The 57,233-nt window shown below is 69.7% G+C and carries 51 protein-coding genes and 1 pseudogene; 24 read left to right on the forward strand and 28 right to left on the reverse strand.

Annotation, left to right across the window (positions count from 1 at the left end; genetic code table 11):
- Together V8688_RS06790 and V8688_RS06795 are read left to right on the forward strand one after the other, a co-directional pair.
- The coding region (locus V8688_RS06790; protein WP_342800432.1) for a hypothetical protein at window positions 1-1,684 on the forward strand (1,684 nt) is incomplete at its 5' end.
- 16 nt (window positions 1,685-1,700) lie between these two features.
- Window positions 1,701-3,494 (forward strand): protein kinase, encoded by a 1,794-nt coding sequence (locus tag V8688_RS06795; protein ID WP_342800433.1) that lies wholly within the window; start codon window positions 1,701-1,703, stop codon window positions 3,492-3,494.
- A 306-nt stretch (window positions 3,495-3,800) separates the two neighbouring features.
- Here the strand turns inward: V8688_RS06795 and V8688_RS06800 are convergent, their stop codons facing one another.
- Entirely contained in the window at window positions 3,801-4,412 is a 612-nt protein-coding gene (locus V8688_RS06800; protein WP_218718355.1) for a TetR/AcrR family transcriptional regulator, read from the reverse strand.
- An 84-nt stretch (window positions 4,413-4,496) separates the two neighbouring features.
- Between V8688_RS06800 and V8688_RS06805 the strand changes: the two genes are divergently transcribed.
- The 3 genes from V8688_RS06805 to V8688_RS06815 are packed head-to-tail and all read left to right on the forward strand — an operon-like array spanning window position 4,497 to window position 6,543.
- Window positions 4,497-5,273: a hypothetical protein gene (locus V8688_RS06805; protein ID WP_218718356.1), complete on the forward strand. Its 777-nt coding sequence runs from the start codon at window positions 4,497-4,499 to the stop codon at window positions 5,271-5,273.
- A 29-nt stretch (window positions 5,274-5,302) separates the two neighbouring features.
- Entirely contained in the window at window positions 5,303-5,473 is a 171-nt protein-coding gene (locus tag V8688_RS06810; RefSeq protein WP_218718357.1) for a DUF2613 domain-containing protein, read from the forward strand.
- Window positions 5,470-6,543: a DUF3068 domain-containing protein gene (locus V8688_RS06815; protein ID WP_218718358.1), complete on the forward strand. Its 1,074-nt coding sequence runs from the start codon at window positions 5,470-5,472 to the stop codon at window positions 6,541-6,543. The genes V8688_RS06810 and V8688_RS06815 overlap by 4 nt, the downstream gene beginning before the upstream one ends.
- 89 nt (window positions 6,544-6,632) lie before the next feature.
- Here V8688_RS06815 and V8688_RS06820 read toward each other — a convergent pair whose 3' ends face one another.
- A complete protein-coding gene (locus tag V8688_RS06820) occupies window positions 6,633-6,977 on the reverse strand; it encodes a hypothetical protein (protein ID WP_218718359.1) in 345 nt (114 codons plus the stop codon).
- Between the two features lie 64 nt (window positions 6,978-7,041).
- Here V8688_RS06820 and lon point away from each other — a divergent pair, with 64 nt between their 5' ends.
- The gene (gene lon / locus V8688_RS06825; RefSeq protein ID WP_218718360.1) at window positions 7,042-9,507 is read left to right on the forward strand and encodes an endopeptidase La; all 2,466 of its coding nucleotides are present in this window, start codon (window positions 7,042-7,044) and stop codon (window positions 9,505-9,507) included.
- 240 nt (window positions 9,508-9,747) lie between these two features.
- On the opposite strand, the pseudogene V8688_RS06830 reads toward lon, so the two are convergent.
- Window positions 9,748-10,155: pseudogene (locus V8688_RS06830) on the reverse strand (PaaI family thioesterase); the annotation flags it as partial.
- A gap of 148 nt (window positions 10,156-10,303) precedes the next feature.
- Here V8688_RS06830 and V8688_RS06835 point away from each other — a divergent pair.
- Together V8688_RS06835 and V8688_RS06840 are read left to right on the forward strand one after the other, a co-directional pair.
- On the forward strand, window positions 10,304-11,386 hold the full coding sequence (locus V8688_RS06835) for a DNA polymerase IV (RefSeq protein ID WP_218718362.1): 1,083 nt from the start codon (window positions 10,304-10,306) through the stop codon (window positions 11,384-11,386).
- A gap of 52 nt (window positions 11,387-11,438) precedes the next feature.
- Window positions 11,439-12,434: an oxidoreductase gene (locus tag V8688_RS06840; RefSeq protein ID WP_218718363.1), complete on the forward strand. Its 996-nt coding sequence runs from the start codon at window positions 11,439-11,441 to the stop codon at window positions 12,432-12,434.
- A 53-nt stretch (window positions 12,435-12,487) separates the two neighbouring features.
- Here the strand turns inward: V8688_RS06840 and V8688_RS06845 are convergent, their stop codons facing one another.
- The 7 genes from V8688_RS06845 to V8688_RS06875 are packed head-to-tail and all read right to left on the reverse strand — an operon-like array spanning window position 12,488 to window position 20,538.
- Window positions 12,488-13,981 carry a chlorohydrolase family protein gene (locus V8688_RS06845; protein ID WP_342800434.1) on the reverse strand — a complete coding sequence of 498 codons (1,494 nt, stop codon included), beginning with the start codon at window positions 13,979-13,981 and terminating at the stop codon, window positions 12,488-12,490.
- 2 nt (window positions 13,982-13,983) lie between these two features.
- A complete protein-coding gene (locus tag V8688_RS06850; protein ID WP_342800435.1) occupies window positions 13,984-15,234 on the reverse strand; it encodes an amidohydrolase family protein in 1,251 nt (416 codons plus the stop codon).
- A gap of 4 nt (window positions 15,235-15,238) precedes the next feature.
- The gene (locus tag V8688_RS06855; RefSeq protein ID WP_342800436.1) at window positions 15,239-16,768 is read right to left on the reverse strand and encodes an ABC transporter substrate-binding protein; all 1,530 of its coding nucleotides are present in this window, start codon (window positions 16,766-16,768) and stop codon (window positions 15,239-15,241) included.
- Window positions 16,765-17,763, reverse strand: coding sequence for an oligopeptide/dipeptide ABC transporter ATP-binding protein (locus V8688_RS06860; protein ID WP_308248472.1), 999 nt, complete (start codon window positions 17,761-17,763; stop codon window positions 16,765-16,767). The genes V8688_RS06855 and V8688_RS06860 overlap by 4 nt, the downstream gene beginning before the upstream one ends.
- Window positions 17,760-18,761, reverse strand: coding sequence for an ABC transporter ATP-binding protein (locus V8688_RS06865; RefSeq protein WP_316573060.1), 1,002 nt, complete (start codon window positions 18,759-18,761; stop codon window positions 17,760-17,762). Before V8688_RS06865 ends, V8688_RS06860 begins: the two co-directional genes overlap by 4 nt.
- On the reverse strand, window positions 18,758-19,621 hold the full coding sequence (locus V8688_RS06870) for an ABC transporter permease (protein ID WP_316573059.1): 864 nt from the start codon (window positions 19,619-19,621) through the stop codon (window positions 18,758-18,760). Before V8688_RS06870 ends, V8688_RS06865 begins: the two co-directional genes overlap by 4 nt.
- On the reverse strand, window positions 19,618-20,538 hold the full coding sequence (locus tag V8688_RS06875) for an ABC transporter permease (RefSeq protein WP_316573058.1): 921 nt from the start codon (window positions 20,536-20,538) through the stop codon (window positions 19,618-19,620). Before V8688_RS06875 ends, V8688_RS06870 begins: the two co-directional genes overlap by 4 nt.
- A gap of 243 nt (window positions 20,539-20,781) precedes the next feature.
- Here V8688_RS06875 and V8688_RS06880 point away from each other — a divergent pair, with 243 nt between their 5' ends.
- The gene (locus tag V8688_RS06880) at window positions 20,782-21,474 is read left to right on the forward strand and encodes a GntR family transcriptional regulator (protein ID WP_218718368.1); all 693 of its coding nucleotides are present in this window, start codon (window positions 20,782-20,784) and stop codon (window positions 21,472-21,474) included.
- Window positions 21,475-21,496: 22 nt separating this feature from the next.
- Here V8688_RS06880 and V8688_RS06885 read toward each other — a convergent pair whose 3' ends face one another.
- Window positions 21,497-23,380, reverse strand: coding sequence for an ABC transporter ATP-binding protein (locus V8688_RS06885; RefSeq protein WP_218718369.1), 1,884 nt, complete (start codon window positions 23,378-23,380; stop codon window positions 21,497-21,499).
- A 137-nt stretch (window positions 23,381-23,517) separates the two neighbouring features.
- On the opposite strand from V8688_RS06885, the gene V8688_RS06890 reads away from it, so the two are divergent.
- Both V8688_RS06890 and V8688_RS06895 read left to right on the forward strand, forming a co-directional pair.
- Window positions 23,518-26,427 carry an FAD-binding and (Fe-S)-binding domain-containing protein gene (locus tag V8688_RS06890; protein WP_342800437.1) on the forward strand — a complete coding sequence of 970 codons (2,910 nt, stop codon included), beginning with the start codon at window positions 23,518-23,520 and terminating at the stop codon, window positions 26,425-26,427.
- Between the two features lie 291 nt (window positions 26,428-26,718).
- A complete protein-coding gene (locus V8688_RS06895) occupies window positions 26,719-27,666 on the forward strand; it encodes a DNA-3-methyladenine glycosylase 2 family protein (protein WP_308248474.1) in 948 nt (315 codons plus the stop codon).
- On the opposite strand, the gene V8688_RS06900 is transcribed toward V8688_RS06895, so the two are convergent.
- The gene (locus tag V8688_RS06900) at window positions 27,663-27,848 is read right to left on the reverse strand and encodes a hypothetical protein (RefSeq protein ID WP_316573056.1); all 186 of its coding nucleotides are present in this window, start codon (window positions 27,846-27,848) and stop codon (window positions 27,663-27,665) included. The two genes, V8688_RS06895 and V8688_RS06900, sit on opposite strands and share 4 nt — an antisense overlap.
- Window positions 27,849-28,051: 203 nt before the next feature.
- Between V8688_RS06900 and V8688_RS06905 the strand changes: the two genes are divergently transcribed.
- Genes V8688_RS06905 through V8688_RS06920 form a run of 4 tightly spaced genes read left to right on the forward strand, consistent with a single transcriptional unit; the run spans window position 28,052 to window position 29,633 of the window.
- Window positions 28,052-28,969 carry a helix-turn-helix transcriptional regulator gene (locus V8688_RS06905; RefSeq protein WP_308248475.1) on the forward strand — a complete coding sequence of 306 codons (918 nt, stop codon included), beginning with the start codon at window positions 28,052-28,054 and terminating at the stop codon, window positions 28,967-28,969.
- On the forward strand, window positions 28,966-29,184 hold the full coding sequence (locus V8688_RS06910) for a DUF397 domain-containing protein (RefSeq protein ID WP_218718371.1): 219 nt from the start codon (window positions 28,966-28,968) through the stop codon (window positions 29,182-29,184). Before V8688_RS06905 ends, V8688_RS06910 begins: the two co-directional genes overlap by 4 nt.
- Complete coding sequence (locus V8688_RS06915; RefSeq protein WP_218718372.1) at window positions 29,181-29,396, forward strand: DUF397 domain-containing protein; 216 nt, start codon at window positions 29,181-29,183, stop codon at window positions 29,394-29,396. The genes V8688_RS06910 and V8688_RS06915 overlap by 4 nt, the downstream gene beginning before the upstream one ends.
- A gap of 39 nt (window positions 29,397-29,435) precedes the next feature.
- Window positions 29,436-29,633, forward strand: a complete 198-nt coding sequence (locus V8688_RS06920) for a hypothetical protein (protein ID WP_218718373.1) — start codon at window positions 29,436-29,438, stop codon at window positions 29,631-29,633.
- Between the two features lie 137 nt (window positions 29,634-29,770).
- Here the strand turns inward: V8688_RS06920 and V8688_RS06925 are convergent, their stop codons facing one another.
- From V8688_RS06925 to V8688_RS06935, 3 genes are read right to left on the reverse strand one after another with little or no spacing between them, the layout of a single operon-like run.
- Complete coding sequence (locus tag V8688_RS06925; RefSeq protein ID WP_342800438.1) at window positions 29,771-30,517, reverse strand: succinate dehydrogenase/fumarate reductase iron-sulfur subunit; 747 nt, start codon at window positions 30,515-30,517, stop codon at window positions 29,771-29,773.
- A 2-nt stretch (window positions 30,518-30,519) separates the two neighbouring features.
- The gene (locus V8688_RS06930; protein WP_218718375.1) at window positions 30,520-32,454 is read right to left on the reverse strand and encodes a fumarate reductase/succinate dehydrogenase flavoprotein subunit; all 1,935 of its coding nucleotides are present in this window, start codon (window positions 32,452-32,454) and stop codon (window positions 30,520-30,522) included.
- Window positions 32,455-32,482: 28 nt separating this feature from the next.
- A complete protein-coding gene (locus V8688_RS06935) occupies window positions 32,483-33,313 on the reverse strand; it encodes a hypothetical protein (RefSeq protein WP_218718376.1) in 831 nt (276 codons plus the stop codon).
- Between the two features lie 247 nt (window positions 33,314-33,560).
- On the opposite strand from V8688_RS06935, the gene V8688_RS06940 reads away from it, so the two are divergent.
- Window positions 33,561-34,745, forward strand: coding sequence for an acetyl-CoA acetyltransferase (locus V8688_RS06940; RefSeq protein WP_218718377.1), 1,185 nt, complete (start codon window positions 33,561-33,563; stop codon window positions 34,743-34,745).
- A gap of 58 nt (window positions 34,746-34,803) precedes the next feature.
- Here V8688_RS06940 and V8688_RS06945 read toward each other — a convergent pair whose 3' ends face one another.
- The 3 genes from V8688_RS06945 to V8688_RS06955 form a co-directional block, all read right to left on the reverse strand.
- Window positions 34,804-35,094 carry a hypothetical protein gene (locus V8688_RS06945; protein ID WP_071930967.1) on the reverse strand — a complete coding sequence of 97 codons (291 nt, stop codon included), beginning with the start codon at window positions 35,092-35,094 and terminating at the stop codon, window positions 34,804-34,806.
- 192 nt (window positions 35,095-35,286) lie between these two features.
- Window positions 35,287-36,237 (reverse strand): alpha/beta hydrolase, encoded by a 951-nt coding sequence (locus tag V8688_RS06950; RefSeq protein ID WP_218718378.1) that lies wholly within the window; start codon window positions 36,235-36,237, stop codon window positions 35,287-35,289.
- A 271-nt stretch (window positions 36,238-36,508) separates the two neighbouring features.
- Entirely contained in the window at window positions 36,509-37,690 is a 1,182-nt protein-coding gene (locus V8688_RS06955; protein ID WP_218718379.1) for an AAA family ATPase, read from the reverse strand.
- A 109-nt stretch (window positions 37,691-37,799) separates the two neighbouring features.
- Between V8688_RS06955 and V8688_RS06960 the strand changes: the two genes are divergently transcribed.
- The 3 genes from V8688_RS06960 to V8688_RS06970 all read left to right on the forward strand — a co-directional run bounded on the left by V8688_RS06960 (window position 37,800) and on the right by V8688_RS06970 (window position 39,378).
- Window positions 37,800-38,093 (forward strand): hypothetical protein, encoded by a 294-nt coding sequence (locus V8688_RS06960; protein WP_218718380.1) that lies wholly within the window; start codon window positions 37,800-37,802, stop codon window positions 38,091-38,093.
- Window positions 38,094-38,421: 328 nt separating this feature from the next.
- Window positions 38,422-38,982, forward strand: coding sequence for a C40 family peptidase (locus V8688_RS06965; RefSeq protein WP_189031567.1), 561 nt, complete (start codon window positions 38,422-38,424; stop codon window positions 38,980-38,982).
- Window positions 38,983-38,985: 3 nt separating this feature from the next.
- Window positions 38,986-39,378: an RNA-binding S4 domain-containing protein gene (locus tag V8688_RS06970; protein ID WP_218718381.1), complete on the forward strand. Its 393-nt coding sequence runs from the start codon at window positions 38,986-38,988 to the stop codon at window positions 39,376-39,378.
- A gap of 18 nt (window positions 39,379-39,396) precedes the next feature.
- Here the strand turns inward: V8688_RS06970 and V8688_RS06975 are convergent, their stop codons facing one another.
- Complete coding sequence (locus tag V8688_RS06975) at window positions 39,397-40,527, reverse strand: cation:proton antiporter (protein WP_218718382.1); 1,131 nt, start codon at window positions 40,525-40,527, stop codon at window positions 39,397-39,399.
- Window positions 40,524-40,913, reverse strand: a complete 390-nt coding sequence (locus tag V8688_RS06980) for a hypothetical protein (protein ID WP_218718383.1) — start codon at window positions 40,911-40,913, stop codon at window positions 40,524-40,526. Before V8688_RS06980 ends, V8688_RS06975 begins: the two co-directional genes overlap by 4 nt.
- A 141-nt stretch (window positions 40,914-41,054) precedes the next feature.
- Between V8688_RS06980 and V8688_RS06985 the strand changes: the two genes are divergently transcribed.
- Window positions 41,055-41,996, forward strand: coding sequence for an MBL fold metallo-hydrolase (locus tag V8688_RS06985; protein ID WP_218718384.1), 942 nt, complete (start codon window positions 41,055-41,057; stop codon window positions 41,994-41,996).
- Between the two features lie 3 nt (window positions 41,997-41,999).
- Here the strand turns inward: V8688_RS06985 and V8688_RS06990 are convergent, their stop codons facing one another.
- Window positions 42,000-42,929, reverse strand: a complete 930-nt coding sequence (locus tag V8688_RS06990) for an NAD(P)-dependent oxidoreductase (protein ID WP_316573053.1) — start codon at window positions 42,927-42,929, stop codon at window positions 42,000-42,002.
- Between the two features lie 160 nt (window positions 42,930-43,089).
- Here V8688_RS06990 and V8688_RS06995 point away from each other — a divergent pair, with 160 nt between their 5' ends.
- Window positions 43,090-45,462, forward strand: a complete 2,373-nt coding sequence (locus V8688_RS06995; RefSeq protein ID WP_218718386.1) for a lysylphosphatidylglycerol synthase transmembrane domain-containing protein — start codon at window positions 43,090-43,092, stop codon at window positions 45,460-45,462.
- A 5-nt stretch (window positions 45,463-45,467) separates the two neighbouring features.
- Here the strand turns inward: V8688_RS06995 and V8688_RS07000 are convergent, their stop codons facing one another.
- Complete coding sequence (locus V8688_RS07000; protein WP_342800439.1) at window positions 45,468-46,145, reverse strand: hypothetical protein; 678 nt, start codon at window positions 46,143-46,145, stop codon at window positions 45,468-45,470.
- Between the two features lie 361 nt (window positions 46,146-46,506).
- Here V8688_RS07000 and V8688_RS07005 point away from each other — a divergent pair, with 361 nt between their 5' ends.
- Window positions 46,507-47,274 (forward strand): GntR family transcriptional regulator, encoded by a 768-nt coding sequence (locus V8688_RS07005; protein ID WP_218718388.1) that lies wholly within the window; start codon window positions 46,507-46,509, stop codon window positions 47,272-47,274.
- A gap of 10 nt (window positions 47,275-47,284) precedes the next feature.
- Here the strand turns inward: V8688_RS07005 and V8688_RS07010 are convergent, their stop codons facing one another.
- The 5 genes from V8688_RS07010 to V8688_RS07030 form a co-directional block, all read right to left on the reverse strand.
- Complete coding sequence (locus V8688_RS07010; RefSeq protein ID WP_218718389.1) at window positions 47,285-48,718, reverse strand: threonine/serine exporter family protein; 1,434 nt, start codon at window positions 48,716-48,718, stop codon at window positions 47,285-47,287.
- Window positions 48,719-48,948: 230 nt separating this feature from the next.
- Window positions 48,949-50,067 carry a nitronate monooxygenase family protein gene (locus V8688_RS07015; protein WP_218718390.1) on the reverse strand — a complete coding sequence of 373 codons (1,119 nt, stop codon included), beginning with the start codon at window positions 50,065-50,067 and terminating at the stop codon, window positions 48,949-48,951.
- 44 nt (window positions 50,068-50,111) lie between these two features.
- The gene (locus V8688_RS07020) at window positions 50,112-51,470 is read right to left on the reverse strand and encodes a wax ester/triacylglycerol synthase family O-acyltransferase (RefSeq protein WP_316573051.1); all 1,359 of its coding nucleotides are present in this window, start codon (window positions 51,468-51,470) and stop codon (window positions 50,112-50,114) included.
- A gap of 234 nt (window positions 51,471-51,704) precedes the next feature.
- Window positions 51,705-52,529: a hypothetical protein gene (locus V8688_RS07025; RefSeq protein ID WP_342800440.1), complete on the reverse strand. Its 825-nt coding sequence runs from the start codon at window positions 52,527-52,529 to the stop codon at window positions 51,705-51,707.
- 79 nt (window positions 52,530-52,608) lie between these two features.
- Window positions 52,609-53,058, reverse strand: a complete 450-nt coding sequence (locus V8688_RS07030; RefSeq protein WP_218718393.1) for a MarR family transcriptional regulator — start codon at window positions 53,056-53,058, stop codon at window positions 52,609-52,611.
- Between the two features lie 106 nt (window positions 53,059-53,164).
- Here V8688_RS07030 and V8688_RS07035 point away from each other — a divergent pair, with 106 nt between their 5' ends.
- On the forward strand, window positions 53,165-54,334 hold the full coding sequence (locus V8688_RS07035; RefSeq protein WP_218718394.1) for an MFS transporter: 1,170 nt from the start codon (window positions 53,165-53,167) through the stop codon (window positions 54,332-54,334).
- 121 nt (window positions 54,335-54,455) lie between these two features.
- Window positions 54,456-55,349, forward strand: a complete 894-nt coding sequence (locus tag V8688_RS07040; protein WP_218718395.1) for a DMT family transporter — start codon at window positions 54,456-54,458, stop codon at window positions 55,347-55,349.
- 59 nt (window positions 55,350-55,408) lie between these two features.
- On the opposite strand, the gene V8688_RS07045 is transcribed toward V8688_RS07040, so the two are convergent.
- Complete coding sequence (locus V8688_RS07045; RefSeq protein ID WP_342800441.1) at window positions 55,409-57,088, reverse strand: cutinase family protein; 1,680 nt, start codon at window positions 57,086-57,088, stop codon at window positions 55,409-55,411.
- Between the last annotated feature and the right edge of the window lie 145 nt (window positions 57,089-57,233).

The following is a 57,233-nucleotide window of genomic DNA, read 5'->3' on the forward strand; positions in this document are numbered from 1 at the left end:
CGAGCCCGCGCCCGCCCCGATCGCACTCCCCGCCCTGACCACGGCCGAGCTGATCGACCGGGCCGAGCTGGGCCAGGAGCGCGACGCCACCGTCGAGGTGACCGCGTTGGCCCAGCGCCTGACCGAGGCCGCCGAGCCCACCGATCCCCTGCTGGCGGGCCGGCGCGCGGCCGTCCTGGCGCGCGAGTCCGCCCGGCACGGCGACAGCAACGAGACCGAATCCCTGCTGCGCCGAGCGATCGAGCACTACACCGCCGCCGGTGACGAGGACCGCAGGCAGGGGGGTCTCGGCCGCCTCGGTGCGCACCTGTGCAGGCACGGCGATCCCGCCGAGGCGACATCGCTGCTGCGTGCCTCGCTCGCGCACCTGGGCGCGTCCGCCGATCCGGCTGTCCGGGCCGGCGCGATCCTGCGACTGTCCGGCGGTCTGCTCGACCTGTTCGACCGCGGCCTGCTGGCCGACGACGATGCCGCCGAACTCCCCGAGCTGCTCGACCGCGCCGCGGCCGAGGCAGCCGCGTCGGGCGGCGACGAGCTGATCGGCGACGTCGCCAGGCAGCGGATGTATCTGTCCGAGAACAACTCCCGCATCGACGACGCCGACGCCGCGGCGCGCACGGCGATCTCCGCCTTCCATCGGGCGAACCTGCCGTTGCGGGCCGCGACCACGCTCTACCATCTGTCCGGAATCCGCCGGTCCGCAGCGGAGTTCGACACCGCGCTCACGCTGCTCGACGAGGCGATGCCGCTGCTCGATACCGACACACCGATCGGATTCCGGATGGCGGTCTACGCCCGCCGCGGTGATCTGCTGCTGCACCTGGACCGTGCCGCCGAGGCCGTCGGCGAGCTGCTCACCGCGATCGCGATCGGCGCGCCCGTCGACCTGCCCCAGGTCCCGTACGCGCGATGGGATCTGGCCATCGGCTACCGGTCGACCGGGCAGCTGCTCGATGCCGCCGAACAGGCCGAGTCGGCGATCCTCGCGCTGGATCGCGCCGGCGCGGGCGGCCCGGCCCGGGGCTGTCGCTACCTGCTCGCCGGTCTGCACCGCTCGCTGGGCGAGCACGATCAGGCACTCGCCGTGTACGACGCGATCATCGAATTCGACCGGGCCGTCGCCGATCTCGGTGACGAGGCCTACGTGCTCGCCGAGACCGCCGATCTGCTCGACTCGCTCGACCGCGATGCCGAGGCCGCCGAACGCTATCGCCTCGCCGCCGAGGTGGCGGCCCGGGTCGACGATCCGATCCGGGTCGCCTACTGCCGCTACAGCGCCGCGCTGTCGCTGCACTGGGCCGGGGATTCCGACGGCGCGGTGGCGGCCGTCGACGTCGCCGATGCCGCACTGGCCGAGCTCGCCGCGACCGGACCGGACGCCGATCTGCTCACCTGGCACCGGGCCCGGCTCGACCACAACGCCGCTCGAATCCTGCACTCCGCCTCTCGTTTACCCGACGCGTTGCCCCGCGCGGAAGCGGCGGCCGCCGGGTTCCGCGCGATCGAGGTCGTCGATCGGGCCGTGCGCGCCGACTACGACCAGGCGAGAATCCTGCTCGGCCTCGACCGCGCCGCCGAGGCCGAGAAGGTCCTCGCGGGCGCCGTCGCCGAACTCGACGACACCCACCCGGCCTACGGCCCGCTCTCCGGCCTGCTGACCGAAACCCGTTCCCGCCTCGGCTGATACGAAGGACCACGCCATGCAACCGCTCGGCAGCGACGATCCACGCCAGATCGGGGCGTACCGGCTGCTCGGTGTCCTCGGCGCCGGCGGCATGGGCAAGGTGTATCTGGGCCGCAACGCGGGCGGACGCACGGTCGCGGTGAAGGTGATCCGGCCGGACCTGCTGGGCGACCCCGAGTTCCGGACCCGGTTCCGCCGGGAAGTGGCCGCCGCGCGCCGGGTCGGCGGGGCGTTCACGGCGCCGGTCCTCGACGCCGATGTCGACGCCGATCCACCGTGGCTGGCCACCGGATACGTCGCCGGACTCGCGCTCTCGGACGCGGTGTCGCGGTTCGGGCCCTTCGCCGAGCCGTCGCTGCTCGCCCTCGGGCACGGGCTGGCCGAGGCGCTCGTCGCCATCCACGACGCGGGCATCGTGCATCGCGATCTGAAGCCGTCGAACGTGCTGCTGGCCGTCGACGGGCCCAAGGTGGTGGACTTCGGTATCGCGCGCGCCGTCGAGGACACCGCGCTCACCACCACCGGAAAGGTCATCGGCTCACCGGGTTTCATGTGTCCGGAGCAGGTGACCGGCGAAGCGCTCGGCCCCGCGTGCGATGTCTTCGCCCTCGGCGGCGTGCTGACCTTCGCCGCGTCGGGTCACGGCCCGTTCGGCACCGCCGAGATCGTGCAGATGCTGTGGCGCATCGTCTACGAGGAACCCCGCCTCGACGGCGTGCCCGCGCGGCTGCGTCCCCTGGTCGCCGCCTGCGTCGCCAAGGACCCCGCCGCCCGCCCGACTCCGCGGCAAGTTCTCGCCGAGTTCGCCGCCATCGGTCTGCCCGAGCGCACGGGTTGGCTACCACCGGCGGTCCTCGAAGACGTCAGCAGGCGCGCGGTCGCCCTGCTTGACCTCGATTCCGGCCCGGTCGACGGCCCTGCCGGTCCCAGCACGCCACCTCACCCGTCTCGGTCGAACACCAGTAGTCAGGCATTCTTGCCCGGCTCCACGGGTTCCGGTGGGCAGACACCGGTGCCAGGTGCCGCTGCGAACTTCAGCGGACCGGCATCGTCGCCCGGAAAGGCGGCAGGCCTCGACGGTCAAACGCCGCCGCCCGGCTCCGGAGCGGGGTTCACCGGGACTCCACCGCTGTCCGGCACTGCGACGGGCTTCGGTCGGCGCACGTCCTTTGCCGACAGCGGCGGGCCGAAACAGTCGGGCTACGCGACTGTCAGCGGGCCGGCCGGTGACATCACCGGTGGTACCCACGCGCCTTGGCAGGCACCGCCTGCCCGCTCGCGCCGAGGGCGCAACGCTCTGGTGGCCGCGGCGGTGGTCGTAGCGCTGGCGGTGGCCGGGGGTGCGTTCCTGATCGGCGTCCAGCTGCGCGGTCAATCGGACGGCAATAGCGTGGCGAACTCGACGTCGATCTCCACCGGCACCGAAGACTCCGAGCTCCCGCCCGCCACCGGAGCGGCGGTGTCGACGGTCCCCGCCGCGTTCGTGGGGAGCTGGCAGGGGCAGGCCACCGACGGGCCGGTGCGCTTCGACATCACCCTCACCATCAACGACGGCAAGGTCGGGCAGAAGGTGGCCACCGCGTCGAATACCGGCACGCTCTCCGGCGAGCGCTGCGAGCGCTCGGAAACCCTGGTCGAGGCCACCACCGACGGCCTCGTCTTCCGGGCGAAACTCACCGGCAAGAGCGCGAGTGGCTGTGTGGACGACGGTGCGACCTCGACGGTCACCCTCGGCTCGGACGGCACCCTCACCTACCGCACGCCGGGGCTGCTCGGTGGCACCATCACCGGGTTTCTGCGCAAGTCCTGACCACTCGCGATGACGATTGCCGACCAGTTGCCGACCACCTCGAAACGGGATCGAAACGGCGAACCGGGCACCCCGCGCGGCTGGTGGTGGTTCACTACCACCACGAGCTTGTCTGGACCTCCGACCAACACATCACCCCTGGTGATGCCGATCTCAACTTTCCAGCCGTTGCTATCTGGGTCACTACTATGCCAGACTCTCGTCCCACACTGTGAAGCCGTCCGGTCTCACAATGTCCGGAAAGGGAGTGGGTTGAGCGAGCGGCAAGAGCGCGAAGTTGCCACCCTCCCGACGGCTGCGCGGAAATCAGCCCCAGTCCACCAGCGTGAGCGCGGCGGCGGTCAGCAGATCGACCAGTTCGCCGACCGGCGGACGCGACTCCCGCAGCAGCCATTCGTGCGCGACGCCGTTGACCGCGCCGGTCAGCAAGCCCGTGGTGAGCTCCGCGTCGCCGCGCAGCCGCACCCCCTTGGCGGCCAGCGCCGTCTCGATCAGCGCCGACCAGGCGTGCCTGCGGGCGCGGCGATGGTTCTCCATCCGGTCGCTGACTCCGACGACCTCGATCAGCGCCACCTGTGCGCGGTACGGGTCGGAGCCGAGCGATTCCAGGTACGCGGCCAGTCCGCTGCGCAGCGCCGGCTCCGGTTCGGTGTGCTCGACCACCGCGGCGACGACCGCGGCCGCGGCGTCGTCCTGGATGCGGTCGTAGGCGGCGATGAGCACGTCCTCGCGAGTCTCGAACTCCTCGTAGAACTGCCGCTTGGACAGTCCCGCCGCCGCGCACACCTCGGCGAGCGAGCACGTCGGGTACCCGCGTTCGGCGAAGATTCGCGTCGCTGCTTCCAGGAACCGCTGGCGCCGTTCGGCTTTACGCGCGACGACTGTACGACCCCCATACCGTCTGTCCGCTGTAGTCACCTCTCCAATGTATCTGAAACCCCGGATCACACTTACATTTCCGGGCTGCTCCAACCAATCCCCACAAAGAAGGACGGCTGACCAGTGCTGCGCACCCGAGGCTCGCGGACCGCATTGTCCGCTCTCGTACTAGCGGTGAGTGCCTCACTCGCCGCACCTGCATCGACCATGGCTGCCCCGCGGCCTGCGGCTCAGCCGAGCGTCCCGGCGATCGCGGAGAACGTTCCCTCCGAGACGCTGGCCGCGCTGGCACCGTCGATCGTAAGCGCCGTCTCCGCGCCGGCCCCCATCGCCGACGGCGCGCAGGCCGCGATCCTGGCTCAGGCGCGCGTGCTGCTCGCCACGCCCGGCATTCCCGCGCAGGTCAAGGCGACCCTCGAGAAGGTCATCACCTTCCTCGACGGCAGCGGCGGTGGCGGCCCCGAGCTCCCGCCGTCCGACGGCCCGCGGATCGCGCAGTTCCTGTACCCGACCATCGGCAAGGGCTGCATCGGCCCGACCTCCGATTCCGTCGGCACCGCGCTGGCCGTACCCGGCCCGGCCGAGCTGCCGCCGCCCGGGCCCGCCGCGGGCCAGACCGGTTTCGTCTTCACCGCGCTGGGTACCAAAACGCCTACCGTCGCGCAGAACCCGCCGATGACGGTGCAGTGGGTCAACCTGGACAACCGGCGCACGGGCACCCAGCCGCTCACCACCGCGGCCGGGATCAACCCGGACGGGCCGGCCACCCTGTCCGCCATCGCCGACACCGGCTCGGGCCGGGTCGCCGCGGTGATCACCGGTTCGCTCACCACGACCACCGCCGACGGTGACCGGACCTGCTCGTTCGCCCCGACCCTCGGGTTCTTCTCCGTCGCCTGAGCCGACGCCACGTATTGGAGTTTCGTTCAATGAAGTTTGCCGTCCCCGGCTTGGTCAGTGGCCTGGCCGGCGCGATCCTCGGGGTGATTGCCGTGCTCGGCATCACCGCGGGCGCGCAACAGAATTCGATCCCCGCCCCCGAGACGACCGCTGATCCCGGTTCGTCGGTGCTGGGCAACGTGCAGTACGGAAGCCGATGAGCAACGGGCGCAGGCTCATCGCCTGCATTCTCGTCGGGCTCGGCGCGCTGCTGCTCGCCGCCGCCGTCATGATCCCCACCTACACCGTGGACAAGGTCGCCAAGACCCCGCTGGATCTGCGGATCACCACCGTCGCCAAGAGCGTTCCCGGCGAGGAAAGCCTGGTGCTGGACGCGAAGTCGCTGACCTCGCCCGAGGGCGCGGCCAAGATCGACAAGAACGTCCCCGTGGTCTCGCAGCGCTTCCTGACCGTCGAGGAGCCCTCGGGCGCCGACGAGATGACGGTCCAGGCCGGCCAGACCCTGCGTCGCGACGACCGCGACGGCGACACCGGCATCCTCACCGCCTCCATCGACCGGGTCACCATCGACCGCGTCACCGGCGAGCCGGTCGCCACCTCGCCCAACGGTTCCCTCGCGGTCACCGTCGACAAGTCGGGCGCCTCGGTGGCCGACGCGCTGACCCGTCAGGGTCTGCAGTACCGCTTCCCGATCGGCACCGAGAAGAAGTCCTACCCGTACTTCGACACCAACGCCCGCGCCACCCGGCCCATCGACTTCGTCGAGGAGTCCGAGATCAACGGCGTCCCGGTCTACCACTTCCGGCAGTCCATCCCGGTGACGAACATGAACGACGTGGTGCCCGCCGCGACCAACAAGCTCACCCTCCCCGCCGCCAAGTGGGGCCTCGAGGGCGACGAGCCGGTCACCATGACCCGCTTCTACACCAACACCCGTGACCTGTGGGTGGAGCCGAAGACCGGCGCGGTCCTCAAGGGCGGCGAGCAGATCCACCTGTTCTACGGCCGCAGCGCCAACCAGATCGACGTCACCGCGCTGAAGTCGCACCTGGTCTTCGACGAGGAGACCATCGACGCCCAGATGGCCGTCACCCAGAAGAGCCTCGACAAGCTCGACCTGTTCGGCAAGACCCTGCCGATCATCCTGGGCATCCTCGGCGCGATCCTGCTCATCGCCGGCGCCGTCCTCGGCGTCCTGAGCGCGGGCGGCTCCGCCGCCCGGCGCACCTACGACCCGCCCACCGAACAACTCCGCACCACGAACCTCTAGCTCGGTTCCCCTGCACAACGAAGCCTCCCCGGATCCCTCCGGGGAGGCTTCGTTGTTTCACGGCCCGAACGCGGACCAGTCCGGCCGGTTCAGCAGGCCCTGACAGCGAGTTCGCTCCGGCAACGCGCCATGGCGTCGACCACCAGCGGTGCGAAGCTCTCCGACAGCAGCCCGATCGTCTGCAACATGGGGATGTCGCCGTCCTCGGGCGCCGTCTCGAGCAGTGCCAGCCCGGTGGTCACCGCGCAGCGATCGGTGCCCCGCCGGATGAGCCACCGGCCGGTCGCACGGGCCCGTTCGGCATCGACGCGCTGTCCCGCGGCGACCACATGCTCGTTCCGGAACAGCGGCACGAACACCTGGTGACACGCGTCGGCCAGCTCGGCGGGCGCGCGGCCGGGGTCCGGATGTTCGCCGTCAGTGAACCGTGGCACGGGTCGGAACAAACCGGTATCCGACTGGGTTGAGTGAGCAAAGCTCAACTTTGGAAGGGTCGATATGACTACAGCTCAGAACCTGCCGGTGCTGTTCCTCACCGATCCGATCGTGCTGCCGGGCATGGTCGTGCCCATCGAATTGGACGAATCCGCGCAGGCCGCCATCGACGCCGCGCAGGCCGGGAAGACCGGCGCTGTGCTCGTCGCGCCCCGCCTCGACGAGGGGTACGCGTCCTACGGCGTCGTGGCCACGATCGAGCAGGTCGGACGGATGCGCGGCGGCGCGCCCGCCGCCGTGCTCAAGGCCGAGCGCAGGGCGCGGATCGGGCACGGCGTGACCGGGCCGGGCGCCGCCCTGTGGGTGGAGGCCGAACTCGTCGAGGAGCCCGCTCCCGACGCGCGCACCACCGAGCTCGCCGCCGAATACAAGAAGCTGGTCGTCGCGGTGCTCCAGCGGCGCGAGGCGTGGCAGATCATCGACATCGTCAATCAGCTCGACAAGCCCGAAGCCATCGCCGACACGGCGGGCTACGCCCCGTACCTGACCAACGACCAGAAGCGCGAACTACTCGAGACTCCCGAGGTCGCCGCTCGCCTGACCAAGCAGATCGAGTGGATCAAGGACCACATCGCCGAGGTCGAGGTCACCGACAAGATCTCCGAGGACGTCCGCGAGGGCATGGAGAAGAGCCAGCGCGAGTTCCTGCTCCGCCAGCAGCTCAACGCCATCCGCAAGGAGCTCGGCGAGGACGAACCCGACGGCGCCGACGACTACCGCACCCGCGTGGAGAACGCCGACCTGCCCGAGAACGTGCGCGCCGAGGCGCTGCGCGAGGTCGGCAGGCTCGAGCGGGCCAGCGATCAGAGCCCGGAATCGGGCTGGATCCGCACCTGGCTCGACACCGTCCTGGACCTGCCGTGGACGGTGAAAACCGAGGACAGCACCGATGTCTCGGCCGCGCGCGCCGTGCTCGACGCCGATCACCACGGTCTGGACGAGGTGAAGGACCGCATGGTCGAGTACCTGGCCGTGCGTGCGCGCCGGGCCGCGCGTGGTCTGGAGGTCGTCGGCGGACGTGGCTCGGGTGCCGTGCTCGTGCTGGTCGGTCCGCCCGGTGTCGGCAAGACCTCGCTGGGTGAGTCGGTCGCGAAGGCGCTGGGCCGCAAGTTCGTTCGCGTCGCCCTGGGCGGCGTGCGCGACGAGGCCGAGATCCGTGGCCACCGGCGCACCTACGTGGGCGCGCTGCCCGGCCGGATCGTGCGTGCGGTGAAGGAGGCGGGGTCGATGAATCCCGTCGTCCTGCTGGACGAGATCGACAAGGTCGGCTCCGACTTCCGCGGCGACCCGGCGGCGGCGCTGCTCGAGGTCCTCGACCCCGCGCAGAACCACACCTTCCGCGATCACTACCTCGACCTGGACCTCGACCTGTCGAACGTCCTGTTCATCGCGACCGCCAACGTCATGGACACCATTCCCGGCCCCCTGCTGGACCGCATGGAGCTCATCACCGTCGACGGCTACACCGAGGCCGACAAGGTGGCCATTGCCCGCGACTTCCTGGTGCCCCGGCAGCTGGAACGCAACGCGCTGACCGCCGAGGAGGTCTCGATCACCGACGCGGCGCTGCGCGAGATCGCGGCGAACTACACCAGGGAAGCCGGTGTGCGCCAGATGGAGCGCCTGGTGGCGAAGGCCCTGCGCAAGGCGGCGACCCGCCTGGTCACCGGCGATGCCGCCGACGAGAACACCCTGGTCGACAAGGGCGCGCTGGGCGAGGGCGCCGTGCTCGGGTACGACCCGGGGCTCGGCTACGACAACGTCATCGATATCGAGTCCGGTCCGCAGCCGGCCGGTCAGCTGACGAGTCTCGTGGTCGACGTCGAGAACCTGACCGACTACCTCGGCCGTCCCCGCTTCACCCCGGACTCGGTGGAACGCACCGCCGTCCCCGGCGTGGCGACGGGCCTGGCGGTCACCGGCGCCGGCGGCGATGTGCTCTACATCGAGGCCAACGCCGCCGAGGGCGAGCGCGCCCTGACCCTGACCGGTCAGCTGGGCGATGTCATGAAGGAATCGGCGCAGATCGCGCTGACCTACGTGCGCTCGCACCTCGAGGAGATCGGCATCGAGCCGAAGGTCCTGGACCGCAACATCCACATCCACTTCCCGGCGGGTGCGGTGCCCAAGGACGGACCGTCGGCGGGCGTCACCATGGTGACCGCCCTGGTGTCGCTGGCGCTGGGCCGTCAGGTGCGCGGTGATGTCGGCATGACCGGCGAGGTCACGCTGAACGGGCGCGTGCTGCCGATCGGTGGCGTGAAGCAGAAGCTGCTCGCCGCCCAGCGCGCCGGGCTGAAGACCGTCTTCATCCCGGCCCGCAACGAACCGGACCTCGACGAGGTCCCGGCCGAGGTGCTGGCCGCCCTGGATGTCCGCCCCGTCGCCGACGTGGCCGAGATCCTGGCCTACGCCATCGAGCCGATCGCCGAACCGGCCGCCGACGGCAGCTTCGCCGTCAGCGCCTGACCCACCACCGAACGGGCCGTGCACACCACCTGTGCACGGCCCGTTCGCTGTCCGTGAGAGCTATCGGCTGACGGTCGGCGGCAGTGCGGGCGCCTCCTCGGGCGCCGGGGTGACGATGGCCAGTTGGTCGGTGACGTAGCTGTCCTGGTCGTCGGTGTCGTCGTCCTCGTCGTCGAACTCGGTGTCCTCGTCGGCGCCCGCCTCCGCGACCCGCTCGAGGTCCTTCTCGACCCGTCGCGTCGTGCCCTGGGCGACCGCGCACAGGATCGGCTCCTCGCCCTCGGTTTCGGCGTAGACGTCGCAGTGGGTGACGGCCTGACGGCGGGTGGCGCCGAGCACGGTGGCGTGCACCCGCAGCCGCTCGCCGAGGGCGGGACGCAGGTAGGTGATGGTGAAGCCGCCGGTCAGCACGTTGGGACCCAGAACGGTGCCCGCGGCGAAGGTGAGCGCGTTGTCGGCCGCGTAGGCCAGCACGCCACCGTGCACGAATCCGAACTGCTGACCGTGCTCGGGCTGGATCTCGATCACCAGTGTGGCCGCACCGTCCCCGAATTCCGTGAGTTCGGTGCCGACGAGTCGGGCGAACGGTTGCGCGGCGAGTACCTGGCGGGCCAGGTCGAGGTCGAGGGTGGTGGCTTCGGTCGGCATCGGGTGTTCCGTTCTTCGAGCTCGGTCATGACATCGGTTGGCGCGCTACGGATATTGCCATCCTGGGGCGGTGACGAGTACGCCAGTGCCGCACCGCGAGCTGCCCGGTTGCGCCGTTTTGTCGGTACCGTGCGGTAATACTTCACCCGTGCCCCAGTGGCTGCTGCATGTCGATCTCGACCAGTTCCAGGCGGCGGTGGAATTCCGGCGTCGTCCTGAGCTGCGCGGACTGCCGGTCATCGTGGGCGGCGAGGGCGATCCGGCGCAGCCGCGCAAGGTCGTCACCTGCGCGTCCTATCCGGCCAGGGCCTTCGGCGTGCGCGCGGGGATGCCGTTGAAGATGGCGCAGCGCAAGTGCCCGGAGGGCGTGTTCCTGCCGGTCGACATGGCCGCCTACGAGGTGGCCTCCGACGAGATCATGGCGACGCTCGGCCGGGTCGCCGGGGCTGTCGAGGTGTGGGGCATGGACGAGGCGTTCGTGGCCACCGACGGTGACCCGTGGCGGCTGGCCGCCGAGATCCGCCGTGCCGTCACCGAGCTGGGTCTGACCTGCTCGGTCGGCATCGGCGACAACAAGCTCACCGCGAAACTGGCCACCGGTTTCGCCAAGTCGACCGGCAAGACCTCCGCCGAGCCCGAGCACGACCCGGGCGCGGCGGCCGGGGTGTTCGAACTGACCGCGGCGAACTGGGCCGAGCTGATGGGCCACCGCCCCACCGACGCGCTATGGGGCGTCGGGGCCCGGATCGCCAAGCGGATGGCCGAGCTGGACATCGTCACCGTCGCCGATCTGATGGCCGCCGACCGGCAGCGCCTGGCCGCCGAGTTCGGCCCGAACACCGGCCCCTACCTGTGGGTCCTCGGTCACGGCAAGGGCGACACCGAACTCTCGACCACCCCGCGGATACCGGTGGGCCGCAGCAAGTCCGAGACCTTCCCGCACGATCTGACCGACCCGGACGAGATCCGCCGCGAAGTCGCGCGCCTGGCCACCGAGGTCGCCGAGGAGATGATCGAGCACCAGCGCATCAGCACCCGGGTCGCGGTCACGGTCCGCACGAAAACCTTCTACACCCGCAGCAAGCAGCGCAAACTCCCCCAACCGACCGCCGATGTCGCCACCATCGTCGACACCGCCCTGGCCATCATCGACCGCTTCGAACTCGACCGCCCCATCCGCCTCCTCGGCGTCCGCCTCGAACTCCTCCCGCCCGACGCGCCGGGCGGTTGAGCCCCTCGGCGGGGTCTGCCGGTGCGCTGGTTCGCCTCGTATGCTCGGACCCATGGATTACTCCGCGATGGTGGCCCGTGAATCCGACGGTGGGATCGTGCTCGCTCGTGAGCAGGTCGGGGAGGATTTCCTCGGCGAGGGCGAGGTGACGATCAAGGTTCATTACTCGAGCGCCAACTACAAGGATCTCCTGGCGATCACGCCGCGCGGCGGCGTGGTGCGCAACTATCCGATCGTGCCCGGCATCGACCTCACCGGTGAGGTGGTCGCGTCCGAGACCGACGACTTCGCCCCCGGCGATCAGGTGATCGCGCACGGCTACGAGCTCGGTGTCTCGCGCAACGGTGGTTTCGCCGAGTACGCGCGGGTGCCCGCCGAATGGGTGGTCCGCCTGGACGGCCTGGACACCAGGGACGCCGCCACGATCGGCACGGCAGGCTTCACCGCGGCGATGAGCGTGCAGGCCCTGCTCGACAACGGTCTCACCCCCGACGACGGCGCGGTCCTGGTCACCGGAGCGACCGGCGGCGTCGGCACCGTCGCCATCGACATCCTCTCCGGCCTCGGCTTCGAGGTCATCGCCTCCACCGGCAAGACCGACGCGAGCGACCTGCTGGCCGAGCTGGGTGCCAACGAGGTCATCGGCCGCCTCCCGCTGGACCCGGACGCCAAGCCGCGCCCGCTCAACAAGGCGGTCTGGGCTTCGGCGGTCGACAGCGTCGGTGGCGCTTCCCTGGCCCACGTCCTGAGCGCCATCGGCTACGGCGGCGCCGTCGCGGCCAGCGGCCTCACCGGCGGCGCCGAACTGCCCGCCACCGTGCTGCCGTTCATCCTGCGCGGTGTCAGCCTGCTCGGCATCGACTCGGTGTTCCTGCCGATCGAGAAGCGTCGTGCGCTGTGGACCGCACTGGGCAAAGAGCTGCGCCCGCAGCACCTCTCGACGATCGAGTCGTTCGCCCCGATCACCGAGGTGGACCGAGTGCTGCGATCGATCAAGGACGGCACCCATTCCGGTCGCACGGTGATCGGGGTGGCGGGCGAGTTCTGAGCGGACCGGAGCACACCGTCGGCTGTCGACGGCGTACCGAGCGTCGCGCAGCCCTACTTCGCCGGGAACGATGGAGGGAACAGCTCCTCGACCGGCCTGCGCAGATAGTCGCGCTCGGAGTACGCCGCGCGCATCCGATCGAACAGCCCTTGCGCGCGGCGCGACATCGCGGACAGGTCGATGCCGGGAATCGCGCCGTCCCGCAGGGTGATTCGTCCGGCGACCATCGAGAAGTCCGCCGCCCGCGCGGTGCTGTTCATGCACAGGGTGCGGATCGGATCATCGAGGACACCGTCGCGGGGATCGTCGAGGCGGAAGGCGACCAGGTCGGCGGTCGCCCCGGCCGCGAGTCTGCCCAGGTCGGGGCGTCGTAGGGCGTCCGCGCCGCCGAGCGTGGCCGCCGTCAGATACTCGCCGTAGGTCGCGCCGTCGAGCCGACGGGTGAGCAGTTTGGCGATGGTGACGCCGATGTCGATGCCGCGCACCAGATCCGGTGGGAAGGAGTCGGTGCCCAGCGCGATCCGCACGCCCGCCGCGCGGTAGCGGTCGAAGGTGTCCAGCGCCGAGGCGTGCCTGGCCGAGGTGAGCGGGCAGTGCACGATCGTGGCCCCCGACGCGGCCAGGGTGCCGAGATCGTGGTCGGTGTCCGCGTCGACCTGCGGGTGCGCGTCGAGGTAGATGCCGTGGGGGATCAGCAGATTCGGCCCGAGCAGTCCGGTCCGCGCCAGCACTTCCAGCGGCGGTGCGGCGAAGCGTTCCAGGATGAACTCGCGCTCCACCAATCCTTGGAGCGCGTGCAGGCGGACCAGGGCGCCGCTCGCCGAGGCGAGCTCGGCCGTGCGCCGCATCAGCTCCTCGGTGAGCGTCTCGATCCGGCACGGCAGCAGCGTGCCGTGCACGAGATCGGAGCCGCGCTCCGCGGCCCAGTCGAGAAACCTGGCCGCACCATCGAATCCGGCGCGGCCGAGTTCGTCGTTCCAGTAGACGGACCGCGTGCCGTCCGCGTCCACCACGTTGACCCCACCGCGATACGCGGGGCCGAGGTACACCCGCAGCCCGAGCCGTTGCGCCGCCTCGGCCATCGCGACGGCGTCGTCGAACGTCTCGGCCCAGTCGCTGTGTACTTCCGAGGCGATCGGCATCGCCGTCGTCACTCCGTGCAGCAGCAATTGGACGAAGCTGTATTCGCGGATGAACGCCCGCTCCTCGGCGTCGAAGACCGCCCGCCGTCGATGCGTGGCATAGTCCCGTGACCAGTGCAGGCCCAGACCCAGCTCGCGCGACTGCCACGAATCCAGAATCGTGTGGTCGATATCGGCGAGCGCGTCGAGATCGATGAGGCCGGGCAGCAACAGCGCGTTCCCGAGATCGATCACCTCGTCGGCCGGTTCCGCGCCGCGTGGCCCGACGGCCACGATGCGTGAACCCGCCACCACCACTTCGGCATCGGTGAGCAGCACGTGCCCACCCGCCGAGTCCGCCGCAGCGGCCTCGGTGCGCTCGGCGGAATACGCCAGCACATGCCGTGCGCGAATACTTCGTCGCACGCTCAGCTCCCTTCCCTGCCGAAACGTCCGGGGATCTCGAACCCCTCGATCGCTGTGTCGACCGAAACCACGGCGCCCCGATGGATGACGGTCCGGGCGGCGGGCCGATCCATCACGGCCGCCGTCGGGCTCACCGCGTCGACCAGGAAGAACTCCGCCGGATCACCGACCGCGACACCGGGATGCGGATCGAGCAGGTCGAGCGGACGCAGACTCCGATCGATCACGCTCGCGCCGCCCCAGGTCGCCACGGCCAGTGCGTGCTCCACGTGCTGATCCGACCCGTACCCGTTGACGAACGCGAGTTGCCACGCGCGGTCGAGCATGTCGCCGTTGCCGTAGGGCGACCAGTAGTCCCGCTGACCGTCCATCCCGACCCCGACCCGCACGCCGGCGGCCGCCAGGTCGAGCAGGGGCAGTGCCCAGCCCTGCGCGCCCGCCGCGTGCGTCAGCGCGATATCGAACTCCGCCAGCTGCGCGATGGCCCCCGGCACGCCGGGCAGTCCACTGGCCAGACACCGCGCGTGCGAGATGGTCACCCGACCGGTCATCCCGAGTGCCCGCACCCGCTCGATGATCAGCGACAACGTGAACAGCCCGAGCTCGCCCGCCTCGTGCAGATGGATGTCGACCCCGGCCTGGTGCTTTTCGGCCAACCCGAACACCGCGTCGAGATGCCGTACCGGATCACGGTCGAGTTCGCACGGGTCCATCCCGCCGACCAGGTCGGCACCGGCCGAGAGCGCCGCGTCCATCAGATCGACGACACCGGGTTCGAGCAGAATGCCGACCTGCGGGAACGCCACGATCTCCACGTCGCAGACGTCGGCGTAGCGTTCCCGCGCCGCGAGTTCACCCTCGAGCTTCGCGAGCCCGGTGTCGGCGTCCACCTGGGCGTGGCTGCGAATCCTGGTGGCGCCGTTGGCGACCGCGACGGCGAGGGTGAACGAGGCCCGCTCGGTCACCGAGCGCTCGGCCGTGCGCCACTGCGCCCGGTCGTTCATGATCCGGCCCCACCGGCCCGGCTCGCCGGTCTGCGCCCGGAACGGCAGCCCCAGGCGACTGGAATCCAGGTGCAGGTGCACGTCGGACAGGGCGGGCAGGAGCAGCCTGCCCGCGCCGTCGACCCGCTCGGCGGCCGTCCTCGTCGTGCCGGTCGCCGCGACCGTGGCGACCACGCCGTCCTCGATGAGCACGTCCACCGGCTCGGTGCCCCACGGGCGCACATCGCTGAGCAGCAGCGAATCCCCCATGGACTCAGTCCTTTCCGAAGCTCGCCAGGTCGACGGTGATCATCCCGTCCGCCCGGGGCTGCCACCGCAGCGCCGGGTCGACGGCGTAGCTGGCGTCCGGGGTGTAGAGGCCGATCAGCAGCGCCTTCGCGTCGTTGAGGGTGAACAGCTCGCGGTAGACGTCGATCCTGGCCTGCCCGGCGACGGTCCGGGTCTTGGCCACCAGCGCCTGGGTTTCCGGCAGCATCGCGTAGTCGTTCCACTGCCCGCCGAACATCGAGGCGATCGGCGCGTCACCGTCCATGGTGGAGGGGGCGTAGGTGTTGAGGTAGATGCCGGTGGCGGCCTTCTTGCTGTAGATCATCTGCGACAGGCTGCTCTGATCGGTGCCCTGCAACGTGATGGTGATGCCGACCTCGGCGAGGTTGGCCTGGATCGACTGGGCGATCTCCGAACTCAGCGGGATGCGCCCGTTGGTCGCGTACTGGAACGGGATCGGCGTCCCGCGGTAGCCCGCCGCGGCCAGCAACTGCTTGGCCTTGGCGGTATCACGCACCGGCGCCGGGTAATTCGGGTCGAATCCGCCGACGTTCTCGGCGACCAGCTGGTTGTCGACCGTCGCCCGGCCCGCCAGCAGGGTCTTCACGATGCCCTCGCGATCGATCGACAGCGCGATCGCCTCGCGGACCCGCTGGTCGGCCAGTGGACCGGCGGTGGCGTTCATGCCGAGGAAGGTGACACCGTTGGAGACCCGCGACTCGATCCGCACGCTCGATGAACCCTCCACGGCCGCCACCTGATTCGGGGCGACCAGCGCGATGTCGAGGCTGCCGGACTGGACACCGTTGAGCCGGGCGTCGGCGTCGGCCACCGTCTTGAAGGTGACCGCCTCCATCGTGGCCTTCTCGCCCCAGTAGTCCGGATTGCGCTTGACCGCGTATTCGACGCCGCGCGTGTAGTGATCGAAGACGAACGGCCCGGACCCGACCGGCGCGGCGGCGAATCCCACGGACCCCAGCTTCGTGTACACCGACTCGGGCACGATCGAGACGCCGGTGGTGATCGTCGGCCACGCGGAGAACGGGGCGTTGAGGCTGAACACCACGGTGTTGCCGGGTCCGACGGCGGCGGAGGTGAACATCTCCATGTAGGTGGCCGGGTCGCCGGTCGGCGTCGCCTTGATCTGGTTGTAGGTGAACGCGACATCGGAGGCCTTCAGCGGCTCGCCGTTGTGGAATTTCACACCGTCGCGGATGGTGAAGGTCCACTGGGTGAAGTCGGCGTTGTGCTCCCACTTCGTCGCCAGCTTCGGCCCGATCACGCCTTCGCTGTCGAATCGGGCGAGCTGGTCGAAGGTCGCGAAGTAGTAGTTGTAGCCGGCCAGCGACCCGTCACTGATCGGGTCGGGCACGTCGGTCGGCTCGGTGACCGCGCCGACGACCAGCGTTGTCGCCGAAGCGGTGTCGGAACCCGCGGGCGCGCAGGCACTGAGGGTGAAGGTGGCGAAGGCGAGGACGGCGAGCCCTGTCGCCATCCCGCGGGTGATCGGTTTCATCGGTTTCCTTTCGACGGGCGTGCGAGCGGGTGCAGGCAGGCCGCGACATGGTCGGTACGACCCTGTGGTTCGAGTTCCGGTACGCGCGTCGCGCAGTCGGCGGTGGCGAGGGGGCAGCGGGTGCGGAAGGTGCAGCCGCTCGGTGGGTTCGCGGCATCGGGCAGTTCGCCGCGCACCAGCGTCGAGGTGTCGCGGCGGCGTCGATGCGGGTCGGGCACGGGCGCCGAGGCGATCAGGGCCCGCGTGTACGGGTGCGCGGGGCCGGTGAAGACGTCTTCGGTCGCGCCGATCTCGACGAGCTTGCCCAGGTGCATCACCGCGATCCGGTCGGACAGGTGGCGCACCACCGACAGATCGTGGGCGATGAACAGATACGACAGCCCGAGCTGTTCCTGTAGGTCCTGTAGCAGATTGATGACCTGGGCCTGCACCGAGGCGTCCAGCGCGGAGACGGGTTCGTCGAGCACCAGCACCTCGGGCCCCGGGGCGAGCGCCCTGGCGATGCCGAGCCGCTGCCGCTGCCCGCCGGAGAACTCGGCGGGCTTGCGCGCCAGCGCGTCGCGGCCCAGTCCCACCTGATCCAGCAGCTCCACCACGCGCTCTCGCCGGTATCCGCCCGCGATACGCAGCGGCTCGGCGACGATGTCGTGCGCGGTCATGCGCGGATCGAGAGAGGAGTACGGGTCCTGGAACACCAGCTGGACCCGGTTGCGCAGTGCGCGCCGGGCCTGCGGGCGCAGCGTCGCCAGATCGTGGCCGAGGATCCGGATCGAGCCCGCGCTCGGGGTATTGATCCCGAAAAGGGTGCGGACCAGCGTCGACTTGCCGCCGCCGGATTCGCCGACCAGGCCGAAGGTCTCGCCGCGGCGGACCGCGAAGCTCACGCCGTCGAGGGCGCGGAGCCTGCGTGTGCCGAGGAGCCCGCGCCTGCTGGTGAAGCTCACCTCCAGTCGGTCGACCCGGATGACGTCCTCGGGCTCGTCGATCGTCGTCATGCGGAGAGGTCCTGTTCGATCGGCGCGGACTCGATCGCGGGCGGGCAGGCCACCGCGCGCCCGCCGGCCAGCGGGACGAGAACCGGTGTGGTGGTAGAGCATTCGTCGTTCTTCCCGGCGAACTCGCAGCGCGGGGCGAAGCCGCATCCGGGCGGACGTCGCGTCGGTGACGGGGGCGAACCGGGGATGGCGTAGGCCCTGGCGCCGCCCGACTGTCCGAGCAGGCTGCGTTGCAGCCCCCGGGTGTACGGGTGGGTGGCGTCGTCGAAGATCTGCCACACGGTCCCGGTCTCGACGACCCGGCCCGCGTACATGATCGCCACCCGATCGGCGTACTGCGCGACCAAGCCGAGGTCGTGGGTGATCAGGACCATCGCCGCGCCACTGCGGGCGCGGGCCTGCGCCAGCACCTCCATGAGCTGGGCCTGGATGGTGACGTCGAGGGCCGTGGTCGGCTCGTCGGCGATGAGCACCGCCGGATCGTTGGCCATCGCCATGGCGATCACCGCGCGCTGCCGCATGCCACCGGACCACTGGTGCGGGTAGGCGCGGGCCCGCTCGGCAGGCTGGGGAATGCCCACGGCGGCGAGGAGTTCGACGACGCGCCGAGTGCGTGCCCGGGCGTCGAGCCGCTGGTGCACGGCCAGCGCGCGCCCGATCTGGACGCCGACCCGGCGGACCGGGTTGAGCGTGGTCATCGGGTCCTGGAAAACCATGCCGAGCTCGGCGCCGCGGAGCTTGCGCAGGGTCTCGTCGTCCGCACCGACGAGTTCGGCGCCACGGAAACGCACACTGCCCGAGAAGATCTCCAGCGGTGCGGGCAGCAGGCCGAGCACGGCGAGCATCGTCACCGACTTGCCGGAGCCGGATTCGCCGACGAGACAGAGCACTTCACCCTCGGCCAGCCGCAGGCTCACCGAGTCGACGAGCACCACCCGCTCCCCCGCCGCCGTCTCGTAGCCCACGGTGAGATCGGTGATCTCCAACAGCGCGCTCATGCCGCGACCTCCTTCGCGAGTGCGCCGCGCCGGGCCCGCCGCACCCGGCGCAGCCCCTGCCCCTCGTCGGTGAATCGCCTACTGGCCAGCAGGGTTCCGCCGATCACCAGCAGCAGGGCGACGGCGGGCACGATCGTCAGATACGGGGCTTGGCGCAGATATTTCTGCCCGTCGGTGATCATCAATCCCCAGCTCGGGGTGGGCGGTTGCACGCCGAGACCGAGGTAGTCGAACGAGGAGATCATGATCAGCACGTTGCCGAGATCGGCGGTCGCCAGGATCAGCACCGGCGCGGTGACGTGTCCGACGACGTGCTCGCGCATCACCCAGCCCGAGCGCGCACCGAGCAACTTCGGCGCGATCACGAAATCGCGGCCGGACAGGCCCAGTGCCACCGAGCGCGCCACTCTGGCGTAGCCGACCCAGAAGGTGACGCCGAGGATCGTGGCCATCAGCACGGTGCTCGGTCCGCGAATGGCCGACACGGCCATGATCACCAGTGTCATCGGGACCGCGAGCTGCACGTCCGCGACGCCCATCAGCACGTTGTCGGTGACGCCGCGGAAGTAGCCCGACACCGTGCCGATCGCCATCCCGATCAGCGCGTTGACCACCACGATCACCAGGACCAGCCCGAGCGTGATCCGCCCGGCCAGCGCCAGCCTGCTCGCCAGGTCACGGCCGAGCGAATCGGTGCCGAGCGGGTAGTGCCCGTCGGTGAACGGCCGGGTGAACGCGGACGCGAGGTGCTGCGCGTACGGGTCGTAGCCGGGAAAGAGCGGGTAGAGCAGTGAGAACAGGACAACGGCCAGGATCATCGCGACGCCGGCGATCGTGGCGTGCTGACGGGGGCGGATCACCGGACCCTCGCTCTCGGGTCGATGACGCCGTAGAGGACGTCGATGCCGAAGTTGACGATCACGAAGATCGTCGCGATCACCACCAGCCCGGACTGGACCACCGGAAAGTCCCGGTTGAACACCGCGTCGAGCATGAGCTGACCCAAACCCGGCCAGGCGAAGACGTTCTCGACGATGACCAGACCACCGAGCAAGGTGCCCAGGGTGATTCCGGAGATGGTGAGTACCGGCAGCAGCGCGTTGGGCAGGACATCGCGCAGCAGCACCGACGACCGGCGCTCGCCGCGCGCGTAGGCGGTGCGCACGTAGTCCTGAGAGCTCTCCGCGACCAGCGAGTTGTCCAGCAGCCGCGAATACACGACGAACTGCGCGGTCGCGATGGTCACCGCGGGCATGACGATCGCGAGCGGATCGGCACCGGCCAGTGACGGTAACCAGCCCAGCGTCACCGAGAACACCAGCACCAGCAGCAGCCCGAACAGGAAGTCCGGCACGGCGAGTCGGGCCGCGCCGAGTCCGAGTGCGACCCCGCGCAACGACCAGCGGCCACTGAGATGGATGACGAGCACGACGGCGAAGGCCAGCGCGAGCCCGATCGCGAAGCCGGTGACGCCCAGTTGCAGGGAGGCGGGCAGACGCTGCAGGACCAGCGACATCGACGAGGTGCCGGTCTGCTGGTAGGAGTCCCCGAAATCACCCGACAGAATTCCGGTCAGGTAGTCGAGGTACTGGGTCAGCGGCGGCTTGTCGAAGCCGAGTTCGTGGTCGAGTGCCGCGATATCGGCCGCACTGGCGGTCTCGGGCAGCAGCGACGCGGCGGGGCTTCCGGTCAGCCTGCCGAGCAGGAATGCCAGTGAGATGACGGCGAAAACGGTGATCACCGCCTGCGCGAAGCGGCGGAGCAGATAGACGGCCAACTCGCATCCTCTCTGTGGCCGATGGTGAATCGGTATACAGAATTGGAGTTGGGTGTATCCCGCTTGTGTTCCGCACGTTTCGGTCCGGTGAATGATGCGGCTGGTCGAAAAGATATATATTTCGTGGTCAATGGGTGTTTTCGGACCGCTGTCCGACGGCGTATCCGGCTTCGGTGCACCAGTGATCCCTGCGCGACCAGATGAAACAACGGTCGACCGAAGATATATTCGTAGACTTACTCCGTGGCCCGAGACCAACGTCGCCCGGCGGAAGCCGTCGACGACACCTCCCAGACCCGGCGGATCTACGACGAGCTTCGGCGCAACATCATCACCGGGGTATACCGGGAAGGCGAGAAGCTACCGGAGGCCCGTGTCGCCGCCATGCTCGGCACCTCGCGACTGCCGGTGCGCGAGGCGCTGGCGCTGCTCGAATTCGACGGCATCGTCAGCGCGCTGCCCCGGCGCAGCGCGGTCGTGCGCTCCTGGGATCGCGCGGCGGTGGAGGAACTCTTCGACGTGCGGATCGGGCTGGAACCGCTCGGCGCCCGGCTCGCCGCCGCCCGCATCCGGCAGGGTCACGACAGCGCACCGCTGCGAGCCGCGCTACGAGAAGCGCAGGTGGCCACCGACTCTCGTGATCCGCTGCGGATCGCCGAGACCAACGCGAAGCTGCACGGCGCGATCGTCGAACTGTCCGGCAACAGCCTGCTCACCCAGCTGATGCGCACCATTCTCGCCCGGATGGCGTGGCTGTTCTTCCTCACCGCCGACCGCGACACCGAGGAGCAGCGCGACGAACATCGCCACCTCATCGAGGCGATCTCCTCCGGCGACGAACGCCTCGCCGAGTACGCGATGCTCAGCCACACCGAGGCGGGCCGCACGCCGACGCTGGCCATCGTCACCGCGCTGCGCCACGCCGACCCCGCCTGACAGCGGGGTCGGCGCGGTTCGGTCAGGCCGCGGTGACAGGGACCGGGTCCTCGGCGAACTGGGTGCGGTAGAGCTCGGCGTAGCGGCCGTCGGCATTGAGCAGGTCGGCGTGGGTGCCGCGCTCGACGATGCGGCCCTGCTCGAGCACCACGATCTGATCGGCGGAGCGGATCGTGGACAGCCGGTGGGCGATCACCAGCGCGGTCCGGCCGTGCAGCGCCTCGGTGAGCGCTTCCTGCACCGCCGCCTCGGAGGTGGAGTCCAGCGAGGCGGTGGCCTCGTCGAGGATCACCACGCGGGGCTGCTTGAGCAGCAGGCGCGCGATGGTCAGGCGCTGGCGTTCACCACCGGAGAGGCGGTAGCCGCGCTCGCCGACGACGGTGTCGAGGCCGTCGGTGAGCGAGTCGACCAGCTCGCCGAGCCGGGCCCGGCGCAGCGCGTCCCACAGTTCGTCCTCGGTCGCCTCCGGCCGTGCCAGCAGCAGGTTGGCGCGGATCGTGTCGTGGAACAGGTGACCGTCCTGGGTGACCAGGCCGACCGTGCGCTGGATGGACTCGGTGGTCAGCTCGCGCACATCGGTGCCGTTGAGCCGGACCGCGCCGGAGTCGACGTCGTAGAGGCGCGAAACCAGCTGGGCGATGGTGGATTTGCCCGCGCCGGACGAGCCGACCAGGGCGATCAGCTGGCCGGGCTCGGCCCGCAGCGACACCTCGTGCAGCACCTCCACGCCGCCCCGGGTGTCCAGGGTCGCCACGTCCTCGAGCGAGGCCAGCGAGACCTTGTCGGCCGAGGGGTAGCCGAAGGTCACCGCGTCCAGCTCCACCGCGACCGGACCGTCGGCGACCGGGACCGCGCCGGGCGCGTCCTCGATCAGCGGCCGCAGATCCAGCACCTCGAACACGCGCTCGAAACTCACCAGTGCCGACATGATCTCCAGGCGCGCGCTGGCCAGCGCGGTGAGCGGGGTGTAGAGGCGGGTCAGCAGCAGTGACAGGGCGACGACCGAACCCGCGTCCAGACTGCCCTGCAGGGCGTACCAGCCGCCCAGGCCGTAGACCAGGGCCAGGGCCAGCGCGGAGACCAGGGTGAGCGAGGTGACGAAGGTGGTCTGCAGCATGGCGGTGCGCACGCCGATGTCGCGGACCCGGGTGGCGCGCACCGCGAACTCCGCGGACTCCTGCCGCGGCCTGCCGAACAGCTTCACCAGGGTGGCGCCCGGCGCGGAGAAGCGCTCGGTCATCTGGGTGCTCATGGCGGCGTTGAGCTGCGCGGCCTCGCGCTGCATGGCGGCCAGCCGATTGCCCGCCCGGCGCGCGGGGATCACGAACACCGGCAGCAGCACGAGCGCGAGCAGGGTGATCTGCCAGGAGATGCTGAGCATGACCGCGAGGGTCAGCGCCAGCGTCACCAGGTTGGTGACCACGCCCGACAGAGTGTCGCTGAACGCGCGCTGCGCGCCGATCACATCGCTGTTGAGCCTGCTCACCAGCGCGCCGGTCCTGGTGCGGGTGAAGAACGCGACCGGCATCTTCTGCACGTGATCGAACACGGCGGTGCGCAGGTCCAGGATCAGGCCCTCACCGATCCGGGCGGACAGCCACCGGATGACGATGCCGAGGCCGGCGTCGAGCACCGCCAGGCCCGCGATGGCGAGCGCGAGGATGACGACCGTGCGCGGCGCCGAGCCGCCGACGATGTCGTTGACGACGCGACCGGCCAGCACCGGCGTCGCCACGCCGAGCACCGCGGCGAGCACGCTGAGCAGCAGGAACGCCGAGATCCGCCGCCAGTGCGCCTCGGCGAAACGCAGAATGCGCCGCGCGGTGGACAGGCTGAACGGCCGCTCCTCCTCGGGCGCGTTCATCCGCCGGTACATCTGGCTGTAGGCCACCGATTCGATACTCACTGCCGCACTCCTCTTCGCTCCCCACCCATCGAACTCCTGCCCACCGACACTAAAACCTCAACAAAGGTTGACTGCAAATACATTTCCGGGACCGCCCGTTCCGCCGGCAGCGAACACCGGCGAAATAAGCTGGTCGGGTGGATGGCGACCGGAGTGCGGAGCTACTGGCCGATGCCCTGCGCGGCCGGCTCGACGGCGCGGTCGACGCGTCGGTCCGCCGCCGCGCCGAGTACTCCTCGGACGCCTCCAACTACCGGGTCCGGCCCACGCTGGTGGTGTTCCCGCGCCACGACGCCGATGTCGCCGCGACCGTCACCTTCGCCCGCGAACACGGGCTCTCGCTGACCGCGCGCGGCGCGGGGACCTCGGTGGCGGGCAATGCCGTGGGTCCCGGGATCGTGCTCGATTTCAGCAGGCATCTGCGGGGCGTGCTGGCGGTCGATCCGCAGGCGCGGACGGCCCGGGTGCAGCCGGGCGTCGTGCTTTCGGACCTGCAACGACGGCTGCGGTCCGACGGTCTGCGGTTCGGGCCCGACCCGTCCACCCAGGACCGCTGCACGCTGGGCGGGATGATCGGCAACAACGCCTGCGGGCCGCACGCGCTGGCCTGGGGGCGCACCTCCGATCGGGTGCGGTCGCTGCGCGTCGTCGACGGGACGGGCACCGAACGGGTGCTCGGGGACGACCTCGGCGTGGTTCCCGGTCTGGCCGGATTCGCCACCGCCAACCTCGCGGTATTGCGCACCGAGCTGGGCCGATTCGATCGGCAGGCGTCCGGGTACGGGCTGGAACACCTACTGCCGGAGCGTGGTTCGTCGATCGCGAAGGCATTCGTCGGCACCGAGGGCACCTGTGGACTGCTGCTCGAGGCCGAACTCGACCTCACCCCGGTGCCCGCCGCCACTGTGCTGACCGTGCTCGGCTACCCCGATATCGCCACGGCGGCAGACGATGTCGCCGCGGTCACCAGGTACGGGCCGATCGCGGTGGAGGGCATCGATGCCGGTCTGGTCGACCGGGTCCGCGCGCATCGCGGCACGGTGCCCGCACTGCCGCGCGGGCGCGGATGGCTGTTCGTCGAGACGGCGGGGGCGAGTGCCGACGAGGCGTTCGCGCAGGCCGAGCGGCTGTGCCGGGAGGCGAACGCCGAGGACCATCGCATCGTCACCGATCCCGCTGCCGTGGCGGCACTCTGGCGGATCCGGGCCGACGGAGCCGGATTGGCCGGGCGCACACCGGACGGTCGTCCCGCCTGGCCCGGCTGGGAGGACGCCGCCGTCCCACCCGCTCAGCTGGGTCGCTACTTGCGCGAATTCGCCTCGCTCACCGCGGCGTACGAGGTCGACGGGCTGCTGTACGGCCATATCGGCGACGGTTGCATCCACGTCCGGCTCGATTTCCCGATCGCCGACGCGCCCCGGCGTTTCCGGTCCTTCCTGTTCGACGCCGCCGAACTCGTAGTGCGCCACGGTGGTTCGCTCTCCGGCGAACACGGCGACGGGCGCGCCAGATCCGAACTGCTCGCGGTGATGTACTCCCCCGCCGCGCGTGCCGCCTTCGCCGGGTTCAAGGCGTTGTTCGACCCCGACGACGTGCTCAACCCCGGCGTCCTCGTCGACGCGGCGCCCGTGGATGGCGACCTGCGAGTCGCGGGGCTGCGTCCGCTGCCCTCGGTGGGTGGTTTCGCGCTGGCCGACGATGCCGGCGATCTGTCCACAGCTGTGCACAGGTGTGTAGGAATCGGCAAGTGCCGGGCGGACACTCGCGCCTCGGGCGGCTTCATGTGCCCGTCGTACCTGGCGACCGCCGACGAGAAGGACAGCACTCGAGGCCGCGCCCGCGTCCTCCAAGAGGTCGTCCGCGGCGAACTCGATTGGCGCGCACCGGCGGTCGAGGAATCACTGGATCTGTGCCTGTCCTGCAAGGCCTGTGGATCGGACTGCCCGGCGGGCGTCGACATGGCCACCTACAAATCCGAAACCCTGTACCGCCGCTACCGAGGTCGCCCCCGGCCCCTCGACCACTACGTCCTGGGCCGACTTCCCCGCTGGCTCACTGCCGCCCAACGCTTTCCCCGCCTGGCCAACACTCTCGCCGCCCGCCCCCTGCTCCGCCGAACCGCCATGCGCGCGGTCGGCATCGATCCCCGCCGCCGAGCACCGGTCCTCGCGCCGACGCCGTTCCGCCGGATCTGGCAGGAAATCGGTGGCAACCGCCGCACCGAGCCCGCGGTCGCCGCCCTCGTGCGCTCCCGCCACCACGACCTACTGCCGCACTCGCGCACCGACGACCCCGCCGCCACCACCACCACGAAAGCGACGTCGACCGGGTCGTCGACGGGGAGCGAGCGCACGGTGCTGCTGTGGGTGGATTCCTTCACCGACACCTTCGATCCGGCGAACGCGATCGCCGCGACGGTGTTGCTCGAAGAACTCGGCTACCGGGTACATATCCCCACGGCTCGGGTCTGCTGTGGATTGACGTGGATAACCACCGGACAGCTCGACGGCGGGCGTGCTCGGCTGCGGGCGACGGTGGAGGCGCTGGCCGACCACGTGGCCGCGGGTGGACTGGTCGTCGGTCTCGAACCGTCGTGTACCGCCGCGCTGCGCGCCGACCTGCCGGAACTACTGGCCGATGATCCGCGGGCGGCGCGGGTCGCGGCTGCCGTTCGGACGCTGGCCGAGCTCCTGGTCGACCAGCCCGGATGGCGGCCGCCGCCCCGTGCGGGGGAACGGGTCGTGGTACAGCCGCATTGTCATCAGCATGCCGTCGGTGGGTTCGCCGCGGAGCGCAGGTTGCTGGCCGCGATGGGCGTCACCGTCGAGGAGCTGGCCGGGTGCTGTGGGCTGGCCGGGAACTTCGGAATGCAGAGAGGCCACTACGAGGTGTCCGTCGCGGTCGCGGAGAGTGCCCTGCTCCCGGCCCTGCGCGCAGCCCCGGACGGCACGACGTTCCTGGCGGACGGCTTCTCCTGCCGGACGCAGGCCGAGCAGCTGGCGAACGTCCGAGGAGTGTCGTTGGCGACGTTCCTCTTGGGCGGCTGAGGTGCGCGGCCGTCCGATGCGTGCGCCGTGTCCGGCGCCCGCGCGGTAGGCCCGCGGTCGAACGCGGCTCAGCTACCGCCGGGCAGGGTGCCGGGCGCGATCTGGTACCCCGAGCTGCCCGCCGACCCGCTGCCCCACGCCGCCAGCAGCCAGTTGAGTGCGTTGGTGATCATCGGGTACCTCCTGCATCGATGGGATGCCGGCTGTTTGCCAACACGATCTACATCGCGGTGAACGTGGCGAATATTACGAACACGCATCGGCGCGGGAGCGGGCGCGCACAATGGTCGGGTGCGCGATCAGACCCTCGACCCCGGCCTGACGACGGCCGGGCTGTCCAGGACCGTCCGGTCGAGCAGACCGTTCGACGTCGGGCTCACCGTGGTCCCGCTGCGGCGCGGCGGCGGCGATCCGTGTCACCACGTCGACGCCGACGGCGCGCACTGGCACGCCTCCCGGATGCCGACCGGGGTGGTCACCTACCGGCTCGTCCAGGACGGCCGCGACGGCGCGCACGCGCGCGCCTGGGGACCCGGCGCCGAGGAATTCCTGGCCGGGCTGGACCGGATGCTGTGCCTCGAGGAAGACTTGGCCGACTTCACGCCCGAGCATCCCAAGCTGGTCGAAGCCCATCGCGTGGTGCCCGGCCTGCGGATGCTGCGGACCGGGCTGGTGTTCGAATCGCTGGTGCCGGCGATCCTCGAGCAGAAGGTGCACACCAAGTCCTCGTTCGCGGCCTGGCGCAGCCTGGTCCGTGAGTTCGGCGCGCGGGCGCCGGGGCCCGCGCCCGCCGGGCTGATGGTCGCGCCCGACGCCGAGACCTGGCGGCGCATCCCGTCGTGGAAGTACCACCGGGCCAATGTCGGCCCGCAGCGGGCACAGACCATCGTGCGCGCGGCCCGGGTCGCCGACTCGATCGAGCGCACCGCGCAGCTCTCGCCCGGCGAGGCCGCGCGGCGGTTGCGCAGCCTGCCCGGCATCGGTGTCTGGACGGTTGCCGAGACCGCGCAGCGCGCCTTCGGCGACGCCGACGCCCTCTCGGTCGGCGACTACCACCTGGCCGCGACGGTCGGCTGGAGCCTGCTCGGCAGGCCGATCGACGACGACGCGATGATCGAGTACCTGGAACCGCTACGGCCGCACCGCTATCGGGCGGTGCGCCTGCTCGCGCTGAGCGGGCAGGCGCACAAACCGAAATTCGGGCCACGCACCCCGATCACCGACCACCGGCACCGCTAACGGATCGCGCGCTGGTCGAGCACGCAGTGCCCCGCGTCGACGAGGGTGGTGCGGGCCCGCCTGCGGACCCGGCACTCGTCGACCGTGCAGTCGAGGTGCAATTGCATTGCGGCATGGGCCTGTTCGGCGTCCATCGGGCCCGGATCGGTGCCGCAACCGAGTAGTGCAGCGGCAATATGCATGTTCACATCGCTCAATTGCATGTCTCCAGGAGAGCACGCAACCGTTCGGCTAACGGCCGGTACACGCCGATCCCGATATTTCGCGGCGAATTCCCAGCACGGCATCCAACGGGGAGTGCAGGATTCCCCATAGTGGACGAAATCCACCGCCATAGGCGGGGCTGTGGGCTGTGGCGGGTTGCGAGCACAGAAGGAGTGGGGCTGTGGCAGCGAACGCATCGACCGGAGTGGGCGGACCGGCGGCAGGGGTCTCCTCGACACTGCCGCGCCGCCAGCTCGGCCGCTATCTGCGCGATTGGCGGACCCAGGCGGGTCTGACGATCGCCGAGGCCGCCAAGTTGATGGAATGGGGCGCCAGCACGTTGCAGCGCCTGGAAAAGGGCCAGGCCGACCGCATCCGGACGATCGACATCCACGAGCTGTGCCGGATCTACGGTATTCCGGACGATCTCGCCGAGGGCTTGACGGGCCTCGCGCAGCAGGCCGCCGTCAAGAGCTGGTGGCACGCGTACGGCGATCTGATTCCCGAAAACTTCGACGTCTATGTGGGTTTGGAGGCATCGGCGCATCGGCTGCGGGCTTATCAGTCCGAATTAGTCCTCGGCCTGCTGCAGACGGCGGACTACGCGCGTGCGCTGAATCAGCTGGGCTATCCCAAGGATTCGGTCGACGAGCTCGATCGGCGGGTCGCGTTGCGGCTGCAACGACAGGCGTTGATCAACCGCAAGCATTCGCCCGCCGAGATCGATGTGGTTCTGCACGAATCGGTATTGCATCGCATCGTCGGTGATGCAAAGGTGATGGCTGCGCAGTTGCGACATCTTGCCGACGCGAGCACCCGAAGCAATGTGACACTGCGTATCCTGCCGTTTGCCGCCGGTGTTCCACTCGGAGTCTCCACCGGACCTTTCACGGTTCTCGAGTTCGGCACCGACAGCAAGGGGCAACCGGTCGAACCACCGGTGGTGTACGCCGAAGGCTTCACCGGCGATCTCTACCTGGAACGACGCGCGGATGTCAGAAGGTACGACCGGGCTCACGAGTGCCTCCAGCGTCATGCGCTGGATATTCAACCGAGTAGACACCTGCTGCGGCAGGTCGCGAAGGAGTATGTGGCATGAGTTTCGATCTCGTCGACGCACACTGGTTCAAGAGCACGCGCAGCGGCGCGGGCAAGGACTGCGTCGAAGTGGCATTCCTGTTCGGTGGTCGCGTCGGCGTGCGCGACAGCAAGAACCCGGCCGGCCCCGCGCTGGTCTTCGACGGCCCGAGCTGGGACGCCTTCACCCAGGGCATCGACAACGGCGCGTTCGCGTGCGCCCTGGGCGCACGGTGAACAGCAAGCGCACCATCGACACCACCGGCGCGACCTGGCTGCGCGCCGGGACCGCGGGGGAGGGCAGCAGCGTCGAGGTCGCCATGCTGCCCGACGGGTACGTGGCGTTGCGCGACGGCAAGAATCCCGACGGTCCGGTGCTGATCTTCACCCCGAGCGAGTGGACCGCGTTCACCGCGGGCGTGCACGACGGCGAGTTCGATCGCCCTTGATCACGTTTGGATCAAGGCCCGGCCGGGTAGCCCATCTACATGGACCGAGGGTTGAAGAAAATGCCACCCCGGTACCGGAGGCTGGCGCCTGAGGACGGAGTCGAGCGCCTGATCGTGATACTGCTGTTCGCGGTATCGGCGATCGGGATCTATGTGCTCACCGGTTCGCTTCTCGGCGCGCTGTTCATCGGATTACTGGTCGGATTAGTCGCGGTGGGGACTGTCGCCGTGTTGTAGAAGGCGATCGCCGCGGGGGGCGCCATCACGTGCCCCGCGNCGGATTACTGGTCGGATTAGTCGCGGTGGGGACTGTCGCCGTGTTGTAGAAGGCGATCGCCGCGGGGCACGCCATCACGTGCCCCGCGGCGAGTCGCCTACCGACGGAACAGTTTGTTGCCGAGCCACACAATCGGGTCGTATTTGCGATCGACAACGCGTTCCTTCAACGGAATGAGCGCGTTGTCGGTGATCTTGATGTGTTCCGGGCACACCTCGGTGCAGCATTTGGTGATATTGCAATAGCTCAGGCCCGCCTCCTCCTGCGCCATTTCCCGGCGGTCGGCGGTGTCGAGCGGGTGCATCTCCAGTTCGGAGATGCGCATCAGATAGCGCGGGCCCGCGAAGGCCTGTTTGTTGTCCTCGTGATCGCGGACGACGTGACAGGTGTTCTGGCACAGGAAACACTCGATGCACTTGCGGAACTCCTGTGAGCGTTCCACATCGACCTGTTTCATCCGGTAGTCACCGGGCTTCAGATCCGCTGGAGGCGTGAAAGACGGTATCTGCCTTGCCTTCTCGTAGTTGAACGAGACATCGGTGACGAGATCCTTGATGATCGGAAAGGTGCGCATCGGCGTCACCGTGATCACCTCGTCAGGGGTGAAAGTCGACATCCGGGTCATGCACAGCAACCGCGGCCTGCCGTTCACCTCCGCCGAACACGAACCGCATTTTCCCGCTTTGCAATTCCAGCGGACCGCGAGGTCGGGTGCCTGGGTGGCCTGCAGGCGATGGATGATGTCGAGCACCACCTCGCCCTCGTTCACCAGCACCGTGTAGTCCTCCAGGCCGCCGCCGTCGAGATCACCGCGCCAGACCCGGAACCGGGCGTCGTACCCCATCGCTACGCCTTTCCCTCGGTCGAGCCGGCCGCCGGATGGGCGGCCAATTCCTGCTCGGTGTAGTACTTCTCGAGTTCGCTGAGCTCGAACAGGGCGAGCAGATCGTCGCGCATCGGCGTCTGATCGGCCGGGGTGACGGTGACCGCCGGGACCTGCCGGTCGGCCGTGGCCGGGTCCACCGCGCAGACCAGCAGCTTGTTGCGCCAGTCGGGATTCATGCCGGGGTGGTCGTCACGGGTGTGCCCGCCGCGGCTCTCGGTGCGCAACAGCGCCGCCTCGGCGACGCATTCGCTGACCAGCAGCATGTTGGCCAGGTCCAGCGCCAGATGCCAGCCGGGATTGAACTGCCGTTTCCCCTCGACGGTGACCTCGGCGTACCTGGCGCGCAGCTGCGCCAGCTTTTCGATGGCCTCGCGCACCTCGTGTTCCTTGCGGATGATGCCGACCAGGTCGTTCATCGTCTGCTGCAACTCGCTGTGCAGGGTGTACGGGTTCTCCCCCGCGCCGGTGGCGGGCGGATCGAACGGTGCGAGAGCGGCTTTCGCCGCCGCCTCGATGTCGGTCTCGGCCGGCGCGGGCCGGTCGGTGAGCTGCTGGACGTAGGCCGACGCGCCGAGCCCGGCCCGTCGCCCGAACACCAGCAGATCCGACAGCGAGTTGCCACCGAGCCGGTTCGAGCCGTGCATGCCGCCGGAACACTCACCGGCGGCGAACAAGCCGGGCACCACCGCAGCGCCGGTGTCGGGGTCGACCTCGATACCGCCCATCACGTAGTGGCAGGTCGGGCCGACTTCCATCGGCTCGGCGGTGATGTCGACATCGGCCAGTTCCTTGAACTGGTGGTGCATCGAGGGCAGCCTGCGCACGATCTCGTCGGCGGGCATCCGGGAGGCGATGTCGAGGTAGACGCCACCGTGCTCGGTGCCGCGCCCCGCCTTCACCTCCTCGTTGATCGCCCTGGCGACCTCGTCGCGGGGGAGCAGGTCTGGGGTGCGGCGCGCGGAGTCGTTGTCGCGCAACCACTGATCGGCCTCGGCCTCGGTCTCGGCGTACTGGCCCTTGAACACCGGCGGGATGTAGTCGAACATGAAGCGCTTGCCGTCGGAGTTCTTCAGCACGCCGCCGTCGCCGCGCACGCCCTCGGTGACCAGGATGCCCTTCACGCTCGGCGGCCAGACCATGCCGGTCGGATGGAACTGCAGGAATTCCATGTTGATCAGCGTCGCGCCCGCCCGCAGGGCCAGCGCGTGGCCGTCGCCGGTGTACTCCCAGGAGTTCGAGGTCACCTTGTAGGACTTGCCGATCCCGCCGGTGGCCAGCACGATCGCCGGCGCCCTGAACAACACGAAGCCGCCGGATTCGCGCCAGTAGCCGAAGGCGCCCGCGATGCGGCCGCCGTCGGTGAGCAGTTCGGTGATGGTGCACTCGGCGAAGACCTTGATCCTGGCCTCGTAGTCACCGGTGGCCGCGTAGTCCTCCTGCTGCAACGAGACGATCTTCTGCTGCATGGTGCGGATGAGTTCCAGGCCGGTGCGGTCGCCGACGTGGGCCAGCCGGGGATAGGTGTGGCCGCCGAAATTGCGCTGGCTGATTCGCCCGTCGGGCGTCCGATCGAACAGGGCCCCATAGGTTTCCAGTTCCCATACCCGGTCGGGCGCCTCCTGCGCGTGCAGTTCGGCCATCCGCCAGTTGTTGAGGAATTTGCCACCGCGCATGGTGTCCTTGAAATGGGTCTGCCAGTTGTCCTTCTCGTTGGCATTGCCCATCGAGGCCGCGCAGCCGCCCTCGGCCATCACGGTGTGCGCCTTGCCGAACAGCGACTTACACACCACCGCGACCGAGAGTCCTTGCTCGCGGGCCTCGATCACCGCGCGCAGCCCGGCGCCGCCCGCCCCGATCACCACGACGTCGTAGTCGTGCCGTTCCACATCTGACATTCGAACTAGCTCCTGGTGTCGACGCGATTCAGTTGACGAACCGCAGGTCTGAAATGGTCTGGCTGGCCACCAGCATCACGTAGAAGTCGGTGAGCACGAGGGTGCCGAGGGTGGTCCAGGCCAGCGCCATATGGCGGGTGTTGAGCTTGGAGACCTGGGTCCAGAACCAGTACCGCACCGGATGGGCGGAGAAGTGCTTGAGCCTGCCGCCGGCGATGTGCCTGCACGAGTGGCACGACAACGTGTAGGCCCACAGCAGGATGACGTTGACCAGCAGCACGATGTTGCCGAGGCCGAAGCCGAAACCGCCGGTCTCCCCGTGGAACGCGGTGATCGCGTCGTAGGTGTTGATCAGCGAGACCAGCAGCGCGACATAGAAGAAGTAGCGGTGCGAGTTCTGGATGATCAGCGGCAGTCGCGACTCACCGGTGTAGCGCGCGTGCGGTTCGGCGACCGCGCAGGCGGGCGGGGAGAACCACACCGACCGGTAGTAGGCCTTGCGGTAGTAGTAGCAGGTCAGCCGGAAGCCGAGCAGGAACGGCAGCACCACGAACCCGAGCGGGATCCACATCGGCAGCTCGCCGAACGGCGTGCCGAAGTGGCTCGATCCCGGGACGCAGGAGTCGCTCAGGCAGGGGGAGTAGAACGGCGTCAGATAGTGGTATTGCGGCACCCAATACGCCGTGCGCACAAAGGATCTGATCGTCGCGTAGACGACGAAGGCGCCGAGACCGATCGCGGTGAGCAGTGGTGGCAGCCACCAGCGGTCGGTGCGCAGGGTCCGCGCGGCGATGCGGGCCCTCGTCTTGCTGAACACGCCCGTCCCGGACGACGGGCTGGTGGTCGGTGCGGCACTCACGGTGGATGCCTCGCTGATCTAGGCCGTGCGGCGGTTGATCATTCCCCACCGCGATGGATTGTGATGTGGAGCACCATACGCCTGTGTTCTCGCCGCTCGAGCCGGGTCTCACGCAACCGCCTGTTCCACCCATCGGTGATCTCCGTCACAGCAATAACTCCCGTGACAGTCGGTCACGCCGGTGCAACAAACCTGTGGTGCCCTGTCACTGGAATTCCCCGCACCGGGGAAAGGAGCGTGACGAGCAATGAGAAGAGCCGCGATCGTGGCACCCGTCCGCACGCCCAGTGGCGTGGAGGGTGGCGCGCTGTCCGGGATGCCCGCCGAGTGGTTGGCGACCACGGTCCTGTCGGCCGTGATCGAGCGCTCCGGGATCGACCCGCTACGCATCGAGGACGTCGCGATGGCGTGTGTCGACGGCGGGCTCTCCGACGTGCCCGCGATCGGCGCACTGGCCGCGCGCGGAGCCGGCCTGCCCTTCGCGGTGCCCGGATTCCTCACCGACCGGCACGGCGGGAGCGGCCTGCAGGCGGTGATCACCGCGGCGATGATGGTGCAGACCGGCGCCGCCGACGTGGTGGTGGCCGGCGGCGTCGAGTGCTCGCCGGCCCAAGCCGGACTGCCGGGCGGTCGCGAGGGACTGCACAACGCCGAGCGGCTCGCGCACTACTACGGCATCGACCGCAATGCCGCCGACGAATTCGCCGTGGCCAGCCACCGCAAGGCGGCGCGGGCGTGGCGGCAGGGCGCGTTCGGCGCGGAGGTGGTGCCGGTCGGCGTCGCCGCGGGTGCGCTGGAACACCAGATCCGCCGTGATGAGGGGGTGCGCGACGACCTGTCGACGCACACCCTGGCCGGGTTACGGCCGCTGCTCGTCGACGGCGTCGTCACCATCGGCAACATGAGTTCGCACCGGCTCGGCGCGTCGGCGTGCCTGGTCGTGGCCGAGGACCGGCTCGACGAACTGGGGTTGACCCCGATGGCGTTCCTCGCGGGCTGGGCCGCCGCGGGCTGCGACAGCGAGGGCCCGGCGCTCGGCGCGGCGCCCGCGGTATCGAAGCTGCTGGCCCGCACCGGCTGCTCGCTCGACGAGATCGACCTGCTCGAGATCAACGAGGGCTACGCGGTCGAGGTGCTCGCCCTGGCCACCGAATGGGAACTCGACCCGCACGACCGGCTCAACGTCAACGGCTCCGACATCGCCCTCGGGCACCCGGTCGGCGCCACCGGCCTGCGGATCATGACGACGATGCTGCACGAGCTGGGCCGCTGCGGCGGCCGCTACGGCCTGGAGGCCATCGCGCTCGGCCACGACCACGGGATCGCGGCGCTGTTCGAATCGGCCGATTCCGACGAACCGTCGGAGACCCCGCGCGGCGCCCGGTTCCACGGCGTCCGCCCCGGACGCCGGTTCGGCCGACACCGCGCCTGACAGGGGTCGGCGCGGCGACCCTGGGTGGCAGGACCGCCGCGCCGGTGAACAGGTCTGACTATTTGGTTCTGGGCCGGGAGTGGAAGCCGAGGCCCTCGTCCTGAGCGCCCATCCAGGCGGCCTCGTCGGACTTGCTGTCCGGGACGTAGATCGGTTCGGATCTGCGGGGGACGGCGAGCTCCGGCGGTGGCGCCTGCTCGAACTCCTCGGCATCGATGACGAGCCGCTCGAGGTCGTTCTCCAGCCGGCGCACGGTGGCCGCGTCGCCGTAGTTGGAGCGCAGTGCGCCGATCGATTGCCGGAGTTGACCGACCGCGTAGCGCAGTTCCGCGATATCGCTGCGTGTCATCGTTACCTCCTGTGTATATGGCGGGCATACCGACTCGCCGGATCACCTGGCACGCCCGTGAACTCCCGGGCCGCACTGCACCGAGCCGTGTGACTCACCACACAACGTGATCTCCACCACAATAACCGAGCTTTTCGGTTTACGCCCGGAGTTGGCCCGGATTCGGCGATTGCCGTCCGGTAACTCCGGTTCTCAGCCCGCGACCGCGTAGTGCTTGCGGACCCCGGCGGCGGCCCGCTCGACGAGCACGGCGATCGAGGTCGCGACCTCCTCGGCGCGCTCCAGGATGACGCTGTGTCCGGCGCCCTCGATCCGCACCAGTTCGGCGCCCGCCAGTTGCGAGGCCAGCACCACCGAGTGGGTGAACGGCACCATCAGATCGGCCGAGCCGGCCAGCACCAGGGTGGGCAGATCGCCGAGCCGGGCCAGGGTGCGCGCCTCGTCGAAGGTCAGCAGCGAGCTGAGGAAGCCCGACATCGTCAGCAGCGGCGTCTCGTTCAGGATCGCGGTCGCCACCGCGGCGACCCGCGGGTTCACCCGCCGCGTGCCGGTGGCGGCCTCGCGGATCAGCGGCCCGAAGATCCAGCGGGAGAAGCGCTTCGAGGCCTGCATCACCCGGGGTGCGCGCAGGACCGCGTGCTGTAACGAGGCGACGGCGTGCCGATTGAGCAGTCGGCCGAGGCCGACCTCGGTGATCCCGCCCGCCGCGCCCGCGATCAGTCCGATCCCGGCGACGCGGGTGCCGATGGACGCGGGGAACAGCCGGGCGTAGGCCAGCAGCACCATCGCTCCCATCGAGTGGCCGACCAGCACGACCGGCCCGGTCGGCGCGACGGCGCGCAGCACCGCGTCGAGGTCGGTGGCCAGCTGATCGATGGTGTAGGTCGCGTGGTCGGCGTGGCCGGATTCGCCGTGGCCGCGGTGGTCGTAGAACACCATCCTGGTGTCGGCGTCCCAGTGTCGGAGCAGGTGCTCGCGCAGGAACGCCCACGATTCGGTGTGCAGGCAGTGGCCGTGGACGAAGACGACGGTCAGCGCGGCGTCGGCGGCCCCGAAGGTGCGGACCGCGATCGGCACACCGTCGTCGGTGACGACGGTGGCGCGCCGACCGAGAAGATCGGTGGTGGCGAACGACTTCGACATAGCGGCCTCCTGTGGTTCTGGAGCGCTGGCCGCGGCCCGCCATGAGGAGAGTCGCGTACTGAGTTATTCGAATCAGATTTCCGGCCCGTTAGCCCGCCAATCCTGGCGTTATCCAGCCGATGCGCAACCGAATCCGGGCGGGCCCTGGTCGTTATGCAGGAGATTCTTCGGCTATCTAGCCCTCTAACTAGAGATCCTTAGATCGTCGTCGAGAGCTCTCTCGAGGGTTGTCTTAGTCCTTCTAGGAAAGTAGCTAGAGAGAAGTAGAGGGCTATACGCTCCGCAGATACCGGCCGAAGTGGGGGACCGTGAAACCGATCGTGCCGCGCTCGGCCGAGTAGATCAGGCCCTTCTTGATGAGCCCGTCGCGCGCGGGCGAGACCGAGGCCGGCTTGCGGCCGAGCTCGGCGGCTACCGCCGACGTGGCGACCGGGCCGTCGTCGCCGGCCAGGTCGGCCATCGCGCGCATGTACTCGCGCTCGGCGGGCGTCGCGCGCTCGTACCGGGAGCCGAAGAAGCCGACCGCCAGTTCCTCCTCGGCGGCGGGCGCTGCCACCTCGACGTCCTCGGCGGTGATCGGACTGTCGGGCGCCTGGTCCCAGGCCGCCTTGCCGTAGGCCTGCACGAAATACGGGTAGCCGTCGGCCTTCTGGTAGAGCGAGTCCAGCGCGTCCTCGGTGAATTTCACCTCTTCCCGCTCGGCGGGGGCGATCAGCGCGAGGTCGGCCGACTGCCGGTCGAGCCGGTCGATGCGGTGATAACTGAACAGTCGCTCCGAGTAACTCTTCGAAGCCGACAGCACCGCGGGCAGATGCGGCAGCCCGGCGCCGACGACGATCAGCGGCGCGCCGTCCTGGCTCAGCTCGTGGCAGGCGCCGCAGATCGCCGAGACGTCGGCCGGGCCGAGATCCTGCATCTCGTCGATGAAGATGCCGATCCCGACGCCGATATCGGCCGCCAGCGCCGCGGCCTCCTTGAACAGCTCGATCAGGTCGATCTCGATGTCGCCCGAATCGGCGCGGCCGGTCACCGCGGGCACATCGATGCCGGGCTGCCAGCGTTCGCGCATGCCCTTGTCGGCGGTGGCGCGCAGGGCGAAGGCCTTGAGGATGCCGAGGAAGTCGTCGACGTGCTCGGGATTGCGGTGCGCCATCGCGATCGCGCGCACCGCCATGTGCAGCGCCGAGGACAGTGGCCTGCGCAGATCCTGGTCCGGTCGCGCCTCGATCTTGCCGGTGCCCCAGCCGCGCGAGATCGCCGCCGAACGAAGCTGGTTGAGCAGCACGGTCTTTCCGACCCCGCGCAGCCCGGTGAGCATCACGCTGCGCTCCGGCCTGCCCCTGGCCACCCGCTCGAGCACGATGTCGAAGGCGGCGAGTTGCTTGTCACGTCCGGCCAATTCGGGTGGACGTTGGCCGGCGCCGGGAGCGTAGGGATTGCGCACGGGGTCCATGCCGGACAACCGTAGCGCGGATCAGCGGGGGAATCTCGGTAACTCTGGGCTGTGTCCTAGATACTGCTAGCGAACCGGAGACGACGTCATCGCAGCGGAACGGAGTGACATGCCCGAGGAACCCCAGTGGGACGCGCACGGAGAGCCGATGGCGACCTCGACGGCCGCCCTCCTCGACGGCCTGCGGCTGCCTGCGGACGCGCACCTGACCGAGTCGATCCGGGTGTTCCTGCGGGCCGCCGTCGAGGGGGAGGGCGGCGACGATCCGGAGGCGCTGGCCGCGCTGGCGCTGGGCCCGCTGTTGATCGCGCTCGGGCGGCTCGAGATCGACCTGGCCGACGCGCGCACCCGCATCGCCGACCTCGAACAGGTGCTCGGCGGGCGCGACGGCCGCGCCCGATAACGCGACGGCCGATCGGGATATCGGACCGTTACGCGCGGCGACACGCCGGAACGACAGCGCTTGTCCAGGGCTTTCCCGAGTGCGGGAAAACAACTTGCGTGCTTCGCTGGACAGCTTCCATCACAGGCCGTAATCTTCTCGTGACTTAGTGGAGTCTGTCGCTTCGTCAGAGAAACGGCGCCATTGAGTCACCGCCGAATAGTTGTCGTCGCCAAGCGATTCCGACGACCCGGTGGTGGAGCAGCAAGATCGGAGACTCGTCTCGGTGGGTAAACACAGCTTGCAGCGGGATTCTCGACTGCCGAATTCCGTCAAGGGTGCGCTCGTCATGGGTGCGGTGGCCGCCACGACTGGTGCGATGCCTGCGATTTCGCAGGCCGCCACGATCAACATTCCCGGCCTCGGTAACTTCGATCTGCCGCCGGAGCTCGAGCAGCCCGCGCAGCAGGTGGAGAAGCAGCTTCAGGCGATGGTCGCCCCGCAGGGCCAGGCCGCCCCGCAGCTGCCGAGCGTCACCTTCGACAACCCCTTCCAGCAGCAGCAGTCCGCGGGCAACATCGCCCTGGACGCGGCGCGGACCAAGCTCGGCGCGGTCTACAGCTGGGGTGCCGCCGGCCCGTCGAGCTTCGACTGCTCCGGCCTCGTGCAGTGGGCCTACCGTCAGGCCGGAATCGAACTGCCGCGCACCAGCTTCGAGCAGTCCCACGTGGGCGCGCCGGTGTCCTTCGACAACCTGCAGGCCGGTGACATCGTCATCACCAACGGTGGCGGTCACGTCGGCATCTACGCCGGCAACGGTCAGCTGCTGAACGCGGTGCAGTCGGGCACCCCGGTGTCCTACACCCACCTCAGCGCCGACGACGTCGTCACGGCTCGCCGTATCGTCTAAGGGGTGACCCCCGCGGAACAACGCTCCGTCACCCAGGCCCGCGTCGACTCGTGGATCTGGGCGGTGCGCTTGTTCAAGACACGCTCGGCGGCGGCGGAAGCCTGCCGCGCCGGGCATGTGCGAATCAACGGTGTCACCGTCAAACCCGCGCAGCAGGTGCGGATCGGTGACGAGATCCGGATCAAGCACGCGGGCCTCGAACGCATCGTCGTCGTCGAGCGGATCATCCACAAGCGCGTCGGGCCACCGATCGCCGCGCAGTGCATGATCGATCGCAGCCCGCCGCCACCGCCGAAGGAAGTCCTCGCCTCGATCCCGCAGCGCGATCGAGGTGCGGGCAGGCCGACCAAGCGGGAACGCCGCGAAACGGATCGACTGATGGGCCGCACCGACTAGCGCAGCTCTGACCACGCGCTAGGTCGATACCTTCGCCGCCAGTCTGCTCGACGCGATCGTCGCGATCCCGATCGTGCACAGGGTGGCCAGCATGATCGCCGAACCCTCGCCCGGCACGAGCATGCCCAGCTGACTGCCCACCGTCACCGCGGCGACCGGCACCCCGATCTGTGCCGCCGCCAGCGTCCCGTACGACAGCGGCTGACCCAGCACCCGCGTGGTCCAGTGCGCGACGACCGCGCCGACGCCGAGGGTCAGGCCGAGCAGGATGAACTGCGGATGCGCGCCGAGTTCGCGCAGGTCGAGTCGGGCTCCCAGCCAGACGAAGAACAGTGGCGCCAGCAGCCCGTCACTGATCGCGAATACCTGCTTGGCCACGCGCCGGGGCTCGCCGATCCCCGCCACCGCCAGCCCGGCCGCGAAGCCGCCGAGCATGATCGACACATGCATCGAGCTGGCCACGCCGCACAGCAGGAAGACCAGCACCAGGCTCACCCGCAGCTCGAGGGTGAACTTGCGTTCCTCGGACACCTCGTGCACCTGCCGGCGCGCGCCGGTCTTCTCCAGATACCGCAGGATCAGGAACATCACGCCGGCGCAGGCCGCGACGACCACCGCGCCGATCGCGGCCCGCAGCGCGTTGTCCGGATCGATGACCAGGGGCAACGCGACGATGCAGGCGGTGTCGGCGATGGCGACCTGCGCGGTGAGCGCGAGCACCGGCGGTCCGCTCAGGCGCAGCGAGTCGATGATCGGCAACGCCATCGCCGCCGAGGACGACGCCATCAGCACCGCGTAGATCCCCGTGTGGCCCATGCCGAAGGCCTGTGACACGCCCCAGCCCCCGCCCGCGGCGACGACGCCGACCAGCACCGCTCGCAGCGCGCCCGCGCCGAGCGCGCCGCGCACGGCGGGATCGCGCACCGGCACGTGCGTACCCGCCGCGAACATCACCAGCGCGAAACCCATGTCGGCCAGGAACACGAAGATCGGATCGCTCGCGTCGAGGATTCGCAACCCGGTCGTACCGAAGACGACCCCGGCCAGCAGCTCACCCAGGATGACCGGCAGATGCAGCCGCTTGGGCAGGGCGAGCAGTGGTCCGATCACCCCGAGCGCGACGATCAGCGCCAGGGTCGCGAAGGTCACGGCATCGCGGCGATCTTGGCGGGGATCTCGGCGTTCTCGTCGGCGAAGTAGAGCGCGCAGACCCGGTGGTAACCGTCGGCGATCAGCATCGGCACGTTCTTGCGGCAGTCGCCGCGGACCAGCAGGATCGGCGAGAGCTTCTTGCCCTCGTTGATCTTGAGCAGGTCCTTGCGCACGTGGGGATTGTCCGGGGTCAGGGCCTCGAGCTGGGAGGCGCGCAGGATGTCTTTCGCCTTCTTCACGACCACCGGTGCGCTGCGGAGGTCGGCGACGATCGCCTCGACCACCGTCGCGTCGCCGAGCAGTTCGAGATAGTCGGCGGCGGCCGGGTAGTCGTGTTCCTCCGGGGTGGCCTTCCATTGCACCTGGATGATTTGGTCTGCCATCGAATCATCATCCGCCGCTGCGGCCGGGTTAGCGGGAGAGTCGCTGGATGTTGTCGTTTGTTTGCGCGATCGGTATCCGGGCGGCGGGCCCCGAAAAGTACGCGGTGGTCGGGGTGTGGGCTATCGCCTACGGTGGCAGCTATGGGTGAGCGCAGCACGATGTTATCGACGCTTCTCGCCTGCTGTGTCGCTGTCGTCGCGACGGTTCCGCGGCTGCTGTGGCCGCGCGCCGCCGACACCGCGTTCCTGGCCGCGCTGGAATCGGCGCCGTTGCCGCCCGCGCGCGCGACGGTCTCGCTCACCGCGCTGGTCCAGGCCGAGATGTCCGCGCCGACAGCGATCGTCGCCGAGGGCGTGCGGACGCTGCGGTCGACGCCGCTGACCATGTCGACCTTCCTGGTGCGCCACCCGTCGGCCACCTTCCTGGTCGACCCGGCGATCTGCGCGGGCGTGCACGAGCGAGTGCTGCCCGAACTGCCGTTCCCCGTCCCGCTGCTCGTGGCCCCCGGCCAGCCGGTGCGCGGCTTGAGCGAAGTCCTCGCCGCCCACGACCTGACCGGCGCCGACATCGATTTCGTGCTGCCGACGCACCTGCACTGGGACCACGTCGCCGGGCTCTACGAGCTGCCCGGCTGGGTGCCGATCCGGGTGCCCGGCGTCGAATACCGCTGGGCGATGGGCGGATCGCGCGCCCCGCTGGGTGTCGCCCGTGGCCCCCTGCGTGGACGCGTGTTCGACCTCTACGACCTCGACGGACCGCCGGTGCTCACCTTCACCCGCAGCCACGACCTGTTCGGTGACGGCTCGGTCGTGCTGGTCGACCTGCCCGGGCACACGCCCGGCAGCATCGGCGTGCTGCTCGCCGTCGACGACGGGTCGCGGGTGCTGCTCGCGGGCGACGCGGTGTGGAGCACGCTGCAGGTGGAGTTGCTGCGCGAGAAGGCCCCGCTGCCCGGCGACCTCGTCGACGACGATCGCGATACCGCCTTCGAGACGGTGCACCGGCTGCACGCGCTGCCCGAGGAGATCGAGCTGATCCCCGGCCACGATCGCGCCGCCGTCACCGCCCGCGCCCCGCACTGAGCCTCAGCGCGCGGCCAGCCCCTCGGCCACGCTCGCATAGCGCGGCCGCCAGTCCAGCTCCGCGTGCGCCAGCGCGCTCGAGATCCGCATCGATGTGTCCGCCATCAGCGCGCCGATATAGGGCACGGCCAGCCGGATCATCCACGCGGGCAGCCGGATCGGCCGGGGCGTGCCGTGGCTGCGGGCCACCTCGGCGAAGAACTCGCGCCAGGTGATCGGGGTGTCGTCGGCCAGGTTGTAGGCGCTGCCCGGCGTACCGCGGTCGAGCGCGGCGACCGTCGCCGCGGCGGCGTCCTCGACATGGATCCAGCTGTTCACCCCGCCGGCACCGAGCGGGCCGACCGGCGCGTGCTTGCGCATCATGTCGGCGAACAGGTCGCTGAACGCGCCCGGCCCGTAGAACAGCCCGTACCGCAGCGCGATGCCGTCGACGCCCGGCGCCTCGAACACCTGCTGCTCGCCCGCGACGGTCGCGCGCACCACCTCGTCGGCGACGCCACCGGTGTACACCCCGAACGGATCGCGCTCGGTCAGCGGCCGGTCGCCGTGATCGAGGTAGCCGTAGCCGAGGATCAGCGACTGGGTGACGAAGCGGCCCGCGCCGACCAGCTCGGCCGCGGCCAGCAGATTGGCGGTGCCGACGGTGCGCAGCAGGCCGGTCGGGTCATCGGCCGGAATCCGGCGCTGCACCTTGGCATCGCGCAGCGCGGTCGCCTCGTGGACGACGGCGTCGAACGCGGTGCCGTCGAGCGCGCGCAGCAGCCCGTCGCGATCGAGCACGTCGGCGGTGACCGGGTCGGCGCCGAGCTCGCGCACCAGCGGATGGGCGTCGGGGCTGCGCACGATGGCCGACACGCGGTGCCCGTTCGCGGTCAGCGCGCGGATCAGTGGACGGCCGATGGCGCCGGTGGCGCCTGCGAGCAGAACCTGCATGGGAGTTCCTTCCGGCGGAGTGAGTGTTTCCCTGCTTCCTGGACGGATCGAGCCGGTGCGATGTGACGGTCTGTGATGGGCTTCACCCGGTGTACGGTGGCCGGGAATTGGGCCGATGTCACGGCGGGTCGACGGCGTGTCGGTGTGTATCGTGCGGCTCATGCGAGTCGACGGTCGGGAGATCCCGGTCACGGGAAGTCTCCTGCAGCCGCTGATCCGGCGTACCAGCGACATCATCCGGGTCGTGCTGGCGGCGATCGGGGTGGGTGTGGTGGTCGCGGGCTCGCTGATCACCAGGCCGGAGTGGTTGGCGCTGGAACGGTCGGTGTCCAAGATCGTCGACTTCCTCAGCCCGGACCAGTCCACCCTGGTGTATCTGGTCTACGGCATGCTCATCCTCGCGCTGCCGTTCGCGATCCTGATCGAGCTGGTCTTGCGCAGGCAGTGGAAGCTGCTGGCGGGCTACGCCGCGGCCGGGCTGCTCGCGGTCTTGGCGCTCTCGATCACCGGCGCGGGCATCTCCACTCCGAAATGGCATCTGCCCGCACCGGATCGCTTCGACACCTTCCTCTCGCAGTTCCTCGACGACCCGCGCTGGATCGCGATGCTCGCGGCGATGCTCACCGTCTCCAGTCCGTGGCTGCCGCCGCGGCCGCGGCGGTGGATGTGGTTTCTGCTGTTGATGTTCGCGCCCATCCATCTGGTCGTCAGCTCGGTGGTGCCCGCGCGGGCCATGCTCGGGCTGGTGGTCGGCTGGCTGGTCGGCGCGGTGATCGTCTGGCTGGTCGGCACCCCGGCGCTGGAGGTGCCGCTGGAAGCGGCGGTGCGGGTGCTGGCTCGGCGCGGCTATACGGTGCGGGCCTTCCGGGTCGACCGGCCCGCCGGACGCGGTCCGCTGCTGCTGGCGACCGACGTCGACGGACCCGAGTCCGAGATCGTCGTCGAGCTGTACGGCCGCGATCAGCGCAGCTTCGGCGCGATCCGGCAGCTGTGGCGCTGGATCACCTTCCGCTCCAGCGAGACCGCGCCGCTGCACGGTTCGATGCACCGCGCGGTGGAACACCGGGCGCTGATGGGCATCGCCATCGGCGACCTCGGCATGGCCGACAGTCATCAGGTCGCGGTCGCCGGCCTGGACCGTGGCTGGATGCTGTACGCGCACACCGTTCCCCGCGGCACCCCGATCCGCAAGCTGTCCGCGCAGGTGCTGCCCGGAGTGTGGCGGACGCTGCTGCGCCTGCACGAGAACCAGATCAGCATGGGCGACCTGCAACCCGACTACGTGCGAGTCCACCAGGGCGACACCCTGTTCGGCGGTTTCGCCTTCGCCGAGTTCGGCGCGGCCGACGCGCAGCGCCAGACCGACATCGCCCAGCTGCTGGTCTCGACGACCTCGCTCTACGGCAAGCACGAGGCGGTGTCGGCGGCGATCGAGGTGCTCGGCGAGAGCGCGGTGGTCACCGCGGCCCGGCGGCTCACCAAATCGGCCATGCCGACCGGCATCCGCAAGTCGGTGCCGCAGTGGACCAAGGTCCTGGCGACCGCGCGCGAGGAGGTCCGCGAGCAGACCGGGCACGACCGCATCCATCCCGAACAGCTCACCCGCTTCACCCGCAATCAGCTCATTCAGCTGGTATTGCTGTTCGCCCTGGTCTACGTGGCGTATCCGTTCTTCAGCCAGGTGCCGACCTTCTTCAGTCAGCTGCGCACGCTGAACTGGTGGTGGGCGCTGCTCGGCTTGGTGATCTCGGCACTGACGTATGTGGGCGCGGCCGCCGCGCTCGGTGCCTGCGCGGACTGGATCGTCCGGTTCCGCGATCTGTTCCTGGAGCAGCTGGCCAATACCTTCGTCGCCACCACCACGCCGGCGGGCGTCGGCGGTTTGGCGCTGAGCGTGCGCTTCCTGCAACAGGCCGGGATGACGACCATGCGCGCGACCGCGGCGGTGGCGCTGCAGCAATCGGTGCAGGTGATCACGCACCTGGTGCTGCTCGTCGTGTTCAGCGTGGTGGCGGGCACCTCCACCAATCTCGCGCACATCGTGCCGGACGCGACCGTGCTGTACCTGGCCGCGGGTGTCGGTGTCGGCCTGATCGGCGCGTTCATGTTCGTGCCGAAACTGCGCCGCTGGGTGAATCACTCGGTGCGCCCGCAGCTCAAGGAGGTTCTCGGCGAACTCGTCGACCTGGCCCGCGATCCCATCCGGTTCTCGATGATCGTCGGCGGATGCGGCGCGATCACCCTCGGGCAGGCGCTGGCGCTGTGGGTCAGTGTCGAAGCCTTCGGCGGTGGTACCGATTTCGTCGCGGTCACCATCGTCACCATGATCGGCGGCACGCTGGCCTCGGCCGCGCCGACCCCGGGTGGCGTCGGCGCGGTCGAGGCCGCGTTGATCGGTGGTCTGGCCGCCTTCGGTGTTCCGGCCGAGATCGCGGTGCCCGCCGTGCTGCTCTATCGCGTGCTGACCTGCTGGATTCCCGTCGCCCTCGGCTGGCCGATCATGCGCTGGATGGGCGAGAAGCAGATGATCTGAGGCGCTCAGTCGGCGCGCAGGGCGATCACCAGACCGTCCTTGGCGCACACCGACGGAGTGGTGGGGTCGGGTTGGGCGTTGCACTGCCAGCCGTCGACGACGACCGAATCCGACGGGCTGATCGTGGTGACGTAGCTGGTCGCCACGTCGATCGCGACGGTGCAGCCCGGCCGGCCTGCCGCGGTGCCGACCGCGATCACCGTGCGGCTGTGCCCACCGGCATCGGTGACCGGGCCGCAGTTCACGTCCTCGGGCAGCGGTGACGGCGCGGGCGGGACGTCGCTGGTGGTGGTGACCGGCGGCTTGGTCGGGTCGACCGTGCGGATCGGTGTCGTCGCGGGCGGCGGCGGGGTGGCGGGTGCGGCGTCGCCACGCAGGCCGATGGTCAGGCCCTGGTTGACGCAGATGTGCGGCACGGCGGTGTCGGGCTGCGGCGCGCAGGTCCAGCCGTCGACGGCGGCGGCGTCGCCGGTGCGCGGGGTGCCGAGGTAGTCGGCGACCACGTTGACGGCCTCGGTACAGCCCGGCCTGCCCGCGTCGGAGGCGAAGGCGATGACATCGGCGGTGCCGCCGTTGCCGCCGGTGACCGGGCCGCAGTTCACGTCGGCGAGCGGGGGCGGCTCCGGCGCGGGCGGGTGGGTCGGGCTCGGCGGCGGCAGCGGTGCGATCGAGGTGCCGGTCAAAGACCCGCGATCACGACGAGTCCGGCGACGGCGCCCGCCGCGAGCCGAGTGGTTTGCACGCCAACCTCCAGGTGAATGTTTAGCTCCCCCGTTGCTCGCGTATTCAATCATGGTGGCGCGCAATGCTGTCTGATCCACACGGACGCGTTCCCCGCTATGTTTTCCCCGGTCGACTCGCGTGCTACCGGACATTCCGGGAGTTGCCCGTGGCTTGCCGAGAAGTCCGTACGGTCGGTTCCGCCCAGCGATCGGCCGCCCGACGTGAACCGCCCCACAGCCGTCGCGGGTGCGTGCGGGGTGCGGTTCGAGCGCATAAACTGTCTGGGACGTAGCCGGATGATGACCGAGAGGTGTTGTTTCGATGGGATCCCGGACGGTGGTCGCCGACGTCGCCGACGAATTGGCGCGCCGGGTCGCGACCGGCGAATACCGGCCCGGCGAACTGATGCCGTCGGTCCGCCAGGTCGCCGACGAATTCGGGATGAACCGGGCCACCGCGCAACTCACCCTCGGCAGGCTGGAGTCCTACGGCTTCGTCGAGGCCCGGCGCGGCAAAGGTTTCACCATCCGTGACGTCAGGGAAGAGGGCGGCATGGATGTCTATCGGCATCTGTTCCGGTTCTCCGTCACCGCGCCCGCCGTCGCCGCCGAGATGTTCACCGACATCGTCGAGGTGGAGCGCGGCATCGTGCTCGAGGCGTTGCTCGGCTACACCGCCGCCGAGAAGGTGCTCGATTCGGCGGAGCTCGCCGCCGCCGTCGACGAGCTCGAGGCGATGGCCCGGCAGAGCGTGCCCGACCACGTCCGGATCATCACCGCCGAGATCGCGCTGGTGCGCAAGTTGCTGGGCGTGCTCGGGATGAGCATGCAACGCGCCGTGCTGAATTCGGTCGCCGACATGGTCACCGAGGTGCCCGAGGCGGTCGCCGCCTACTTCGCCGTCGCCGCCGATCTGCACGTGCTCGTCTGGCGCGCGCTGCTAGCGGTGTGGGACGCCGACTCGGGCCCGTCCGAGGCGCAACTGGCCCTGTTCGAGGACCTGTTCGCGCTCTACCACCAGAAGGTCATCGCCCGCTTCGACGAACTCGTCGGCGCGACGCCGATCGAAACCACGGCCGCGACCGCCTGACCGCATCGTCTCAGCTGTCTGGGTCGGCGGGCTTGGTGGTCTCCACCTGGTGATACCACGGCAGGTGATGGCCCTGCGGCAGCATCGAATCGATGATGGGGCCGACATGCGGTGTCCGCGTCGAGGACAGGCCGGAGCCGACCATCACCCCGAGCGCGATCGACATCACCGACAGCAGCGCCGACACCACCACCTCGAGTCCGCTCGCCGCCGTGGTGCCGGTGGTGTGCAGGACCACCTCGGAGATCCCGGTCAGGCTGATGCCGCCCGGCACCAGCATCCAGAACGCGGGCAGGAAGGCCACCTGCCGCGGCGGGGCGTGCTTGCGGCCCTGGATCAGATACGCGGCGGGCACCGCGATGAGACCACCGAGGAACGCGCCGGTCAGCGGCCCCGACAGCGTCTTGCCGACGAACTGCGCCAGGTAGGTGACGTAGAGGACCAGCAGCAGCCACCCCACCGAGTTCTGCGGCGCGCTCGATCGCCAGGAGTGTCCGAACCCGATCAGCAGCACCCCGATCACCGGCGCCCACCAGCCCAGCTGGGCCTGGCTCACCGCCGGATTCGACAGCGGTCCCAGCAGACTGATGCCCACGTAGAGGCCGAGGGCGAGCAGGAACAGCATGTTGATGCCGTAGACCACCCGGCTCGCGCCCGCGACCATCGACCCGGTCGCCAGCTCGATCGTGCCGTTGGTGAGCATCGCGCCCGGCAGCAGCGTGGCGATCGCCGGGATCACCAGCTGGGTCGGCTGACCACCCGACAGCGTGCCGGGAAAGCCGAACGCCAGCACCGCGACCAGCGCCGCCGCGACCACCGGCAGTGCCAGCGACAACAGCCGCACCTTGTCGGCGAGCTGGGTCAGCGCGCCGACGACGAGCCCGAGCACCACATAGCCCACCAGTGCCCTGGCCGCCGGATTGAGCATCATCCCCAGCCCGACGGTCAGCACCACCTGGCCGAGCAGGATCAGCCACGGCGGGCTGCCCGGTTCGGCCGACAGGATCGCGTCGAGCTCCTTCGACGCTTCCGTCGGCGGCGGCGCGTCCGCCTCGATGTGGTCGATGAGCCGGTAGAGCCCCGCGATCTGGTCCAGCGGCAGCGTGCCGACCGAGGCGTCGAGCATGTCGATCGCGGACCCGTCCGGGGTGCGCACGCGCACGAACACCGCGGTGGGCAGGACCATGAAGTGGATGTTGTCGGTGCCGTAGCGCTTGGACAGTTTGTCCAGGATCTCCTGCACGCGTGCCGAAGTCTCGCTGGCGCCGACGAGTGCCACGCCGATGCGGCACAGCAGATTCAGCAGGTCGGCGGGTACCGGCGGGTCGGCCGGACGCGGCGGCGCGGGCGGGCCGGCGATGTAGTCGGCCCGCACCCGGGCGATGGCGCGGGTGACCCGGCGCCGCGTCGCTGCCCAGGAAGAGCTCTTGCCGTCCGAAGCCATGTCACCGCCGCAGTGTTTTCGGAGCGCTGGCGCGCTCGAGTCGCGGCCCCTTGGTCTCGCCGATCAGATGCCGTCGCTTGCTCCTGCATCGCTTGCGTAACGGCACCTGATCGGCGAGACGGCCGCGACGGCCGCTTCGCGGCCTGCCCCTCCGCGAGGTCGGGGCGTGCGGACCGGGTTCATCGGGGCCGGGTAGACCGGTAGCTGGAAGGCTACCCGAGCCCCGTCGCTCAGCCGTTGAGCTTGGTCAGCCGGTCGCAGGCGGTGACGTACTCCTCGACGAGCCGGTTGACCACGTCGGCACTGCGCTCGATCTTGTTCATCATGCCGACGACCTGGCCGACCGGGTTGAAGTTCACGTCCTTGGCCGCCTCGGGGTAGCGGTGGCCGCGCTTCACACCGTCGAGGGCCACCATCATCTGCAGCGGCATCGGCAGCGGGTCGGGGTTCTCGGTGTCCTCCCACGCGTCGGTCCAGTCGTTGCGCAGCATGCGGCAGGGCTTGCCGGTCCAGGAGCGCGAACGGATGGTGTCGTGGCTGGTGGCGTCGAGGTAGGTGTCCATCTGCGCGGGCGGCACATTGGCCTCCTCGACGGTCAGCCACAGCGAGCCGGTCCACGCGCCCGCCGCGCCCATCGCCAGCGCCGCCGCGACCTGCGCGCCGTTGCCGATGCCGCCCGCGGCCAGCACCGGCGTATCGCCGATGGCCTCGATGACCTGCGGCCACAGCACCAGCGAGGACACCTCGCCGCAGTGCCCGCCGCCCTCGGTGCCCTGGCAGACCACGAAGTCCAGCCCGGCCGCCTTGTGGTTCATCGCGTGCTTGACCGACCCGCAGAGCGCGCCGATCACCCGGCCGGAGTCCTGGATGCGCTTGACGACGTCCTCGGGCGGGGTGCCGAGGGCGTTGGCGACCAGCTTGGCCTTCGGGTGGTTGAGGATCACGTCGACCTGCGGGCCCGCGGTGGTCGCGGTCCAGCCGAGCAGCTCGTTGTGGTGCTCACCGTCGGGCAGCGCGGGTACGCCGTGGTCGGCCAGGATCTTCTGGGCGAAGTCGCGATGGCCCTGCGGAACCATCTGCGCCAGCTGCTTTTCCAGCTGCTCGGGGGTCAGGCCCTCGACGCCCTTGCCCTCGTACTTCGACGGGATCACCAGGTCGACGCCGTAGATGCCGTTGACGTGCTCATCGAGCCAGGCCAGCTCCACTTCGAGCTGTTCGGCGGTGAAGCCGACGGCGCCGAGCACGCCGAGTCCGCCCGCGTTGCTCACCGCAGCCACGACGTCGCGGCAGTGAGTGAAGGCGAAGATGGGGAACTCGATGCCGAGTTGTTCGCAGAATTCGGTACGCATACCGAACTGTAACACGTTCTAGTTTGCCCGATAAGGGGCAATTTTCAGGCGGCCGCGTCCTCCAGTTCGGTCAGCGAATCCTCCAGGTGATCGAGCAGTCGATGCAGGTCGGGCAGGGTGCGTCGGCAGCCGACCAGGCCGAAATCGAGGTTGTCGCCATTCGAGGTGAGGGTGATGTTCACGGCCTGGCCGTCCAGCGGAATGGACAGCGGGTAGCTCGCGTCCAGTCGCGCGCCGTTCCAATACAGCGGCTCCCGCGCGCCCGGCACATTCGAGATGACGATGTTGAACGGCGGCGTCGCCATCGAGGCGAAGCCGGGCAGCAGCATCGCCGCCATCGGGCTCAGCATCACCCCGGCGACGGCGAGCGTCTGCGCGGGCGTCAGCGAGCGGTAGACCTCCTTGTTGCGCCGGGTCGACTCGCTCACCACCCGCAGCCGCTCCAGTGGATCGGCGATGTCGGTGCCCAGATTGCACAGCAGGGCCGCGATCTTCACGCCCTGGGTGTCGGTGTCGTCCTCGTCGCGCAGCGACATCGGCACCATCGCGATCATCGGCTTGTCCGGCAGCGCGTCGCGTTCGAGCAGGTAGGCGCGCAGCGCGCCCGCCGACATCGCCAGCACCACATCGTTGACGGTGGTGCCGGTCGCCTTCTTCACCTGCTTGACGCGGTCCATCGACCAGGTGCGCACCGCGCATTTGCGGGCGCCGCCGATCGGCACGTTGAACAGCGTGCGGGGCGCCTCGAACGGCAGCGTCAACTGCTGCTGGAGCAGCCCGGTGCGGGTCGCCCGCATCAGCGCGGCGGTCGAGGAACTCGCCGCGCCGAGGCCGCCGAGCAGTCCGCCCAGCCGGGAGCGCTGTTCGCGCGGTGCGTCCGGACGCTGCTTGCGCGGGAGGTTCCACGGCGTCTTGATCTCGGTCGCGAACGGGTCGGTGGTGAGCGTGCGCCGCAGTAGACGCTGCGCGGAGACACCGTCGATCAGCGAGTGGTGCATCTTCGAGTAGAGCGCGAACCGGCCGTCGGCCAGGCCCTCGACGAAATGCATCTCCCACATCGGGCGATGCCGGTCGAGCAGGGCGCTGTGCAGGGTCGAGGCGTGGTCGAGCAGCTGCCCGATCCGCCCTGGCGCCGGTAGCGCGCTGCGCTGTAGGTGGAAGTCCAGGTCGACGTCGTCGTCCTGGGTCCAGGCCAGCTGGGGTGCGCCGAGCCAGGTGGCGGGGCGCTTGCGGAAGGTGGGCCGGAAGGTTTTGTCGGCGAGCAGGATATCGCGGAACTCGCGCAGATAGTCCGGGCCCGCGTCCTCGGGCGGCTCGAACAATTGCAGTGAGCCCACGTGCATCGGGTGCTCACGGGATTCCGCGAGCAGGAACAGCGCATCCAACGGCGCGATGAACTCCATAACAGATCGCCCCCTGACGAGAGTGGTTCGGTGCAAGTCTGTAGACGATCGACCACGCTGTCGGGTCGGCACGGTGACGCATCACATGCCGCTTTCCAAGTTACCCGGCTCACCCCGCTCGCGTCAGGTGAACGACCACACCGCCGTACTACCCGACCGGGGAGGCGCGTTCCGCGAACCCGACGGGATGCTCGAGCGGATCAGGCGCAGGGGCACCGATGCCGCGCTGGGGGGTCAGACCTGGGCGGGCGCGGCCTGACGCGTCTCGACCGTGGCGTCGGTGAGGTCGGCGAGGTCGGCGATGCGCAGCTCGGCGGTCTGGTGCTCGACCGCCGGCTCGAAACCCGTTTCCTCGACGGGAGTTTCGGCGACCGGCTCGGTGACCGGCTCCGCGACCGGCTCGGGCGCCTGCGGCTCGGGCGCCGGAACCGGCGCGACGGCAGGGCCTTTCGTGGTGGCGATGTCGATGCCCAGTTCGATCCTGGTGGTCTCCACCAGTGCCCGCTCCTGCTCGGCCGCGTGCCGCATGGCCTTCTGCCACAGCGACGCCATCTCCTCGAGCTCCTCGACCGTGGCCTCCACGTCGATGTGCAGCTTCAGTCGCTGCATGGTGATGTGCTGGGCGGCGGTGAGGGTGCGGAGCAGGTCTTCGCACTTGTTCGGGATCCGGCGGTGCGCAACGACCCGCAGCCGGGTCAGCATGCCGTTGGGGCGATCCCAGATCACCTTGTGGATCTGGGCGCCGACGCTGTCGATCTCCTCCGTGGTGACGAGGTCCCACTCCCCGCAGCTGGTCAGATCGGCGCGTACCGAGGCCGAGGTCTCGAGGATCGAGGCGACCGCAGCGAGCACCGCCTCCCGGCGCCACGCCTCGTGATCGCGCTGGTCACCCACCATGTTCGACAGCTCGACATTGCGCTGCGCGGCGTCGAGTGCCTGCCTGCCGCGCTCGTCGGCCGCCGCGATGCCCTCGCGGTGGGTGCGGTTGTTGGCGATGACACCGACCAGAACTGCGGCGGCGACGACGAGCGAACCGAGGAGTGGGAGCCACTGAGTCACCAGCCGATCATTGCACCGAGGCACCGCGCAGTCATCATGATCGGCGCGTTGCCTGGCGATGTCGTACGGAGTGTCGCGGTCAGCGGGACGTGGGAACGCGGTGCAGGAAGCCGACGAGCGGCGCCAGTTCGGGGATCTGCTCGGCGTCCGAAAGCGCTTGTTCCAGTACCCGATCGTGCGTGGGACGCGCCTTTTCGTAGGCGGCCCTGCCGGTTTCGGTGAGCTCGGTGTAGATGCCGCGCCGGTCGTCCGCGCACAACACCCGGACCAGGAACCCGCGATCCTCGAGCCGGTTCACCAGCCGGGTCGTCGCGCTGGCCGACAGCGCCGCCGCGCGGGCCAGCTGCGAGATGCGCATGTGCCAGCCGTCCTGGCGGGCCAGGGCGTCGAGCACCGTGAATTCGACGACCGACAGTGCGTGCTCGCGCACCAGCTCGCGCTCGAGTGCGGTCTCGATGTGCCCGTGCAGCGCGGCCAGGGTGCGCCAGCCGGTCGCCCGCACCTCGACGGCGTCATCCGCAATACCCATGCGCCGAGTATAGCTGGCGGTTGCAATAGAGCGCGTGTGCAACTATCGTCGCCTAGCGTTAGTTGCACACGCGTATTATCGGCGTAGAACGGAAGGAAGCGCTCACATGCCACTCGGTCTCATCGCCCTCGCGCTCGGGGGCTTCGGCATCGGACTCACCGAGTTCGTCATCGCCGGTCTGCTCTCGGCGGTGGCCGCCGACATGGGCGTCTCCGTGCCGACCGCCGGCTATCTCATCTCCGGTTACGCGCTGGCCGTCGTCGTCGGCGCGCTGGCGCTCACCCCGGTGGTCAATCGCTGGCAGCCCAAGCGGGCATTGCAGCTGCTCATGGTGCTGTTCACGGTGGGCAACGCCGCCTCGGCGCTGGCGCCCGGGTACGCGGCGTTGCTCGGCGGACGCGTGCTGGCGGCCCTGGCGCACGGCGCGTTCTTCGGCATCGGCGCGGTCCTGGCGGCCTCGCTGGTGGCGCCGGAGAAGAAGGCGGGCGCCATCTCGATCATGTTCGGCGGGCTCACCATCGCCAATGTCCTCGGCGTTCCGCTGGGCACCTTCATCGGTCAGCAGTGGGGCTGGCGGGCCACGTTCGCGGTGATCACCGTCGTCGGACTGGTCGCGCTGGCGGGCATCACCGCCCTCGTGCCGGACGCGCCCGCGTCGAGCGCCCGGCCGAACCTGCGCGCCGAGCTGTCGGTGTTCGGCAACACCCAGGTCTGGTACTCGCTGGCGATGACCGTGCTCGTCTTCGGCGGCATGTTCGGCGCCTTCATGTACATCGAACCGCTGCTGACCCGGGTCACCGGATTCTCCGACGGCGTGGTGCCGTGGCTGCTGGTGCTCTTCGGCGTCGGGCTGTTCTTCGGCAATCTGTTCGGCGGCCGCTGGGCCGACCGCGCGCTGACCCGCACCCTGCTCGCGCTCACCGTTGCCCTCGGGCTCGCGCTGGTCGCGTTCGCGCTGCTGGCCGACCACGAGATCGCCGCGATCCTGCTGCTACCCGCCATGGGCTTCTTCGGGTTCGGCGCGACGCCCGGCCTGCAGATGCGCGTGCTCGAGCATGCGGCCGACGCGCCCACGCTGGCGTCCTCGGCGAACATCGCCGCGTTCAATGTCGGCAATTTCCTCGGCGTCTGGCTGTCGGGCCTGGCGATCGGCGCGGGCTTCGGTTGGGTCTCGCCGCTGTGGGTCGGCGCCGGATTCGCCGTCACCGGGCTGGTCGTGCTGATCGCGGCCACGCGAGCCGACGCGCCCGGGGTGCGGGAGTCTGTGGCCGTCTAGTCGGCGTGGCCGGATGTTGACGAAAGATGTCACTCCGGCCACTCGGCTGACTACCGTGCCAAATCATAGGATGACCCGGGCGAGTGCGGATCTCGCCGCGGAACGGAAACGGTGGTGATCGGTGAGTAAGCGCGGATGGGTGCTGTTCCTGGCGCTCGGCGTGATCTGGGGCGTGCCCTACGCGATGATCCGGATCGCGGTGGAGAGCATCGACCCGGTGGTCGTCGCCTTCGGGCGCACCGCGATCGGCGGACTGCTCCTGCTGCCGATCGCCCTGTATACCAATGCCTTCCGTGGCGTGCTCGCCCGCTGGCGAATGCTGCTGGCCTACACCGCGATCGAGATCGTCGGTCCTTGGGTGCTGCTCGGCTACGCCGAGCAGACCCTGCACAGCTCCACCGTCGGCCTGCTCGTGGCCGCGGTCCCGCTGATCGCGATCGTCATCGTGACGTTGCTCGGCCACGACCGCTTCGACGGCCGCCGCACGATCGGCCTGCTCATCGGCTTCGCCGGCGTCGCCGCGCTGGTCGGCCTGGATCTCGACCTGACCGACCCGATGGCGCTGACCGCCGTCGCGGTGACCACGGTCGGCTACGCCATCGGTCCGATCATCTACGACCGCACCCTGGCCGACTTGCCCGCGCTCGGCGTCGTCACGGCGTCGCTGCTGCTCGCCGCGCTCGTGTACACCCCGTTCACCGCCGCGTCCTGGCCCGCCCACATCCCCGCCGACGCCGCCTGGTCGATCCTCGGCCTGGCCGTGATCTGCACGGCCACCGCGTTTCTCGTCTTCTTCGCGCTCATCGCCGAGGTCGGCCCGGCGCGCGCCACCGTCATCACCTACATCAACCCCGCCGTCGCGATCGTGCTCGGCGTCGCCGCGCTGGGCGAACCGCTGACGATCGGCATGGCGATCGGGTTCCCGCTGGTCGTCATCGGGTCGATCATCGGCACCCGACGCACCACGCGGGTGCGCGACACGCTGCCCGCGCCGGTACCCGAAGTCACCTCCTGACACGAAAATCCCCGGTGGGCAACGGATAACGCCGCCCACCGGGGATCGTTCGACCCGGATCAGTTCGTCGGCGCCGTGGTGGTCGTGGTGCTCGTCGGCGCGACGGTCGTGGTCGGTGCCACCGTCGTGGTCGGCGCGGGCGCCGAGGTGGTGGTCTTCGGCGCGGGGGCCTCGGCCTGGTTGGCCACCGGTTCCTGGGCCTGCGTCGTGGTCGACGGCGCGGTGGTCGACGGCGTCGTGGTGGACGGCGTCGTCGTCGTGCCGGTCGGCGAGGTGGTGGTCGGCGTCGTCGTCTCGGCGGCGCTGGTCGCCGACTTCGACGTCGTGGTGCTCGCCGCCGCCGCGGTGGTGGTCGTGGCCGGCTTGGTCGGCGCGGCCAGCGCGGCGGTCACATCGGCATCGGTGGGCGCCGACTTGGTATCCACCGTCTCGCCCGCCTGCGCCTGCTTGGCCAGGTGGGTCAGCCACGCCGCGGCGTACTCGGCCGAGGTCATCGGCTTGCCGTTGGCGGCGTCGGAATCACGCCAGTAGTCGAAGTGATGACCGGTGCCGTTGGGGCCCAGCGTCAGCTGGTACGGGTCGCTCAACGCCACCGGGATGGTGTTCTGGTTCGTCACGATCAGCCCGACGATCTCGTTGAACACCTTCTGCGGCAGGTACGCCAGCGGCGAGACCTGCTCGGCCGCGATGGTGTCGGCCTTGGCGGGCGCCTTGGTCTCGCCCGGCTTGTAGTCCGGATCCGACACCTTCAGCAGCACGTCGAGGAAGGTCTCGTCGCTGGCCATCCAGTTCGGGTTGGCGGCGATGTCGGAGAAGGCCGCCATCGCGATCCGGCCGAGGGTGAAGGCCATGTCCTGGCCGGTGGCCGGGGTCAGGCCGTCGCGCTGCAGGTCGTCGACGTTGATCTGGCGACCGACATTGGCGGCCAGCTGCAGCAGGGAGATGTTCTCCGGCGCCGCGCAGGTGAGGTCGCCCTCGGAGCAGAAGGAAGCGATCTTGCCGTTCAGCGCGCCGAAGCCGCCGCCGGTGGTCACGCCCTGACCCGAGATGGGCTTGGTGCCGTTCTGGTACTTCTGATCGAAGCCGTCCGGGTTGGCGAACGGGTCTTCGGCGCCGATGAAGGTGCCGTCGCCCGCCTTGCGACCGGCGTCGGCGAACATCACGACGCCGAGCACGTCGTCGGGATCGACGACCGAGTAGCCGTCGGCGGGGTCGTCGTTGCCGATGCCCTCGGCGACGCGACGCACGACGTCGGCGCCCTCGCTGTAGCCGACGATGGAGAACTTGGTGTCCGGGCAGGCGGCGGAGATCTCGCGCATCACCTGCTGGGTGTTGGCCACGCCCTGGTTGACCGCGTCCTCATAGGTCCGCATGTCCGCCGGGTAGGCGATGTAGATCGCCGCGTACTCGCCCTCGGCGAGGTCGTCACGCGGCGCGTTCACCACCGGATCGACCCACACGCTGCTGTGATCGCCCGACAGCGCGGCGGGCAGCGGGTTGCCGTTGGCGTCGAGCAGCATCGCCGTCGTGCCCTCGACCGGGGTGTCGTTGCGGCCGGCGACCGAGATGGTCACCATCTCGCGGCACTCGGTCACGGAGGTGGTGAGCTGGTAGGTGGGGGACTCGGGCTGCGACGTCACCGCGAACGACGCGGCGACGATGGCCGCGACACCCAGCGCCGCCGGTGCGGCGACAGCCGAAGCGATGCGATGTTTCGCAAGGAACTCGCGCAGTTTCATTGTGTGATCCCGTTCGAATGACCTACAGGTGGGCAGGCCCCCCGACGGGCCGTTTGTCACGACCTTTGTCGTCCCACCTCGCGAGATCGTTACTGGCGCGAACAGGAATCACGTGCCCCCGTTTCCGGGGGCATCCGGCCAAGGG

It is taken from the genome of Nocardia sp. No.11 (assembly GCF_038752175.1).
GTDB classification, from domain to species: domain Bacteria; phylum Actinomycetota; class Actinomycetes; order Mycobacteriales; family Mycobacteriaceae; genus Nocardia; species Nocardia canadensis.

What these genes read in the sequence shown, in the direction of transcription:
- V8688_RS06995 (WP_218718386.1), top strand. Translation starts at nt 43,090, where the DNA reads ATGCGAGTCGACGGTCGGGAGATCCCGGTCACGGGAAGTCTCCTGCAG.
- V8688_RS06865 (WP_316573060.1), bottom strand. Translation starts at nt 18,761, where the DNA reads ATGAGCGCGCTGTTGGAGATCACCGATCTCACCGTGGGCTACGAGACG.
- V8688_RS07020 (WP_316573051.1), bottom strand. Translation starts at nt 51,470, where the DNA reads ATGGAGTTCATCGCGCCGTTGGATGCGCTGTTCCTGCTCGCGGAATCC.
- V8688_RS06945 (WP_071930967.1), bottom strand. Translation starts at nt 35,094, where the DNA reads ATGACACGCAGCGATATCGCGGAACTGCGCTACGCGGTCGGTCAACTC.
- V8688_RS06925 (WP_342800438.1), bottom strand. Translation starts at nt 30,517, where the DNA reads ATGGGGTACGACGCCCGGTTCCGGGTCTGGCGCGGTGATCTCGACGGC.
- V8688_RS06950 (WP_218718378.1), bottom strand. Translation starts at nt 36,237, where the DNA reads ATGTCGAAGTCGTTCGCCACCACCGATCTTCTCGGTCGGCGCGCCACC.
- V8688_RS06850 (WP_342800435.1), bottom strand. Translation starts at nt 15,234, where the DNA reads ATGGGGGATTCGCTGCTGCTCAGCGATGTGCGCCCGTGGGGCACCGAG.
- V8688_RS06990 (WP_316573053.1), bottom strand. Translation starts at nt 42,929, where the DNA reads ATGCAGGTTCTGCTCGCAGGCGCCACCGGCGCCATCGGCCGTCCACTG.
- V8688_RS06955 (WP_218718379.1), bottom strand. Translation starts at nt 37,690, where the DNA reads ATGGACCCCGTGCGCAATCCCTACGCTCCCGGCGCCGGCCAACGTCCA.
- V8688_RS07005 (WP_218718388.1), top strand. Translation starts at nt 46,507, where the DNA reads ATGGGATCCCGGACGGTGGTCGCCGACGTCGCCGACGAATTGGCGCGC.
- V8688_RS06840 (WP_218718363.1), top strand. Translation starts at nt 11,439, where the DNA reads ATGGATTACTCCGCGATGGTGGCCCGTGAATCCGACGGTGGGATCGTG.
- V8688_RS06930 (WP_218718375.1), bottom strand. Translation starts at nt 32,454, where the DNA reads ATGTCAGATGTGGAACGGCACGACTACGACGTCGTGGTGATCGGGGCG.
- V8688_RS07015 (WP_218718390.1), bottom strand. Translation starts at nt 50,067, where the DNA reads ATGCGTACCGAATTCTGCGAACAACTCGGCATCGAGTTCCCCATCTTC.
- V8688_RS07045 (WP_342800441.1), bottom strand. Translation starts at nt 57,088, where the DNA reads ATGAAACTGCGCGAGTTCCTTGCGAAACATCGCATCGCTTCGGCTGTC.
- lon (WP_218718360.1), top strand. Translation starts at nt 7,042, where the DNA reads ATGACTACAGCTCAGAACCTGCCGGTGCTGTTCCTCACCGATCCGATC.
- V8688_RS06960 (WP_218718380.1), top strand. Translation starts at nt 37,800, where the DNA reads ATGCCCGAGGAACCCCAGTGGGACGCGCACGGAGAGCCGATGGCGACC.
- V8688_RS06900 (WP_316573056.1), bottom strand. Translation starts at nt 27,848, where the DNA reads ATGCATATTGCCGCTGCACTACTCGGTTGCGGCACCGATCCGGGCCCG.
- V8688_RS06920 (WP_218718373.1), top strand. Translation starts at nt 29,436, where the DNA reads ATGGACCGAGGGTTGAAGAAAATGCCACCCCGGTACCGGAGGCTGGCG.
- V8688_RS06940 (WP_218718377.1), top strand. Translation starts at nt 33,561, where the DNA reads ATGAGAAGAGCCGCGATCGTGGCACCCGTCCGCACGCCCAGTGGCGTG.
- V8688_RS06855 (WP_342800436.1), bottom strand. Translation starts at nt 16,768, where the DNA reads ATGAAACCGATCACCCGCGGGATGGCGACAGGGCTCGCCGTCCTCGCC.
- V8688_RS06965 (WP_189031567.1), top strand. Translation starts at nt 38,422, where the DNA reads ATGGGTGCGGTGGCCGCCACGACTGGTGCGATGCCTGCGATTTCGCAG.
- V8688_RS07010 (WP_218718389.1), bottom strand. Translation starts at nt 48,718, where the DNA reads ATGGCTTCGGACGGCAAGAGCTCTTCCTGGGCAGCGACGCGGCGCCGG.
- V8688_RS07035 (WP_218718394.1), top strand. Translation starts at nt 53,165, where the DNA reads ATGCCACTCGGTCTCATCGCCCTCGCGCTCGGGGGCTTCGGCATCGGA.
- V8688_RS06795 (WP_342800433.1), top strand. Translation starts at nt 1,701, where the DNA reads ATGCAACCGCTCGGCAGCGACGATCCACGCCAGATCGGGGCGTACCGG.
- V8688_RS06815 (WP_218718358.1), top strand. Translation starts at nt 5,470, where the DNA reads ATGAGCAACGGGCGCAGGCTCATCGCCTGCATTCTCGTCGGGCTCGGC.
- V8688_RS06810 (WP_218718357.1), top strand. Translation starts at nt 5,303, where the DNA reads ATGAAGTTTGCCGTCCCCGGCTTGGTCAGTGGCCTGGCCGGCGCGATC.
- V8688_RS06985 (WP_218718384.1), top strand. Translation starts at nt 41,055, where the DNA reads ATGGGTGAGCGCAGCACGATGTTATCGACGCTTCTCGCCTGCTGTGTC.
- V8688_RS06860 (WP_308248472.1), bottom strand. Translation starts at nt 17,763, where the DNA reads ATGACGACGATCGACGAGCCCGAGGACGTCATCCGGGTCGACCGACTG.
- V8688_RS06910 (WP_218718371.1), top strand. Translation starts at nt 28,966, where the DNA reads ATGAGTTTCGATCTCGTCGACGCACACTGGTTCAAGAGCACGCGCAGC.
- V8688_RS07030 (WP_218718393.1), bottom strand. Translation starts at nt 53,058, where the DNA reads ATGGGTATTGCGGATGACGCCGTCGAGGTGCGGGCGACCGGCTGGCGC.
- V8688_RS06980 (WP_218718383.1), bottom strand. Translation starts at nt 40,913, where the DNA reads ATGGCAGACCAAATCATCCAGGTGCAATGGAAGGCCACCCCGGAGGAA.